Origin of the sequence: Clostridium chromiireducens, assembly GCF_002029255.1 — a bacterium.
GTDB classification, from domain to species: domain Bacteria; phylum Bacillota; class Clostridia; order Clostridiales; family Clostridiaceae; genus Clostridium; species Clostridium chromiireducens.
In genome coordinates this window covers 1-57,671 of sequence record NZ_MZGT01000008.1, presented here as the reverse complement: position 1 = coordinate 57,671, position 57,671 = coordinate 1, and the positions used below count along the sequence as shown (strand labels likewise).

The 57,671-nt window shown below is 30.4% G+C and carries 41 protein-coding genes, 1 rRNA gene, 1 riboswitch and 2 other annotated features (1 of these 45 running past the window's edge); of the genes, 36 read left to right on the top strand and 6 right to left on the bottom strand.

Annotated features, from left to right (window positions below):
* From CLCHR_RS03970 to CLCHR_RS03930, 9 genes are all read left to right on the top strand, one after another.
* Positions 1–648 carry the 3' portion of a pentapeptide repeat-containing protein gene (locus CLCHR_RS03970; protein WP_079438392.1) on the top strand. The gene continues 216 nt to the left of window position 1, outside the view, so only the last 648 of its 864 coding nucleotides appear in the window; the start codon falls outside the window, past its left edge; it ends in the stop codon at positions 646–648.
* Between the two features lie 538 nt (positions 649–1,186).
* The gene (locus CLCHR_RS03965) at positions 1,187–2,737 is read left to right on the top strand and encodes an acyl CoA:acetate/3-ketoacid CoA transferase (protein WP_079438391.1); all 1,551 of its coding nucleotides are present in this window, start codon (positions 1,187–1,189) and stop codon (positions 2,735–2,737) included.
* 26 nt (positions 2,738–2,763) lie between these two features.
* Positions 2,764–3,399, top strand: a complete 636-nt coding sequence (locus CLCHR_RS03960; RefSeq protein ID WP_079438443.1) for a class II aldolase/adducin family protein — start codon at positions 2,764–2,766, stop codon at positions 3,397–3,399.
* Positions 3,400–3,641: 242 nt separating this feature from the next.
* Complete coding sequence (locus CLCHR_RS03955; protein WP_079438390.1) at positions 3,642–4,529, top strand: bifunctional helix-turn-helix transcriptional regulator/GNAT family N-acetyltransferase; 888 nt, start codon at positions 3,642–3,644, stop codon at positions 4,527–4,529.
* Positions 4,530–5,366: 837 nt separating this feature from the next.
* Positions 5,367–5,619 (top strand) — a binding site (T-box leader).
* 74 nt (positions 5,620–5,693) lie between these two features.
* Positions 5,694–6,086 (top strand): VOC family protein, encoded by a 393-nt coding sequence (locus tag CLCHR_RS03950; RefSeq protein ID WP_079438389.1) that lies wholly within the window; start codon positions 5,694–5,696, stop codon positions 6,084–6,086.
* Positions 6,087–6,245: 159 nt separating this feature from the next.
* A complete protein-coding gene (locus tag CLCHR_RS03945) occupies positions 6,246–6,887 on the top strand; it encodes a lactate utilization protein (protein ID WP_079438388.1) in 642 nt (213 codons plus the stop codon).
* Between the two features lie 283 nt (positions 6,888–7,170).
* Positions 7,171–8,832 carry a glutamate--tRNA ligase gene (gene gltX, locus CLCHR_RS03940; protein ID WP_079438387.1) on the top strand — a complete coding sequence of 554 codons (1,662 nt, stop codon included), beginning with the start codon at positions 7,171–7,173 and terminating at the stop codon, positions 8,830–8,832.
* Positions 8,833–9,090: 258 nt separating this feature from the next.
* A complete protein-coding gene (locus CLCHR_RS03935; RefSeq protein WP_079438386.1) occupies positions 9,091–10,293 on the top strand; it encodes an MFS transporter in 1,203 nt (400 codons plus the stop codon).
* Positions 10,286–10,930, top strand: a complete 645-nt coding sequence (locus CLCHR_RS03930) for a TetR/AcrR family transcriptional regulator (protein ID WP_079438385.1) — start codon at positions 10,286–10,288, stop codon at positions 10,928–10,930. Before CLCHR_RS03935 ends, CLCHR_RS03930 begins: the two co-directional genes overlap by 8 nt.
* 307 nt (positions 10,931–11,237) lie before the next feature.
* Here the strand turns inward: CLCHR_RS03930 and CLCHR_RS03925 are convergent, their stop codons facing one another.
* Positions 11,238–12,998: a methyl-accepting chemotaxis protein gene (locus CLCHR_RS03925; protein ID WP_079438384.1), complete on the bottom strand. Its 1,761-nt coding sequence runs from the start codon at positions 12,996–12,998 to the stop codon at positions 11,238–11,240.
* Positions 12,999–13,290: 292 nt separating this feature from the next.
* Positions 13,291–14,952, bottom strand: coding sequence for a glutamine--tRNA ligase/YqeY domain fusion protein (locus CLCHR_RS03920; protein ID WP_079438383.1), 1,662 nt, complete (start codon positions 14,950–14,952; stop codon positions 13,291–13,293).
* 478 nt (positions 14,953–15,430) lie between these two features.
* Here CLCHR_RS03920 and CLCHR_RS03915 point away from each other — a divergent pair, with 478 nt between their 5' ends.
* Entirely contained in the window at positions 15,431–17,149 is a 1,719-nt protein-coding gene (locus tag CLCHR_RS03915) for a methyl-accepting chemotaxis protein (protein ID WP_079438382.1), read from the top strand.
* Between the two features lie 262 nt (positions 17,150–17,411).
* Here the strand turns inward: CLCHR_RS03915 and CLCHR_RS03910 are convergent, their stop codons facing one another.
* Positions 17,412–18,011, bottom strand: coding sequence for a DUF2238 domain-containing protein (locus CLCHR_RS03910; protein ID WP_079438381.1), 600 nt, complete (start codon positions 18,009–18,011; stop codon positions 17,412–17,414).
* 404 nt (positions 18,012–18,415) lie between these two features.
* On the opposite strand from CLCHR_RS03910, the gene CLCHR_RS03905 reads away from it, so the two are divergent.
* The 15 genes from CLCHR_RS03905 (at position 18,416) to CLCHR_RS03840 (ending at position 37,369) form a co-directional block, all read left to right on the top strand.
* On the top strand, positions 18,416–19,654 hold the full coding sequence (locus tag CLCHR_RS03905; RefSeq protein ID WP_079438380.1) for a GNAT family N-acetyltransferase: 1,239 nt from the start codon (positions 18,416–18,418) through the stop codon (positions 19,652–19,654).
* A gap of 315 nt (positions 19,655–19,969) precedes the next feature.
* Positions 19,970–20,515: a cysteine hydrolase family protein gene (locus CLCHR_RS03900; protein WP_079438379.1), complete on the top strand. Its 546-nt coding sequence runs from the start codon at positions 19,970–19,972 to the stop codon at positions 20,513–20,515.
* A gap of 191 nt (positions 20,516–20,706) precedes the next feature.
* Positions 20,707–22,350 (top strand): glutamate synthase-related protein, encoded by a 1,644-nt coding sequence (locus CLCHR_RS03895; protein WP_079438378.1) that lies wholly within the window; start codon positions 20,707–20,709, stop codon positions 22,348–22,350.
* A gap of 517 nt (positions 22,351–22,867) precedes the next feature.
* Positions 22,868–23,521: a YczE/YyaS/YitT family protein gene (locus tag CLCHR_RS03890; protein ID WP_079438377.1), complete on the top strand. Its 654-nt coding sequence runs from the start codon at positions 22,868–22,870 to the stop codon at positions 23,519–23,521.
* 296 nt (positions 23,522–23,817) lie between these two features.
* Positions 23,818–24,534 (top strand): M15 family metallopeptidase, encoded by a 717-nt coding sequence (locus CLCHR_RS03885; protein WP_079438376.1) that lies wholly within the window; start codon positions 23,818–23,820, stop codon positions 24,532–24,534.
* A 50-nt stretch (positions 24,535–24,584) separates the two neighbouring features.
* Positions 24,585–25,277: a response regulator transcription factor gene (locus CLCHR_RS03880; protein ID WP_079438375.1), complete on the top strand. Its 693-nt coding sequence runs from the start codon at positions 24,585–24,587 to the stop codon at positions 25,275–25,277.
* The gene (locus CLCHR_RS03875) at positions 25,267–26,379 is read left to right on the top strand and encodes a sensor histidine kinase (protein ID WP_079438374.1); all 1,113 of its coding nucleotides are present in this window, start codon (positions 25,267–25,269) and stop codon (positions 26,377–26,379) included. Before CLCHR_RS03880 ends, CLCHR_RS03875 begins: the two co-directional genes overlap by 11 nt.
* 221 nt (positions 26,380–26,600) lie before the next feature.
* Positions 26,601–26,829 (top strand) — a binding site (T-box leader).
* 76 nt (positions 26,830–26,905) lie between these two features.
* Complete coding sequence (gene serS, locus CLCHR_RS03870; RefSeq protein WP_079438373.1) at positions 26,906–28,183, top strand: serine--tRNA ligase; 1,278 nt, start codon at positions 26,906–26,908, stop codon at positions 28,181–28,183.
* Between the two features lie 278 nt (positions 28,184–28,461).
* The gene (locus CLCHR_RS03865; protein ID WP_079438372.1) at positions 28,462–28,893 is read left to right on the top strand and encodes a MarR family winged helix-turn-helix transcriptional regulator; all 432 of its coding nucleotides are present in this window, start codon (positions 28,462–28,464) and stop codon (positions 28,891–28,893) included.
* 54 nt (positions 28,894–28,947) lie between these two features.
* Positions 28,948–30,687: an ABC transporter ATP-binding protein gene (locus CLCHR_RS03860; protein ID WP_079438371.1), complete on the top strand. Its 1,740-nt coding sequence runs from the start codon at positions 28,948–28,950 to the stop codon at positions 30,685–30,687.
* Entirely contained in the window at positions 30,674–32,608 is a 1,935-nt protein-coding gene (locus CLCHR_RS03855; RefSeq protein ID WP_079438370.1) for an ABC transporter ATP-binding protein, read from the top strand. The genes CLCHR_RS03860 and CLCHR_RS03855 overlap by 14 nt, the downstream gene beginning before the upstream one ends.
* 408 nt (positions 32,609–33,016) lie before the next feature.
* Positions 33,017–35,014 (top strand): fructose-1,6-bisphosphatase, encoded by a 1,998-nt coding sequence (locus tag CLCHR_RS03850; RefSeq protein WP_079438369.1) that lies wholly within the window; start codon positions 33,017–33,019, stop codon positions 35,012–35,014.
* Between the two features lie 379 nt (positions 35,015–35,393).
* The gene (locus tag CLCHR_RS03845) at positions 35,394–35,873 is read left to right on the top strand and encodes a glutathione peroxidase (protein ID WP_079438368.1); all 480 of its coding nucleotides are present in this window, start codon (positions 35,394–35,396) and stop codon (positions 35,871–35,873) included.
* Complete coding sequence (locus CLCHR_RS25400) at positions 35,870–35,998, top strand: hypothetical protein (protein ID WP_278336978.1); 129 nt, start codon at positions 35,870–35,872, stop codon at positions 35,996–35,998. Before CLCHR_RS03845 ends, CLCHR_RS25400 begins: the two co-directional genes overlap by 4 nt.
* Before the next feature lie 165 nt (positions 35,999–36,163).
* Positions 36,164–37,369, top strand: a complete 1,206-nt coding sequence (locus CLCHR_RS03840) for a glycosyltransferase family 4 protein (protein WP_079438367.1) — start codon at positions 36,164–36,166, stop codon at positions 37,367–37,369.
* Positions 37,370–37,446: 77 nt separating this feature from the next.
* Here the strand turns inward: CLCHR_RS03840 and CLCHR_RS03835 are convergent, their stop codons facing one another.
* Both CLCHR_RS03835 and CLCHR_RS03830 read right to left on the bottom strand, forming a co-directional pair.
* Positions 37,447–38,331, bottom strand: a complete 885-nt coding sequence (locus CLCHR_RS03835) for a PHP domain-containing protein (protein ID WP_079438366.1) — start codon at positions 38,329–38,331, stop codon at positions 37,447–37,449.
* 260 nt (positions 38,332–38,591) lie between these two features.
* Positions 38,592–39,887, bottom strand: coding sequence for an Nramp family divalent metal transporter (locus CLCHR_RS03830; protein WP_079438365.1), 1,296 nt, complete (start codon positions 39,885–39,887; stop codon positions 38,592–38,594).
* 222 nt (positions 39,888–40,109) lie between these two features.
* Here CLCHR_RS03830 and mntR point away from each other — a divergent pair, with 222 nt between their 5' ends.
* The 8 genes from mntR (at position 40,110) to CLCHR_RS03790 (ending at position 50,678) form a co-directional block, all read left to right on the top strand.
* On the top strand, positions 40,110–40,580 hold the full coding sequence (mntR, locus tag CLCHR_RS03825) for a transcriptional regulator MntR (RefSeq protein WP_139376207.1): 471 nt from the start codon (positions 40,110–40,112) through the stop codon (positions 40,578–40,580).
* Positions 40,581–40,725: 145 nt separating this feature from the next.
* Positions 40,726–41,712 (top strand): cation diffusion facilitator family transporter, encoded by a 987-nt coding sequence (locus tag CLCHR_RS03820; RefSeq protein WP_079438364.1) that lies wholly within the window; start codon positions 40,726–40,728, stop codon positions 41,710–41,712.
* A 230-nt stretch (positions 41,713–41,942) separates the two neighbouring features.
* Positions 41,943–42,863, top strand: coding sequence for a ribokinase (rbsK, locus tag CLCHR_RS03815; RefSeq protein WP_079438363.1), 921 nt, complete (start codon positions 41,943–41,945; stop codon positions 42,861–42,863).
* A gap of 764 nt (positions 42,864–43,627) precedes the next feature.
* Positions 43,628–45,619 carry a methyl-accepting chemotaxis protein gene (locus CLCHR_RS03810; protein ID WP_079438362.1) on the top strand — a complete coding sequence of 664 codons (1,992 nt, stop codon included), beginning with the start codon at positions 43,628–43,630 and terminating at the stop codon, positions 45,617–45,619.
* Between the two features lie 61 nt (positions 45,620–45,680).
* Positions 45,681–46,661: a substrate-binding domain-containing protein gene (locus CLCHR_RS03805; RefSeq protein ID WP_079438361.1), complete on the top strand. Its 981-nt coding sequence runs from the start codon at positions 45,681–45,683 to the stop codon at positions 46,659–46,661.
* Between the two features lie 107 nt (positions 46,662–46,768).
* On the top strand, positions 46,769–47,719 hold the full coding sequence (locus CLCHR_RS03800; protein WP_079438360.1) for an L-lactate dehydrogenase: 951 nt from the start codon (positions 46,769–46,771) through the stop codon (positions 47,717–47,719).
* Positions 47,720–48,016: 297 nt separating this feature from the next.
* Positions 48,017–49,195 (top strand): Na+/H+ antiporter NhaC family protein, encoded by a 1,179-nt coding sequence (locus CLCHR_RS03795; protein ID WP_479723258.1) that lies wholly within the window; start codon positions 48,017–48,019, stop codon positions 49,193–49,195.
* Positions 49,196–49,382: 187 nt separating this feature from the next.
* Positions 49,383–49,461, top strand: a riboswitch (ZMP/ZTP riboswitch).
* Positions 49,462–49,505: 44 nt separating this feature from the next.
* The gene (locus CLCHR_RS03790; protein ID WP_079438358.1) at positions 49,506–50,678 is read left to right on the top strand and encodes a phosphoribosylaminoimidazolecarboxamide formyltransferase; all 1,173 of its coding nucleotides are present in this window, start codon (positions 49,506–49,508) and stop codon (positions 50,676–50,678) included.
* A gap of 542 nt (positions 50,679–51,220) precedes the next feature.
* On the opposite strand, the gene CLCHR_RS03785 is transcribed toward CLCHR_RS03790, so the two are convergent.
* On the bottom strand, positions 51,221–52,051 hold the full coding sequence (locus CLCHR_RS03785) for a TerC/Alx family metal homeostasis membrane protein (RefSeq protein ID WP_278336977.1): 831 nt from the start codon (positions 52,049–52,051) through the stop codon (positions 51,221–51,223).
* Positions 52,052–52,540: 489 nt separating this feature from the next.
* Between CLCHR_RS03785 and CLCHR_RS03780 the strand changes: the two genes are divergently transcribed.
* From CLCHR_RS03780 to CLCHR_RS03770, 3 genes are all read left to right on the top strand, one after another.
* Positions 52,541–54,397: an APC family permease gene (locus tag CLCHR_RS03780; protein WP_079438356.1), complete on the top strand. Its 1,857-nt coding sequence runs from the start codon at positions 52,541–52,543 to the stop codon at positions 54,395–54,397.
* Between the two features lie 343 nt (positions 54,398–54,740).
* Positions 54,741–56,600 carry an APC family permease gene (locus CLCHR_RS03775; protein WP_079438355.1) on the top strand — a complete coding sequence of 620 codons (1,860 nt, stop codon included), beginning with the start codon at positions 54,741–54,743 and terminating at the stop codon, positions 56,598–56,600.
* A 749-nt stretch (positions 56,601–57,349) separates the two neighbouring features.
* A 16S ribosomal RNA gene (locus CLCHR_RS03770) occupies positions 57,350–57,671 on the top strand; the annotation flags it as partial.

Here is a 57,671-nt window from a genome sequence, read left to right as displayed (position 1 = left end):
TGTACAGCTTATGATTGTTTCGGTGCAGGGCAAAAGGTTGCGCAAGTTACATACCGAGGACGTGACTGGAATCAAAATAGTGAAGTAGAAAAGCAAATGTGTGAAGTATTTTTAGTCATGCGACAGCTTCATGAGATGTTATGGTATTTAACAGAAGCTTTTTCTGTACAAACAAATAGTTTAATTCATGAAGAAATTCGTAAATTGATAAGTGAGACCGAAAAGCTTACTTTTCTTGATGCTGCTTCGCTAATGAATATAGATATAGAAGCACATAGAAATGTTGTAAATTCAATGCTTCAGGAGATTAGTGAAATGGTACGTTCTAAGATGATTAGTGGTCAAAAGAATACTTTAAAACGTAAAAAAACAATAGCAGGAAGATTAAATTTGTTTGGTGTAGATCTTAGAAAAACTAATCTTAGAGGAGCGGATTTAAGAGGTGCATTTCTCATAGCAGCAAACCTAAGTGGAACTGATTTAAGCGGGGCAGATCTTATTGGAGCAGATTTACGAGATGCTAATTTAAGAGGGGCTAATTTAGCAGGGTGCATATTTGTTACTCAAGCTCAGATTAATACAGCTAAGGGAGACGCTAGTACCAAATTACCTTCATCATTAATACATCCAATGTATTGGGATAAATAATAATTAACTATATTTACTGTTTACAATTCAAAATTTAATTTGTAGGATATTGATGAACATCAGTTGGCCTTGTTATTTTCTTTCATGTGCCTAAAATGAACTGTCACAAAATGATTATTTAGTTATTTGGTGACGGTTTATTTTTTGTTTTTTATAGAAGTTGTTGAAAGAGAGATTCGAATCATTGTAGAGTGAGAATTGATGTGAAATTTATCTAACGAATGATATTAAGATATTAGTTAAAAAAGTAACAATTAGGAATAACAAATAGGAATCATATTTCATAAAATATAATATACTTTAATGATGAAATTTGAAAATGATTAGGAATATTAAAAAAAGTATATTAAAATGCAGTAGTTTTACATGAGTAATAGGATAATAAATTTATGATTATCATTATCTTGGTAAAATAAATAAAAATATTCAGAATTGTCAGAAAACTTATTGACAAAAATTAAACAAAGAATTAAAATGATATTGGTTGAGATTGATAAAAAAATAACTATATTTCATAAAGAGTTTGGAGTTGGTATTCATGGTGAAAATAATCAGTTCTACAGAAGCTGCAAGTTTATTAAAAGATAATGATGTATTAGCTACATCAGGTTTTGCATCATTAGGAGTTCCTGAGGCACTTATGAAGAGTTTAGAAAAAAGATTTTTAGAGGAAAGAAGCCCACAAAATCTAACGTTAATGTTTGCAGCGGCGTCAGGAGATGGGGATAGTAAAGGTTTAAGCCATTTGGCTCATGAAGGTTTAGTGCAAAAAGTTATAGGAGGACATTTTAACTTAGCACCAAAGCTAGGAGAATTAATTAGGAATAATAAAATATGCGCATATAATTTACCACAAGGAATCATGTGTAATATATTCAGAGATATAGCAAGTAAAAAGGTAGCGACTATTAGTAAAGTAGGATTAAATACTTTTGTAGATCCTAGAGTAGAAGGTGGAAAAGTCAATGCAATTACCAAAGAAGATATAGTTGAGGTAGTAGATATATTAGGTAAAGAAAATTTATTATATAAATGTCCAAGCGTAGATGTGGCTTTTATAAGAGGGACATATGCTGATGAGAAAGGAAATATCTCAATGGAGCACGAAGCTACTTTATCAGAAGCAACATGTATAGCACAAGCGGTAAGAAATTGCGGCGGAATTGTTATAGTACAAGTTGAGAAAGTTGTTAAAGCAGGCACTTTAGATTCAAGATCTATTAAGATACCGAGAATTTATGTTGATTATATAGTTGAAGCAAAAGACAAAGAGGATCAAGCTCAAGTATTAGGATATGATTATGATCCATCATTATCTGGAGATATTAGAATAACTGTAGATGATTTTGCACCATTGAAATTAGATGCAAGAAAGATAATTGGAAGAAGAGCGGCTATGGAACTTGTTGAAGGAAGTATTGTTAATATAGGAATAGGGGTTCCGGAGGCGGTGTCAAATGTAGCAAATGAAGAAGGGATAGGAGATTTTATTACTTTAACAGTAGAACCAGGACCAATAGGGGGAATACCACAAGGAGGAAAGAAATTTGGATCGTCAATAAATCCAGAATGTATATTTGACCAACCAACACAATTTGATTTTTATGATGGAGGCGGTTTAGATATAGCGTTCTTAGGACTTGCTCAAGCGGACAAGCGTGGAAATATAAATGTAAGTAAGTTTGGGACAAGGGTTGCGGGATGTGGAGGATTTATTAATATAACACAAAATTCTAAAAAAGTGGTATTTTGCGGAACTTTAACAGCTAAAGGACTAGAAGTAAAAGTAGAGAATGGAGAATTAAGAATTATAAAAGAAGGCGTAAGCAAGAAATTTATAGAGTCTGTTGAGCAAATTACTTTTAGTGGTGAGTATGCTATGAAAGTTAAACAATCTGTTATGTATATAACTGAAAGAGCTGTTTTTGAATTAAAAGATGATGGGTTACATCTAATTGAGATAGCACCAGGAATCAATATTGAAAAAGATGTATTAGATTTAATGGACTTTAATCCAATAATAGATAAAGATCTTAAGCTTATGGATAAGAGAATATTTATTGATGAAACAATGGGGCTAAAAGATTGATAGAAATATTTGAAGGGGGAAGAAATATGTTAGAAAATTTAAAAATAAAACTTCTTAAGATGGTAAAGGATTCAGAGAGGTATAACCTATGTTCAGAAAATGCAGGAAGTTTCAGTATTAGAGATGAAAGTTCAGGATATGTAATTATAACGCCTTCAAAGATAAAGATAGAGAATTTAGCAGAAGAACAACTTTGCATTTTAGATCTAGATGGAAACAAAATTAAGGTGATGGATGGAATTGAACCAAGCAGTGATTTGCAAATGCATATTGAAATATATAAAGAGAGAAAAGATCTAAGAGCTATTATGCATGTGCACCCAAGTTATACAACATCATTTGCAGTGATAAATAAAGTAATTCCACCAGTAACTTATGATTCAGCAAATTATGGAGGATATATTTATGTAGCTAATTATGATAATGCAAAAACTTCTGAAGCTGCAAAGGATTTAACAGAAAAATTAAAAACAAGTGATGCTTGTTTACTAGAAAGCAATGGAGTTATTATAGTAAGTAGAGATATAGAAGATGTGTTATCTAAAGCAAGACATGTTGAAAAGGTAGCTGAAACTTATTACAAAGCGCTAGTCCTAAATAAGTTCAAGGAGCCTAAAAGATACACAAGAGAGGAACTAGTATCATATCTTGCCAATCACTAGATTGTTATTTTAAATCAATAACTCTAATATAGGAAGGTGAGTAACTACATGCTAAAGTTGTTTTACTACACCTTCAGCTAATTTTTTGTTAAGTTTATTGATATCTATCCATTAATAAGTTTTCTATAACGGTTAAATCCTTAGATAGAGCTTGTAGTATGTGCTAATTATCGTAGTTTGCACTATCTATTTAACTATAGTATAATTTAGTTGATATTATCAATTAAGTTGAGGTGTTATATATGAATAAAGAAGAAATAATTAGGAAAGAACTGCGATTGATTATAAGAGAATTAGGTTTGCTAAGTCATAATTGCTTAAATTCTGGATTGACTTTAGCGCAAGCTCATATATTAAGTTATCTTAAACAAAATGGAAATACCCCTTTTAATGAGTTGTTAGTTCAATTGGGAATTGATAAAGCTTCCTTAAGTAGAACTGTTAGTAACTTAGAGAGCAAAGGGTTTATAAAAGTGGAAAAATCTAAAACTGACAAAAGAATGAAAGACATTGATATTCTGCCATTAGGAAAGGAAAACATAATTAACGGAGATGGTGAAGTAAATAAAGTCATTAATGAGATTTTAGAGTATGGGGATGAGGAAACAGTAAGTAATATTGTAAAATCATTTAATGAATTCCGTATCCTTTCTTTAAAGAGTAACCTAATAAAAAATGAGTCTAGGATAAAAATAGAGAGAGTATCATTAAACTATATGGAAGATGCTATTAAATTAGCAATAGGAGTGTTTACTAAGGAACAAAACATTCCGGCAAATTTAGTTCCGTTAGAGAAGAATCTAGAGCCAATTTGGTGGTGTGCAAGAGTTGGTGAAGATATTGTTGGTGTTACAGCAGGATGGATTGAGAATAATGAGTGGCATTGGGGAAGGTATGCTGTTGATAAAAGATTACGTGGAATAGGCATAGGTAAAAAGTTAGCTGTATTTTCGTTAAATGATATATTTAACATTGGAGCTGAAGAAATATATAGTGAAGCTAGAGATATAACAGTAAAAATGTTAAGAAAATTAGGATGTGAAATAATAGGAGAGCCAGTAAACTTTTATGGTGATTCCGTTACTCCTACTATAATAAAAAAGTCTGATTTTATTCAAGCTATAACTTAAACTTATGCATATAACTCATCGAAAGAATGGGTACTCTGTTGTTTCGGTTTCTAGAGAATTTGGTTGTGGATTTCTACCACCAGAAGTTGCGCCTATTTGAGCATGCTCCATTGGCAAGCAAATGACAAGCTCAAATGGAACAACTTCTGCTGAAAAAATCCTACAATCAAATTATCAATGAAACACTGCACAAAAGAGTATCCATTCTTTATGATATTGAATATACTCCGAGTTATAAATTAAATATTTAAATTGGACATCTATGCTAATGGAATAATGGGAAATAGGAGTGGTGTTGAAATTATATAATAAGATTGAATAATGGAACTTAAACATATATATGTAACTTAAATAATTGATTTATTAGATAAACATATTTATATTTTTGGGAAGTTATCTCATAAGTCTAAGCTATATGTGTTTATCTACATAGATAAACGAAACATAAAATTGATATATTTTGAAAGATAATTCAACTAGAAATGAATAGCATACTTTTGTGGAATGTTTCGTAAGGAATTTTTGTGGTAGTGATTCTTAGAAGAAAAGTTGTTCCAAATATGCTAGTTCAAAGCTTTGTCTTTGAGGCTAGCATTTTGGGCACAACTTTTGTTCTTAGAATCACCCATAAAAATTCCTTAGAAACTGGAACAAAACGTATGCTATTCATTTCGGTGAGTTATATGTTTAACTATAAGTTATGCGTTGGTTATCTATATTAAAATGTACCGTTTAAAAACTATATTTCTATATTATAATAATTTATCTTTACATTGGTATTTTCAAAATGTATAATTGATTTGTATTTTGTAAATACTAAATAAAATATAAATACAGATAATAGCAATGATAATGAAGAGTAAATAGAATTTTAATTTAAAGAGATCTAGGGAGGGTGTAATCCTAGAATTTAAAACTATTGAAGGAAGCTTTGGAGTGATAAATAGAAAGCGTAAGCGTAGTATATTTATGGGGTTATTCCCTTAAAGATAATTAAGAGGGTTAAATTAGGTTTATTAATAACAAAAGTTAATATGCTTAAATTAATCAATTTAGGTGGTAACGCGGAAGTCAGCCTTTCGTCCTAATTATATTTTGGGACGAAGGGCTTTTTTGTATTTAAAACTAAGAAAAATTATATATTTAAAGAAGGAGGTTATTTATATGGGCATATTGTCTAACAGCGTACATACAGGGATATTTGCCGAAGATATTGAGAATATGGTAATGTTTTACAGAGATATCTTAGGCTACGAAACAGATTGGGATGGAGGACCGTTTGTAAGTTTCAAAGTAAAAGATGGTGGTTTGTTTATGTTTGACAGGAAAAAATTTGCTGAGGCGATGAACCAACCTTATTACCCACCAATGGGATTCAATCTGACAATGCAGATAGGCATTGGTGTTCCTACTAAAGATGATGTTGATAGAGAATATGAACGGCTAATGAAACTTGGTGTTAAATCACTCACAGGAGAGCCAGTTACACAACCTTGGGGTCAAAGAAATTTTTGGATTGCTGATCCTGAAGGTAATTACATTGAAATTGGTTGCTGAACTTATAGAGTGTCTAATAAGCAATATTAGAAATTATTTTACTTCTCAATCTTCTTAAATTGTGAACTATGAATTAGAAATAGTGGTGCAATCCTTTGAATTATTTATAATGCAAAGATAAAAGTTGAAACTTTTTACTTAGAAAGGACTATATATTATATGGATATCAATATTTCATGGTACAAAGAAGAACAAGTTAATAGAACTATAAAAAATTTAAGGCAACGTAACATGGATGGTTTCTTTGTAAATGATGATAATGAATTAAAAGAACTTTTAAAACAACTCATAGATGAAAATTCTGTTGTAGGGGTTGGTGATTCTATGACGTTGTTTGAAACAGGTGTTATAGACTTTCTTCGTGAGGGAAATTATGCATTTTTGGATAAGTATAGAGAAAGTATTACAAGTGAAGAAAAGAAAAGTATTTATATGCAAAACTTCTCTGCTGATACTTTTATGTGTAGTACGAATGCCCTGACTGAAAGTGGAGAACTATACAATATTGATGGTAATGGAAGTAGAGTCGCACCAATGATTTATGGTCCTAAGCAGGTTATTTTAGTGACTGGAACAAATAAGATTGTTAAAGATATAGAAGAAGCAGAAAGAAGAGTTAGAAATTATGCTGCTCCGATTGATGCAAAAAGATTAGGGAAGGATACTCCATGCGCTAAATTAGGGTATTGTGTGGATTGTAAAAGTCCTAATAGAATATGTAATGATTTTACCATTATAAGAGGACAATTTGTTGAAGGTAGGATAAAAGTAATAATTGTAGGAAAACAATTAGGATATTAATATTTTGTAATGTTATTAAATTGTGATAATTAAATAATTTGAATTTATTCTACATATTTATGTGTAGTTTATCCGATAGCTAGCATCCGTAATACCCCCACTTCTTTAAGCGGGGGATAACGGATGCACGCTCCTGGACATTGTGCCCTTCATGGGTATAAGTTCAACTAGGATTCAGATGGGGATCAAACCCCACCTGAATCAAGTTTCACTTGATATAAATTGCCATGACAAGGGGCTTATAATACCTTGTAAGGAAGAATGATAAGGAGAGATACAAATAATGAGTTTTGAAAAATTAGCAGATATAATATTTGGGAATGTTGAACATACAACTGAATATTACGTTGAAAAATATCCAAAGAGAAATCTTAAAGAAGGTGCAAGAGTTACTAGATATGCACCAAGTCCAACTGGATTCCAACATATAGGTGGAGTTTTTGCTGCATTAATAAATGAAAGATTAGCAAGCCAAAGTGAAGGTGTTTTTTATTTAAGAATAGAAGATACTGATCAAAAGAGAGAAGTTCAAGGTGCAATAGAAGATACAATAGCTACTATGCATAATTTTGGCATGGATTTTAGTGAAGGTATGACAGGAGAAGAAACATCTAAAGGTGAATATGGTCCATACAGACAAAGTCAAAGAGCTGAAATATATAATACTTTTGCAAAAGATTTACTTATAAAAGGTTTAGCTTATCCAGATTTCTGTACTCCAGAAGAATTGGCTGAACTTAGAGAAAGACAAATAGCAAATAAAATAACTCCAGGTTACTATGGCGAATATGCAAAATTCAGAAATATAACTGAAGATGAAGCTATAAAGAGAATTGAAAACGGAGAAAAGTATATTATAAGATTAAAATCTCCAGGAAATCCTGAAACAAGAGTTGAGTTCCACGATTTAATAAAGGGAGATATATCATTCCCAGAAAATAATCAAGATGTAGTGCTTATTAAAGGAGATGGACTTCCAACTTATCACTTTGCTCACGCTATAGATGATTATTTAATGAGAACAACAGATGTAATAAGAGGAGAAGAGTGGCTATCATCACTTCCTATACACGTTCAATTATTTGAAGTTTTAGGTTTTGAAGCACCAAGATATGCTCATATTCCAACAATAATGAAACAAGATGGTGGATCAAAGAGAAAGCTTTCAAAGAGAAAAGATGCAGAAGCAGCTGTTTCTTACTATAAAGAAGTTGGATTCCCAGTAGTAACTGTAATTGAATATTTACTTAATATAGTAAACTCTACTTATGAAGAATGGAGAGCTGAGAATCCTAAGGCTGATTACCACGAATTCGAAGTTCATTTAGAAAAGATGGGTAAGAGTGGAGCATTATTTGATTTAGTTAAATTAAACGACGTATCAAAAGATAGAATAGCAGCAATGAAAGCTACTGATGTTTATGACTACTATACAGTATGGGCTAAAGAGTATGATGCAGAAATGTATAAATTAGTTACAGAAAATGAAACTATGGCAAAAGAGATCTTCAATATAGATAAAGAAGGTCCAAAACCAAGAAAAGACTTTGCTAAATGGGATGAAGTTAAAGATAAAATTTTCTATTTCTTTGATGAATTATTCTATAACGAAACAGCAGAACAAATAGAATTACCAAAGGGCGTTACAATAGAAGCTGCTAAGGCTGTAGTAGAAACTTATAAAAATGAATTTAACTATAATGTGGAAAGCCAAGAAGCTTGGTTTGAAGATTTAAAAGAAATTGGACTTAGACTTGGATATTGTGCAAATAGAAAAGACTTCAAAGCAAATCCAGATCAATATAAAGGAATGATTTCAGATGTTGCAGGAGCAGTTAGAGCTGCATTAACTCATAGAACTAACTCACCTGATATATATACAATTATGCAAATAATAGGTGAAGAAAATACTAGAAGCAGATTTGATAAATTTTTAAGTTTATAGGCAAACATTAATAAGAACTACTACAGGAGAACTTGTAGTAGTTTTTATTCTTTAAGAAATTATGCTGCATAATAATTTGAAGGCAACTTATATACAGAGAGGTTTTATCAAATTTAATATAATAATTAAAGAATAAAAAATAAAGTATATTCGCTTGCGATTTTGTCCTTTCAAATGTGGTTTACAAAAAATGAAAATAATAGTAAAATGGTTTACGTGGTGTAAATCATTTATTGTGTGTAAACTTAGGAGGTAAAAATGTTCAATTCAAACATAAAAAAAAGACTGCCTTTAGGTATTTTGATGTTTAATATATTCATTGCGTTACTTGGACAAGGAATGGTAATACCAATTTTGCCGGAATATTTAAAGCAATTTAATGCAGGAGGCTCTGTAGCTGGTTACTTAGTAGCTGTTTTTGGAGCGGCTCAATTTTTATTTTCACCAATTGGTGGGAGATTTTCAGATAAATATGGAAGAAAAAAGATGATATTAGCTGGCTTATTTCTTACAGTAATTTCTGATTTCATGTTTGCCATATCTCAAGAATTGATATGGCTATATATAGCGAGATTTATTGGGGGAATTGGTTTAGGAATTATGATACCATCCAATCTTGCATATATTGCAGATACGACTACTAAAGAAACTCGTGCAAAGGGAATGGGATACTTTAGTGCTGCTATAAACTTAGGAATGGTTTTAGGGCCAGGAATAGGAGGGGTTATAGCTCAACTAGGTATTAGAGTGCCGTATTTTTGGGCCTCTGCTTTAGGCTTAGTTGCAACAGTATTAACTATTGGACTTCCAGAAACATTGTCCATAGAGAAGAGAAATTCATTAAAAAACCTTAAGAAGAACGAATCTATTTCAAGACAATTTATTCAATCCTTCCATACTCCATATTTTCCATATTTGATACTTATTTTTGTTATGACATTTGGTTTAGTAAACTACGAAACAGTATATTCTTTATATGTAGAACAAAAATATGGATTTAATTCTCAGTATATTTCTGTTTTAATTACTTTGGGAGCAATTATAGGGATTATTATACAAGTAGGATTAATTGATAAGGTAATAAAACGTTTTGGAGAATATAAACTTATAAGATTTTCTCTTTTAATGACGGCTATTGCGCTTTTATTGATGCTTATAAAAGTTAACTTTATATATCTTTTAGCAGTTTCAGCAATATTCTTTGCATTTAATTCATTTTTGAGGCCTACTGTAAGTACAATGCTCTCAAATAAGGCTGGTGATCAGCAAGGATTTGTTTCGGGACTTAGTAATACTTATACTAGTTTTGGGAATATAATTGGTCCTCTAATGGCTGGAAATTTATTTGATAAACATATAAATCTTCCATATGTTGTAGGAGCTCTTATTTTAATTGGAACAATAGGAATTACTTTTATTGGAAACAAATCATATAAGGAAGAGGTAGCAGAAAATGAGTGAATCATGGCATGAAAAAATTAAAAATAAAAATCGTGAAGAGATTATTCAGACTGGAAAAGAATTATTTTTAAAATATAATTTTATTAATGTTAATATTAAAGATGTGTGCACTTTGTCAGGAATAAGTAGAGTCACTTTTTATAAGCATTTTAAGTCAATAGATGAATTGATTTTTGAAGTGCAAATGGATATTATACGGCATATGGTACAATTTATAAAAAGTGAGGATAGATGTGAAGCGAGTGGAAAAGATAGAATAATAGCAATGCTCAATGCTTGGATTAATTTTGCTAAAGAATATAAAAATGAAATCAAATTTATTTTTCTGTTTGACTTTTATTACGGAGCTTATGATTCAAATGAAGAATTAAAATTAAAGTATGAAAATTTCATTTTAGAAGATGATATGAGTGATTTTTTTACCGATGCTATTAATAAGGGTATCACTGATAGGTCGTTAAAATCAGATTTACATCCCACCAAAACAGGATATTATATGTTTCAAACAATTATGGGTGTGCTGCAGAGAGTAAGTTATACGTCACTACCAATTAAGGATGAAGTTTTAACATTTGATGATATCACTGAGACAGTTGTAGAAATGATAATAAGCTCAATTAAAAATATAGAAGAGTGATTTTGATTAGAATAATTTGCATTATTTATATATTCTTTTGAATAAATATTCTAAACAATATGGGAATATTTATTCTATACCATATATATTCTTAAGAATATGCTTAAAAAATGCGGCATGAGGGGACCATATCAGAAAAAAGTTGGTTACTTATATGATAATAAGTAGTTATTTTTTTACAAAACTGATTGCTGTATCATAAGTCAAATTAAAACCATACTGTTTCTGGTATGGTTTTAATTTAGTTAATTATGAATATTTATAGTACTATTACAGAGTTCATTTTCATCAATAGATGTTATAATTTTTAAACTTGGAAAGAATTAACTGCTTCTCTAAGCTTCTCTGCAAGTATATTTAGGTCTTGAGTATGTTTTGCTATTTGATTTACACTTGCTAATTGCTGCTCAGTTGTAGCAGAAATTTGTTGAGTAGCAGCGGAACTCTCTTCAGTTGAAGCAGAAAGAGTTTCTAAAATTTCAACTATTTCATTTTTTTCGTCTTCCATTTCCAGGCTGTAAGTTTTTAAGTTTTTCATATCGTCTGTAATCTTTTCTACAGCTTTTAATATTTCAACAAATATATCCTTAGCTTCCAGCACAGACTTGTTTTGTTCTTTAGCAATTAACTTTCCATCCTCAATAGCTTTAACAGCGGCTTTTGATTTATCTTGAATTCCATTGATTAATTCTTTAACTTTTGCAGCAGACATTGAAGATTGAGAAGCTAATTTTCTAACTTCCTCAGCAACTACGGCGAAGCCTTTTCCTTGCTCACCAGCTCTTGCAGCTTCTATAGCAGCATTTAAAGATAATAGGTTTGTTTGCTCTGAAATTTGGCTTATTGCCTCAGTAATAGATCCAATTTCAACAGAAGTTTTATCCACTTCCATTATTATATCACTAGTTTTTTCAGTAGCCTTACTGTTTTCAATTGATTTTTGTGAAAGTATATCAATCGCTTCTAAACCTCTGTTACTTATATTAGTTGTTTTAATTGCGATATCGTTAGTTTCTATTGTTAGTTTTGTAACTAAATCTATCTTGTTAGATAAATTTCGAACTCTAATAACACCGTTTTCAGTTTCTTTAGCCTGCTCATTTGAACCCTTGGCAATATCTTCTACAGAAGCCGCAACTTCATTAATAGAAGCCGTATTTTCAGCAACAATAGTATCTAATAATTTAGAAGAGTCAAAAACAACATTAACGGAATCCCTAACTGAAGTTATAAATTCACTAACATTCTTAACCATTATTTCGAAGGAATTATTTAAATTACCGATTTCATCTCTGTTTTTAATTTTTCCTATTTTTATATTCAGATTACCTGAAGCAACAATATCTACAGCGTTACTTATTTCTTTAATAGGAGCAGATATGTGTTTTGCAAATATCATGATTACGGCAGAACCTATAATAAGTACTGCTAGTAGTATGATAAGAGTAGTAATAAGAATATTGTTTGAACCAACATTAAAATCACTCATATAAGTACCAGCACAAACTACCCAACCCCAATGAGGATCAGTTTTTTGATAAGTTATTTTGTCTGAAATCTTATCTGAATTAGGAAGTGTCCACCAATAAGTCAGATAACCTCCGCCACCATTAGCTACTTTAATTTGATCTTTAACAAATAATGCGCCAGTCTTTTTATCTTTATAATCCAGTACACTTTTGCCTTCTAAACTAGGATGTACTGCTTCAACTCCATCTTGAGTATAAGCAAATAAATAACCACTTTTACCTAAGCTTAAATTTTGGTTGATTTTTCTTGTACCATCCGCTTGTTTTTCGCTAAGCATATATTCTTTAACTCTTTCTTGTGCTTCATCAAGGGTTAGATAGCCCTTATCAACAAGTTTTTGATTTGCATCAATTACTTGCAATGTCATTTCTACACTATTTTTTAATAAAATCTTTCCACTATTTTCAAGTTCTCCTCTGGCAACATAGTAGCTCACTAATCCAAGTACAAGTACGGGTATACTTAATAATAGTATCATTACTAAAATGAGTTTCGTTTTTATGGGTAAGCCTTTTGTTTTTTTGAGTGATTTTTCCATCTGTTGCATTCCCCCTAATATATATAGTTTTATCTCTATTATCGAAATGCAATTTATTAACTTAATAGTTGAAGTTAGTTTTTATCGAAATATGGAAAATTAGATAAAATTTTAGGATTTGGTTACAATAATAATAAAAATTTTCTGAATGAGACAAGAGTATCAAAGGAGGATATATAATAAAAAGAAGGGTCACTCAGTGCACAGCTTTGCATAACTTTTAGCATAGCGGCAGAGTACCCTTTCAAGATGATAACTATACGATATTATCATCAAGTTTATGATATATAGATTAGCTTAATTTAAATGATGATTTTAATGGAACTATTCTATTAAATACTAACTTATCAGCAGTTGTATATTTAGTATCTACATTAAAGAAACCATTTCTAACCATTTGGAATTTATCTTGAGCCTTAGCATCTTTAAATGCAGTTGGTTCAATAAATCCTTGTAATACTTCTAATGAATTTGGATTTATTTGTTCTAGGAAGTGTTTCCCTTCATTTTCTTCTACGTCATCTAGAATTAATGGTTCATATAATCTAAATTCAGCAGGAAGACACGTCTTTGCATCAACCCAGTGAATTGTTCCTTTAACTTTTCTGCCAGTAAAACCAGAACCACTCTTAGTTTCTGGATCATAAGTACAGTGAATTTCTACAACTTCACCATTTTCATCTTTGATTACCTCAGTACATTTAACAAAATATGCTCCCTTTAATCTAACTTCATTACCAGGGAATAATCTAAAGTACTTCTTAGGTGGATTTTCCATGAAGTCATCTTTTTCAATAAATAATTCTCTAGAGAATGGAACAAGTCGAGTACCTTGAGTTTCATCCTTGGCATTATTTTCTATTGAAAGCATTTCTGTTTCATTTTCAGGGTAATTTGTTATAACTAGTTTCAATGGATTTAATACAGCCATAGCTAATGGTGCTTTTAGTTGTAAATCTTCTCTTATAAAGTAATCTAACATTTGAGAGTCTACTACAGAATTAGCTTTAGCAACTCCAATAGCTGTGCAGAAATTTCTTAAAGCTTCAGGAGTACATCCTTTTCTTCTAAGCCCACAGATAGTAGGCATTCTAGGATCATCCCACCCATCAACAACTTTTTCATCAACTAATTGTTTTAGCTTTCTCTTACTCATAACAGTATTAGTCATATTTAGCCTTGCGAATTCTATTTGTCTTGGGGAAGCGGTCATTTCGCATTCTCTTACTACCCAATCATAAAGTGGTCTGTGATCTTCAAATTCTAAAGTACAGATTGAGTGAGTTACTTGCTCAATAGCATCTTCTAATGGATGAGCAAAATCATACATAGGATATATACACCATTTATCACCAGTATTGTGGTGAGTAGAATGAGATATTCTGTATATAACAGGATCCCTCATATTAATGTTAGGTGAAGCCATGTCTATCTTAGCTCTTAGAACCTTTTGCCCATCAGCAAATTCTCCGCTTTTCATTCTTTCAAATAAATCTAAATTTTCTTCAACTGATCTATTTCTATATGGACTTTCTTTACCTGGTTGTGTTAATGTTCCCTTATACTCTTTAGCTTCTTCAGAAGTTAAGTCACATACATATGCTTTTCCTTTTTTTATTAATAAAACAGCTCTATTGTACATCTCATCGAAATAATCAGATGCAAAGAAAAGTTCATCCCAGTTTCCCCCAAGCCATTTAACGTCTTCTTTAATTGATTCAACATATTCTGTATCTTCTTTAACAGGATTTGTATCATCAAATCTTAGATGTGTTTTCCCATTAAACTCATAAGCTAAACCAAAGTTTAAAAGAATAGATTTAGCGTGACCTATATGTAAGTAACCGTTTGGTTCAGGTGGGAAACGAGTTATTATTTGGTTATGTTTACCACTGTCTAAATCCTCTACTACGATATTTCTAATAAAATTAGAAGAATTGATTTCGTTTGACATAGTCTTACCTCACTTATAACTGTATTTAAATTAAGAAAAAATCTATTATTTTAATTAGTATTCCCTCTTAACTATATTGTTATTTTCACTAATAATAATTTTAATCTAATATAAAGAAAAAATAAAGATAAAATTATTTGAATTAGCTAAAGTTGTTAAATGTGGGACTCATAAGCTTGGTAAAAGAAGTAATACGGAATACATCATTGGGAACTAGAATCCATGAGAAAAGGTTTGAATAAGAGGATAATTGAAAATTTGGTAAAGGTAAAAATATAAGACATAAAATTCACCTAAAAGGTAAATGTATTTAATATTTGATTTTTTTAGGATTTCTGATAAAATATTATATTATGGGTAACTCGAAGAAGGGTGGTCTTTTATTTCATGTAGAAATAAGCAGAAGACTATCTTTTTTTTGTACAATGAGATAATTAGTAATACAAAAGCAAAAACAGTTTATACTAGGAGGAATAAGATGATAAACAGATTAAAAGTTAAGAGTAAAATTTTTTTATTTACGTTTGTAATGATTTTCTTAATTGCTTTCATTGGAGGAACAGGTTTCTATTATAATTGGAAGTCAAACAATAATGTAACATCAATGTATAATGAAAATTTATTAGCAGTACAATGCTTAAATGATAATATAGCTCAGTCGCAAGCAATAGAGGCTGACATATATTATATTATTTTAGATACAAAAAATCCTGAAGAGCAAAAGAATAAATTAAATGATATTCAAGAAAGAACTAAAAAGTATAATGATAATTGGCAAATGTATAAGGGAACAAACCTTGATAAATTTGAATTAGATACAACTCCAATTATTGAAGATGAACTTAAAGCTTATAGTGAAGGAAGAGATAATATAATAAAATTGGCAATGGAGGGAAGGCAATCAGACGCATTTGAGAGATATAAAGTTATTTCTACTAAAGTTAATGAATTCCAAAAACAATTAAAGGCTTTATCAGAATATAATATTAAAGATGCTGAAGAAATAAATGCTCAAAATATTACAGATTTCAAGAATTCAATAAAGATATACATAGGGTTAGTTTTATTAGCCATTATAATATCAACCGTTTTAGCTGTTACTATTTCAAAAATGATAGTTAACCCGTTAAATTCAGCAGTTAAACATATTAAGGAATTAGCTAATAGAGATTTTACAGGAATTATACAGGAAGAATATCTAAAACGTAAAGATGAGATAGGAGAACTCACAAAGTCTATATATTTAATGAAGAATGATATGAGAACCCTCATAAAAGAAATAATGGAAAAATCACAAGATATGAATATAGCTAGCCATAAACTTTCTGCTACAGTTGAGGAATTAACATCAACGTCAGATAGCATAAATTCAGCAATAATGGATATAACCAATGATGTCCAAGAAACGAGTGCTTCAGCGGAGGAAATAAGTGCATCTGTTCAAGAAGTAGATTCTAACATTAATATATTATCAAATAAGGCAAAGGAAGGAAGCAATAATGCTAATAAATCTAAAGATAGAGCTTTAGAGCTTCAAAGAAAAGGTAAATTATCTGTAGAGGAAGCAAGAGTATTATATGAAGAAAAAAGAGAAAAAGGACTGAAAGCAATTAGAGAAGGACAGGTCGTAAATGATATAAAACTAATGGCTGATACAATTGCAGGAATATCTGAGCAAACAAATTTATTGGCATTAAATGCGGCAATTGAAGCAGCTAGGGCTGGAGAGCAAGGTAAAGGCTTTGCGATAGTAGCTGATGAAGTTAGAAAGCTAGCGGAACAATCAGGGCGAGCTGTAACAAATATACAGGAGACAATTACAAAAGTACAAGCGGCTTTCGAAAATCTTTCTGATAATAGCAAAGAAATTTTAGATTTCATAAAGAACAATGTAGACCCTCAATTTGAGTCGATGAAAGAAATGGGTAATCAATACCATGGCGATGCAGAATTTGTAAAAAATATGTCTGAAGAGATAGCAGCTATGTCTGAAGGACTTACTGTAACGATAGAACAAGTAAGTGGAGCAATACAAACTACTGCTGAGACAGCACAAAAGTCATCTGAAAATGCTGAAACAATAAGAGAGAGTATTAACGAGACAACAAGGTCAATAGGAGAAGTAGCTAAAACCGCACAACATCAAGCAGAAATTGCAGAAAAGCTTAACGAAATAGTTCATAGATTTAGGATATAGTTTTGAATTAAAGGATTTAGAAAAATTATTATACGAAATATATATTAAGTTTAACAAATAAGGGAAAGAGGTTACAGAGAAAATGACCTCTCCCTTTTTGTTTTCAGTAGGAATAGAATTGAAGTAATTTATTTAATTAGTAAGTTATTAACCTATAATTATAGATAGTATTTTTTATTATTAAAAAATAAGTTTTAATAATAATAATTAAAGTAATAAGATATATATACTATTTCAATATATATATCTTAGAAAAGTAATATTAATATTTTGAGTTTTTTAATTTCTTATAACAATATATTGATGTGGTGGCTAGGGCAAATAAAGTCTTAATAATTAAATCGGTCATTGTATCTTCGAGTCCACCAGTTGTCATACCTGTCTTAAGAAAATAGTCTCCTAAGAACTCAAATATTTCCCATAGTACACCTACAGCGAGTGTGAAACAAAAGGCTATAATACCACTAAAAATAACAAAACGCTTTTTTGTAACTCCACTATCCCATGTTGTAATTCCTGTTATTAAATGTAGTCCAATAATTGGCGCATAGCAGCCAAAGCAGCCATGAAGGAATAAATCCCACCACGAAAATGTGGTATATAATTGTATGAATTCACCAAAATATTGAGCAAGAAGAATGAATGACACGGATACTAATTGAAAGCTGGAAGGTAATACAAAATTATATTTGTTTGCTATATATGTAATTACAAAAGGAAGCGTCAAACATATTATCACTAAGAACAATAGATGCATGTCATTCCACTGTTTAGAAATTATTTTGATAATAACAGTGCTTATTGCTATTATTTCAAATAAGATGGCAATTCCGATAGCTAGTGTATTATCTTTATTTTTCATCAAACCTACTCCTTTTTTGGAATACATAAGTAAAGGTGTAATTATATCTTTTCCATGTCTGCTCAAAAATATATATTGAAAATAAATTAATAATACATGAGTATAATTTACTTAGTCCAGATGAAAAATATTCTGTAGATATGGCTGTTTATTGTTTACAAAGGAGTTTTATAAATGTTTCACGAGCTTAATTAAAAATCAAAGCCTAATTGTTAGTTTAAGGTAAAAAGTGCAAAATTGACTACATAAAATCAAAGATCTATAATATAATTATGAGATAATATACTATAGAGATTTACAAAATTATAATGTTTAAAGACTATAGTTATAATTTTTTATTAATAAAAAATATTGTTCTTATATGATATTTAAGAGCAATTTTTTAATATAGTCGGGGAGGATTTATGGAAAAGGCAGATAAATACATTGAGGTAAATGGCGATTTTAAGATGAGAAAATTAACAGAAAATGATCTTGAGCAATTTAATGGACTTCTGCGTTATGCCTTTCAAATAACCATGGAAGATCTTCTTCATACAGGCTGGACAGAAGATCAAATTATGCATGCAAAAATGCCTATTCTTAAAAATGCCTATGTTCTAGGCTGGTTTTATCATGATAAGCTAGCTTCAATGATTGTAGTATACTCAATGAAAGTGAATATTCATGATTATATTTGTAAAATGGGTGGAGTCACTGGTGTTGCAACTTATCCTGAGTATACAGGGAGGGGATTAATCCACTCGTTGATTAAACAGGCCATAAGGCATATGCATAAAGAAGGGCAGTCTATTTCGTTTTTATATCCCTATTCAATTCCTTTGTATAGAAAACATGGATGGGAAATTATTTCGGATAAGATTACTTTCACTATAAAAGATACGCAGCTTCCTAAAGTAAAGCCAGTAACTGGAATGATGGAGCGTGTAGAGTTGGACCGTGAAGACCTTTTGAATGTGCATGATTATTTTTCAATGCAACGCCATGGAGCAATGATTCGTGATGAGATGGCTTGGGATGAATACTGGCGTTGGGATAATGATGATATTATTGCTGCTATCTATTATAATAAAAATCACAAGCCTCTTGGGTATCTGATTTATTATATTAGAAATGATATATTTCATATTAAAGAAATGGTGTATCTAAATACCGAAGCAAGTCACGGAATTTGGAACTATATAAGTGCACATCATTCAATGGTGAATGAAGTAAAAGGAAATAATTTCTCTGGAGAGCCAATGGCGTTTATGTTTGAGGATAGTGAAATAGTTGAGAATATTGAACCATACTTCATGGCGAGGATCATAGATGTACAAGATTTTATTTTGAAATATCCTTTTTTAGATAAGTCGCAAAAAATAAAAATTAATTTTAAAATAACTGATTCTATTGCAAAGTGGAATAATGGAGTTTTTAAAGTTTACTGGAATGAAGAAGAAACCTATTGTGAAAAAACAGATGATCTCCATGCTGCTAATTTAGTAGAAATAGATATTCAGACATTAACAACAATGTTCATGGGCTATAAACGTCCAACATTTTTATATGAGTGTGGAAGAATAAATACAGAGTATTATATGCTTAGAATTTTAGAACAGCTGATACCAGTTGAAAAGCCTTACTTTTCAGATTATTTTTAATTTATATAGATAATATATTTGTTTTTTTATTCACTGATTTCATTTCTTCGAAACAAAATCATAAAATCTTAAATTGATTAGTATAGTGTTTATAAAAGTCATAATTAGGGATACCATATTTAGCTTAGTATGCTCAATGTGGTATCTCTTAAAGGCGTGCTTTATTAAATTCTCTACATCAATTGATAGAAATTTTATAGAATTAAGGAGGAGTTATTATTAGTAAGTTCAATAAATGGAGAAGTTTTTGAATATTATATATAGTGATTAAATGTTTTCAAGGATGTGTTAAGTATATGAAGTGGAGGTTGTATTATGAAATCTGCATTACTCATAATTGATATGCAGAAAATGTTTAAAGATTTGAAAAGTGAAGAATTTGAAAAATTTTTAATACCTAATATAGTTAAGGCATTAAATATAGCTAGAAATAAAAATATTCCAATTATTCATGTAAGAACCTTATACAAAAGAAATAGAAGTAATTGGCCAAGAGTTACATTACATCTTGAAAAGATGTGGTGTGAAGAGGGAAGTTGGGAAAGCGAATTTATTGATGAATTGCTACCATTAAAAGAGGAGCTTACCATTAACAAGTGTAGGTTTAGTGCATTTTTTAATACAAATCTTGAAAGATACTTATACGAAAGCAAAATTGAACACATATATGTTGCAGGATATGGAACAGATATTAGTATAAGATTTACAGTAGTAGATGCCTATAATAGAGATGTTTTTGTAACAATATTAAAAGATTGTGTTATTTCAGAAAGAGAAGAGAATGAGGATGCTATAGAGTTTTTAAGAAGTACTACTAAAAGTTCAGTATCAAGTATCAAGGGCATGGAAGCAAGTAAATAAATAGAGTGGAACATCAGTGGATGAAGAAGGCTGGTAAGTGAATGTAATGGAAAATACTATATGTAAGGCACATTGAATTTGTTATCTATTTTCATGTGCCTAAATTTAGTTATGTCAAATGTAATAAATTTTTCATTATGGTAATAAATATGAAAAAATATATATAATTTAATTATTATGGGGGAAAGAAAATGAGTAAATATGAGAAAAATAATGATGTTTTAAACTCTGTTAATCGAGGTAACCCAGCTGAGTCAGGAATTTGTACACTTTGTCGTGCAGATTGCAGAGGAAAATGTGAAACATGGATGTCTAGTATGAAAGGAAGAAAACTTTTATATCCAAGAGATTTTGGAACTGTAACCGCTGGAAGCTCAAATATAAACCATGTAGGGGTATGCTACAATAATCTTAGAATACAGGGATACAATTATGGTGCTCATGGACTTGCAGAAAATCTGTCTAATAGCGCAGATGATTGTATATTTCCAAATGTTAATCTTGAAACAGAGTTTGGAAAGAATGTAAAGACTAAATCTAGAATTCCAATAATGAGTGGTGCTTTAGGGTCTACATTTATAGCGCAAAAGTATTGGGAGTCCTTTGCAGTTGGTGCTGCATTAGTAGGTTTCCCAATTGTAATAGGTGAAAACGTTGTGGGAGTGGATAAGGCCTCCGTTATAGAGAATGGCAGAATTGTAAAATCACCAGAACTTGAACGTAGGATTGATGTATATCAAAAATATTATGATGGATATGGTGCAATAATCGTTCAAATGAATGTAGAGGATACAAGAAATGGTGTTGCAGAATATGTTATTGAAAAGTACGGTGATAATGTAGTTATTGAGCTTAAGTGGGGACAAGGTGCAAAAGATATTGGAGGCGAAATTCAGGTAAATAATCTTGATTATGCTATATTCTTAAAAAATAGAGGTTATATTGTTGATCCTGACCCAACAAAACCAGAAGTTCAGGAAGCTTTTAAGAGTGGAGCAATTAAATCATTTGCCCGTCACAGCAGGCTTGGATATACTAATTTAAATAATTATAGTGAAGTAAAAGAAGACTTCATGAAATCCGTTGAATATCTAAGGGGACTTGGATATAAAAGAATTACACTTAAGACTGGTTCCTATGGAATGGAAGCTTTAGCTATGGCAATTAAATTTGCTACTGAAGCAAAACTTGATTTGTTAACCATTGATGGATCTGGTGGAGGAACTGGTATGAGCCCATGGAATATGATGGAGTCTTGGGGAGTACCTTCTATATTCCTTCATTCAAAAGCGTATGAATATGGACAAATACTTGCAGCAAAAGGTTATGATGTTGTAGATATGGCATTTGCAGGTGGACTTGCAAGGGAAGATCATATATTTAAAGCACTTGCACTTGGAGCACCTTTTACAAAACTTGTTTGCATGGGAAGAGGAATAATGATTCCAGGTTTCCTTGGAGCTAATATTGAAGGCGCTTTACATCCAGATAGAAGAGAAAAGTTAAACGGAAATTGGGATGAACTTCCTAAGAATATAACTGAAGAATTTGGAAGAAGTCCTGAAGAGATATTTGCTGGATACTATGATGTGAAAAATAAGGTTGGTTCCGATGAAATGAAGAATATTCCTTTAGGTGCTATTGCAGTTTGGACTTTAGCAGATAAGCTAGCTGCAGGGCTTCAACAACTGATGGCGGGAGCTAGAAAGTTTAGGCTTGCAGATATTTCAAGAGATGACATATTTGCAGCAAACAGAGAGACGGAAAAAGAAACAGGAATAAAATTTATGACAGATGTAAATGATGAAATAGCTAAGAAAATACTAAATGAGTAATAAGAATAAATATAGATAATCGTTTACGGTAACAAAAATAACTTATCGTTAATATAATTTACTAAGGGATAATATATTAAAGAGGGGATAAATATGTTGGCGGTAGTTATTTTTGTTTGTATTGTATTAATAGCCTGTAACGCCATTTATAACACAGATAATGACAAAGAAAAATAGAAATTTGATTCTGTAGATATAATAAATCCTTTTTTCAGCAGCAAATATTTAGGCTATCTAGAATACTAGATGGTCTTTTTTAGTTTACAACAATTCATATGAGTAAATGGGTTCATGAATAAAAGAATACACTCTTTAAAGAATTAGAAAATAAAACTATACTACCTTTTGTTAACTATTTCATAAGAGAAAATAAGCTTAAATGAGTTTGAATTTTTAATTACATTGGTGTAAACTGACTATTAATTAAAAAATTAACTTAATAGTCAATTGAGAATGTATTGGAATATTAGATATTTCTATTATTCAACGAGAAAGAGACTTATAAAAAAGGAGAAGTATGAATAAATTATTAGGACTTATAATTAAGATAACATTTGGATTTTTTTTATGCGCATGCGGAACAGTAATGGCTCTAAATTCTAATTTAGGATTAAGCCCTTGGGATGTATTTCATCAAGGTTTAACAAACGTAACGAGCTTAACTATAGGACAGGCTAGTATTGCCGTTGGAGTAGTTATTGTAATAATTACTAGTATGTTAGGTCTTAAAGTAGGACTTGGAACTATTGCAAATATGATAGTAATTGGGTGTTTCATTGATCTAATTATATATGCTAAAATCATTCCTGTTTGTGATAATGTATATATGGGAATATTAATGATGATAGGAAGCCTATTTATGTCCGCTATAGGAAGCTATTTGTATATTGGATGTGAAATGGGATGTGGTCCAAGAGATGGACTTATGATTGCACTAGTAAAGCGTACAGGCAAGCCTGTAAGTATAATAAGATTTTGTATAGAAATGGGTGCTTTAATTATCGGCTGGATATTAGGAGGATTTGTTGGTGTTGGAACATTAGTTACTGCATTTGGAATTGGGTATTGTGTGCAGCTGATTTACAAGTTGTTTAAATTTGATATAAGGCAGTTGAAACATAGAAATATAAAAGAAGGATTTAAATTTGTTAACGAGTGCATAACCAACTAAGGACATAAAGGAAGATACGCGAATTTTCCTCATTCTGATTTATTATGGGATAAGAGGATAATTCATAGAATAAACATTATATATAGCTTTTTAACACTATATTAGGTGACTCATATAAGTGTTAAAAGAACTAATTTAAAGCCCAACTCAAATAGGATTTTCTAGAGTTGGGCTTTAATATTTTAGGTGTATTATTGGGGTTGTATAAAACTTAAGATTTCTTAAGAAATTTTTATAAGAGTTGTAAGCTCTACCTTCTAAAATAAAATTATGATATTTAGAGGGGAGTAGAAAATATGAAAAATGGATTTAGGAATTTTTTGATAGTTATTATTACAATCTGTGGGACTTGGTATATAATACAGTATGCAGGGTTGGGATTAAATTTAAAAGGCATAAGAAGTGCAGGAAGTAAACTTTATTTAAGCGAAAAGGATAAATCATCAGATGCAGATAATATTAACATAGATAAAGAATTGGTATTAGTAAATAGCGAACATGGTTTAGGTAAATATTATAAACCTGAAAGTTTAACTATACCAGACATATCGTTTGCTAATGGCGTGAGTCAGGAAGAAAAACATGTAGCGGGAATTATTGAAAGACCTCTAGAAGAATTAGTAGATGCGGCTAAAAGGGATGGCGTAATATTGTTTGGTAACTCAGGTTACAGATCATATAAATCTCAAGAAAATACATACAGTAACAGAGTAAAGTCGCAAGGAGAGAAACTTGCAGATGCATACGTAGCTAAGCCGGGATTTAGTGAACATCAAACAGGATTATGTATTGATATTACGAATCAAGATAAGAATATAATAAAAGGAACAAAGGAAGCAAACTGGCTAGCAGAAAATTGCTATAAATTTGGTTTCATTATAAGATATCCTTACGGAAAGAAGAGTATAACAGGTATAGAATATGAGCCATGGCATATTAGATATGTTGGAAAGAATGCTGCTAAATACATCCATGATAACGAAATAACCTTGGAGGAATACTTAGGGAAATAATTATACTAAAATAATATTTATAACAATAATTACATGAAGTGGAGGCATAAATGAATAACAATATTCTTGTAGTAGACGATGAAAAAGAAATAAGAAATTTATTAGAAATAAATCTTAGAAACGAAGGCTATAATGTTTTCAAGGCAAGTAATGGAGAAGAAGCTTTAGAAATATTAGATAAAGAAGACATTCATTTAATTGTTTTAGATATAATGATGCCGGTGATGGATGGATTAGAAGTTTGCAGAAGAGTAAGAGAAAAGTATAGTATTCCAATTCTTATGCTAAGTGCAAAAGGTGAAGATATGGATAAGATACAAGGAATTATGACTGGTGCAGATGATTATGTATGTAAGCCCTTTAATCATTTAGAACTTACGGTTAGAATAAGAGCACTACTTAGAAGAGCATATTTTTTAAATAATAAAATGCAAGTTTCAAATGACATAATAAGAATTGAGTCAATGGTTATAGATAAGAGCAAACATAAGGTGACAATAGATAGTAATGAAGTGGATTTAACAGCACGGGAATTTGAAATTTTATATTTATTAGCCACAAATAGGGGCAGGGTTTTTAGTGGAGAGGAAATTTTCGAAAAGGTATGGAAAGAAAGATATTATCAATCTAATAATACCATTATGGTTCATATGAGTAGAATTAGGGATAAGATAGAACAATATATGGAAGGAAATAAGATAATTCATACAGTATGGGGAGTTGGTTATAAAATTGAAAAATAAAAGATTATATAAACATTGGTTAACATCGCTCTCTGATGTTCTAGTTTCTGTAATATTGATGTATATGACATTATTTGTAAGTAGTGAAATATTAGTTTATTTATATATAAACACAAAAATTCAACTGATTAATTATATCTTTAAATTCTGGCGTATTATTGAGAATAATATATTTGGAGACAATATCTATATAATTATTCAAGTGTTTTTATTTATAATATTCTATTTGCTTATTACATATAGAAAAACTAAGAGTTTAGTATCTATCATGGATGAAACTGAAATAATGTCTAATGGTGATTTGGATAGAATAATAGAAGTTAAATCAAAAGGTGATATTAGAAAATTAGTAGAAAATATAAATGGCATAGCAAGGCAGCTTAAAGATGTAACATTAGAAGAAAGAAGAGCACAGCGAACTAAAAATGACTTAATAACTAATGTTTCTCATGATTTAAGAACTCCACTTACCTCGATAATAGGATATTTAGAGATTATAGATAATGATAAATATGAAGATGAAGTAAGATTAAGATATTATGCAAATATAGCATATGAAAAGGCTAAGGGTTTAAATTTACTTATAAATGATTTATTTGAGCTTACTAAAATGCAGAATAACAGTATTAATTTAAATAAAACTACAATTAATCTAGTTGAATTATTAGGTCAGGTAGTTGCTTATTTTGAATATCAATTTAAAGGTGCAGATATGCAATCAAGAATTAATTATTCAAATGATAAATTAATAATAAATGCAGATGCAGGAAAATTAGTTAGAGCATTTGAAAATTTATTGTCTAATGCAATTAAATATGGTAAAGATGGTTTTTATGTAGATGTAATAACAAAGCTTGAGGATAAGATGGCGGTAGTTCAGGTTATAAATTATGGTCAATCAATATCATCAATAGATTTGCCTTATATATTTGACAGATTTTACAGGGTAGAAAAGTCAAGAAATAGCAGTATTGTCGGATCTGGACTCGGTCTAGCTATAACAAAAAATATTATTGAACTACATGGCGGAATCATTTCAGCCTATAGTGATAGAGAAAGAACTGTATTTGAGGTTAAACTACCTATTAATACAACTATGTAGTTAATAAAATAATTTGTAAAGTATACTTCTTTAAATGGTTGCAAATTCTTATATAAGCATTTACTTGAAATTTTTTAAAAATGAATATATAATTAGAGAGTATGATTTATATAAATTTAATTATATTGTTAAAAATCTAATTAAATTGTAGAGATAGACATAAAAAACAATATATTAGACAAAATATCCATAACAGATATTGAATAATAAAATAATTTGATTAAACAGCGATGATAAAAACTACGATTTATAAATTTCTTCAGAGAGCCGATGGTTGGTGAGAATCGGTGAAAGGTTAAGTCTTTCCACTTTTGGAGCTGTATATGATAAAGCACAATTTTATTTGTGCCTAAATATAAAGGTTAGTAACCTCTATATTACTAATGAAGTGGCTGATTTATATTATTTATCAGCAATTTGGGTGGCAACGCGGATTATTCCGTCCCAATATATATGTTTATATATTTGGGGCGGTTTTTTATTTTAATTTATTTCAATAATTTATATTTAACCAGGAGGTAACAAAATGTTAGACATTAAATTCGTAAGGGAAAATCCAGAGATTGTAAAGCAAAACATAAAAAATAAGTTTCAAGATAATAAGTTAGGGTTAGTTGATGAAGTATTAGAATTAGATATTGAACTAAGAAAAGTTAAACAAGAAGTAGAAGCTTTAAGAGCTGATAGAAATAAGTTATCAAAACAAATTGGGGGCTTAATGGCTCAAGGTAAAAAAGAAGAAGCTGAGGAAATTAAGAAAAAAGTTAATGCTGATTCAGAAAGAATGGCTGAGTTAGACGTTAAAGAAAAAGAATTAGAAGAAAAAGTTAAAACTATCATGATGACTATTCCAAACATAATAGATCCAAGTGTTCCAATTGGTAAAGATGATAGTGAAAATGTAGAAGTAGAAAAATTCGGTGAACCAGTTGTTCCAGATTTTGAAATTCCATATCATACAGATATAATGGAAAAATTAAGCGGTATTGATTTAGACAGTGCTAGAAAGGTAGCTGGTAATGGTTTCTATTACTTAATGGGAAATATAGCTAGACTTCATTCAGCAGTAATTTCTTATGCTAGAGACTTTATGATAGATAGAGGGTTTACATATTGTATTCCACCTTTTATGATTCGTAGCCAAGTTGTGACTGGTGTTATGAGTTTCGCAGAAATGGATGCTATGATGTACAAAATTGAAGGTGAAGATTTATACTTAATCGGAACAAGTGAACATTCTATGATTGGTAAGTTTATAGATACAATATTACCTGAAACTGCACTTCCTCAAACTTTAACTAGTTACTCACCTTGCTTTAGAAAAGAAAAAGGTGCTCATGGTATAGAAGAAAGAGGAGTATATAGAATTCACCAATTTGAAAAACAAGAAATGATCGTTGTATGTAAACCAGAAGACAGCATGATGTGGTATGAAAAAATGTGGAAAGATACAGTAGATTTATTCCGTTCTTTAGATATACCAGTAAGAACTTTAGAATGCTGCTCAGGTGATTTAGCAGACTTAAAAGTAAAATCAGTAGACGTAGAAGCTTGGTCTCCAAGACAAAAGAAATATTTCGAAGTGGGAAGCTGCTCTAACTTAGGTGATGCACAAGCACGCCGTTTAAAAATTCGTGTAGATGCCAAAGATGGTAAGTATTTTGCTCATACACTAAACAACACAGTAGTAGCACCACCAAGAATGCTTATTGCTTTCTTAGAAAATAACTTAAATGAGGATGGATCAATAAATATTCCAACAGCATTACAACCATACATGGGTGGAATGGCAGTAATTAAATAATAATAAGGATTACAAAATTTAAAATCATGTAATGAGGAGCCCCAAAAGCCTCAGTGCATGATTTTTTTACTTATTTAATTCAAATTTAGTATTATAATATTTAGAGTACTGACCACAAAATTGTGGTCAGTTAAATCAAGTGATAAAAATGTTTAGTCTATAAATTATGTGCATATAAATATGATATCATTATAAAAATATAACTATATTGACAAAAACAGAAATCTGATTTAGACTAATAATAGTTAGAAGTCTAACAAACTGATAGGAGCATTGAGATGGATAATGAGGTAAGCATCGGAAAAAAGATAAATATATTAGCTAAGAGGATTCATAGAGCAATAGATAAAGAGGCATCACAATATGGTGTAACAAGTGTTCAAGGCAGAATACTTGCATTTATATCTCATGAATCTAAGGTAAGAGAAATATTTCAGAAAGATATAGAAGAAGATCTTGATATTAGACGTTCCTCAGTAACTAGTGTGCTTCAATTAATGGAGAAGAACGGATTCATTAAGAGGGTAAGTGTTTCGGAGGATGCTAGACTTAAGAAAATAGTGATTACTGAAAAAGGAATAGAGATTCATAATCATGTTCATAATTTTATACAAGGATTTGAGAAATCTCTTAGAGATGAATTAAGTGAGGCTGAAATGAATATATTCGTCTCATTAATTGATAGATTATCAAAGAAAATTGCAGACTAAATGCAATTTTTTTTAAATTATTAGTTAGAAACCTAACAAAGGGGGAGGAAAATTATGATAAAAAAATTAGCAAGCTATATAGCAGAATTTAAAAGAGATACAATTCTCACTCCTGTATATGTTGCTTTAGAGGCAGTGATGGAAACAATCATTCCATTTTTAATGGCATTAATCATTGATAATGGAGTGGGAAAAGGAGATATGAAATATGTAACTATTATTGGGGCAGCAATGATAATAGCAGCATTTTTATCTCTTGCTTTTGGTGTATTATCTGGAAAGTATGCAGCCAGCTCATCAACTGGTTTTGCAAGGAATATAAGAAAAGCAATGTATTATAATATACAGAATTACTCGTTTTCAAATATAGACAAGTATTCAACGGCAGGACTTATAACTAGATTAACAACAGACGTAACAAATGTTCAAAATGCATTTCAAATGATAACAAGAATGTCTGTTAGGTCACCGTTTATGTTAATCTCTGCTATGGTTATGAGTTTTTATATTAATTCTAAATTAGCTTTAATATTTTTAGGTGCCATAGTATTTTTAGGTATTGTATTATATTTTATTATGACAACAGTACATCCATATTTTGTAGAAGTATTTAAGAAGTACGATGACTTAAACGCAAGTGTTCAAGAAAATTTAACTGGAATTCGTGCTGTGAAGGCTTATGTAAGAGAGGAACATGAAACAAATAAATTCTATAAGGCTTCAGAAACTTTATATAAATATTTTATGAGAGCTGAAAAATTAATAATAATTAATGCACCAGCAATGCAGTTTACTGTATATGTTTGTATTTTACTTTTATCTTGGCTTGGAGCAAAAATGATTGTTTCAAAATCGTTGACAACTGGAGAATTGATGAGCTTATTTGCTTATACAATGAATATACTAATCAGTCTTATGATGCTTTCAATGGTGTTTGTAATGGTAATTATGTCAAAATCATCTGCTGAAAGAATTATAGAAGTTTTAGAAGAAAAAAGTGACTTGGCAAATATAGAAAATCCTATTTATGAAGTTAAGGATGGATCTATAACATTTAATAATGTTGACTTTAGTTACAGCAAAGATAAGGACAACTTAGTTTTAGAGAACATCAACATAAAGATTAATTCTGGGGAAACTATAGGTATTATAGGGGGAACAGGTAGTGCAAAATCAACCCTTGTTCAGCTTATTCCAAGATTATATGATGTTACTAATGGGACAGTTGAAGTTGGTGGAGTTGACGTTAGAAATTATGATATAGAAACTCTTAGAGATGAAGTTTCAATGGTGTTACAAAAGAATGTTTTATTCTCTGGAACAATAAAAGAAAATCTTAGATGGGGAAATAAGAATGCAACTGATGAAGAAATAATAAATGCATGTAGACAGGCTCAAGCAGAGGAGTTTATAGAAAATCTTCCTAATAAGTATGATACATTTATCGAACAAGGTGGAACAAATGTATCAGGAGGACAAAAGCAAAGACTGTGCATTGCAAGAGCATTACTTAAACGACCTAAAATATTAATTTTGGATGATTCTACTAGTGCGGTAGACACTAAAACTGATGCGTTTATTAGAAAAGCATTTATCGAGACAATACCTGATACTACAAAGATTATTATCGCTCAACGTATTTCTTCAGTGCAAGACGCAGATAAAATTATAGTATTAAATGATGGGAAAATAGATGGATTTGGTAATCATGAAGAATTAATAAAATCAAATGATATATACCGTGAAGTTTATGAATCACAAGTGAAAGGAGCTGATAATAATGAGTCAAAATAATGCTAATAAGCCTAGAGCTATGCGTGGACCAGGTGGCCCTCGTGGTCATGCCAAAGTTAGCAAAGATTCTTTAAAAACATTGAAAAGATTACTAGCTTATGTTCTTAAAGAATATAAGGGATTATTTTTCATTGTACTTGTAACGATTATTATAAGTTCCCTTGCTAATGTTATAGGTACATTATTTCTAAGAAATTTAATTGATGATTATATAGCTCCGCTTTTAAAGATATCTGGAGCCCCAGATTTTGGGCCTCTACTCAAAATGATTATTACACTGGCAACAATTTATATTGTTGGAGTTTTAGCAACTTATGTATACAGTCGTATAATGATCATAATATCTCAAGGTTCTCTTAAGAAGATAAGAGATGATATGTTTGCCCATATGGAAACTTTACCAATTAAATTCTTTGATACACATGCCCATGGGGATGTGATGAGCCTTTACACAAATGATACTGATGCATTAAGACAGATGATAAGCCAAGGTATACCACAGTTATTATCAGCAATTATCACAGTTGTTAGTGTATTTATTTCAATGATTTTTCTAAGTATTCCATTAACAATAGTTCAAATCATAATTATTTTTATAATGGTAAATGTAACTAAATTCATTGGAGCGAAGAGTGGAAAATATTTTGGGGCTCAGCAAAGAGATATAGGTGCAGTAAATGGTTATATTGAAGAGATGATGGAAGGGCAAAAGGTTGTAAAAGTATTCTGTCATGAGGAAGAAGCAAGAATTAATTTTGATAAATTAAATGATGCTCTTTGTGATAGTGCCAATAATGCTAATAAATATGCAAATGCTTTAATGCCTGTTATGAATAATATTGGTTATATAAACTATGTAACTGTTGCTATTTTAGGATCTGTTATTGCTATTGGAGAATTTGCAGGATTTACTATTGGAGCTCTTGCATCATTCTTGCAGCTAACAAGGACTTTCAGCCAAACAGTAAACCAAATGGCACAACAATTTAACTTTGTAATTATGGCACTTGCTGGGGCAGAACGTATCTTTAAGCTTCTTGATGAAGAAAAAGAAACTGATGAAGGATATGTAACTTTAGTTAATGCTACTGAAGATGAAAATGGAGAACTAAATGAATCTACAAAACGTACTGGAATATGGGCATGGAAGCATCCTCATGAAGATGGCAGCGTTACTTACACAAAACTTCTTGGTGAAGTAGTATTTGATGATGTTGATTTTGGTTATAATGATGAAAAGATTATACTCCATAATATAAAGCTTTTTGCAAATCCAGGGCAAAAAATTGCTTTTGTAGGTGCAACAGGGGCAGGAAAAACAACTATTACAAACTTAATCAACCGATTCTATGATATTCAAGATGGTAAGATCAGGTATGATGGAATTAATATTAATAAAATTAAAAAAGATGATTTAAGAAGTTCTCTTGGAATAGTACTTCAAGATGCACATTTATTTACAGGAACAGTTGCAGATAACATCAGGTATGGGAAATTAGATGCAACAGATGAAGAAGTGCGTGCAGCAGCAAAACTTGCAAATGCAGATACATTTATAAGACATCTTCCAAAGGGTTATGATACGGTGCTTACAGGAGATGGTGGAAGTCTGTCGCAAGGACAAAGACAGTTACTTACAATTGCTAGAGCAGCCATTGCAGATCCACCTGTTTTAATACTTGATGAAGCAACCTCAAGTATAGATACAAGAACAGAAAAGATTGTTCAAGATGGTATGGATAAGCTTATGAAAGGAAGAACAGTTTTTGTAATTGCCCATAGACTTTCTACAATCAAAAACTCTGATGTAATTATGGTTTTAGATCAAGGTAGAATTATTGAAAGAGGAAATCATGATGATTTAATTGAGCAAAAAGGTAAGTACTATCAATTATATACTGGTGCTTTTGAACTATCTTAAAGAGTATTTAAGTAAAGTATAGGTATAAATTTATAACCGCAGATTATTTAGAAGAAACATAATTGAAAAGCTATAATCATATGATTATAAAAATGAATATTTCTCATAACAACATTGATATAAGCGTTGTTATGAGAATTTTTTATGAGTAAAAATGATAGGATTTTGTGAGTGAAGAAAAAATATGCACAATAAAGAAAAATATATAAGTTATATATTTCTTGCGAAGGTAGCTATTTATAAAGAATAAATAGCTTAACATTCTCATGGTTTATGTGATATACTTTTGTTTAAAAGTATACTATATTGCAAAAGCTATTGTTTAATAGTATACAATATAAGTGGATTAAAATTACAAGGCACTTAATATTAATAATAAATTTTAAGAAAGCTTGAGGGGGAAATATAATGTCTTATATTGAAGAAAATTTCAATGCAGAATTTGATGATAAGCTTAGATATCTCAAACTCCTATCGAATCAGTATCCAACAATAGCTGATGCTTGTACAGAAGTAATTAACTTACAAGCAATTTTAAATCTTCCAAAAGGTACTGAACATTTCTTGTCGGATATACATGGAGAGTATGAACCCTTTATCCATGTATTAAAAAATGCTTCAGGAGTTATAAAGCGAAAGATAGATGAGATTTTTGGAAATACATTGAGCCAAAGGGGTAGGAAAAGTCTAGCTACTCTTATATATTATCCAGAGCAAAAATTAGAATATGCGCAAAAAAGTGAACCTAATATTGAGGATTGGTATAAAATTACCTTATATAGACTTATTGAAATTTGCAGATATGTGTCTGCAAAATATACTCGTTCCAAGGTAAGGAAAGCTTTACCAAAGGATTTTGCATATATTATCGAAGAACTTTTACATGAACAGCCTGATAAGTTAGATAAAGAGGAATATTATAATGAAATAATAAAAACTATAATTAGAGTTGGGAGAGCTAATGAATTTATAATTGCACTCTCTAAGTTAATTCAAAACCTAGTAATAGATAGGCTTCATATTATAGGTGATATATTTGACAGAGGTCCTGGTCCAGACATTATTATGGATACTCTTATAAATTATCACTCTGTGGATATTCAATGGGGCAATCATGATATAGTTTGGATGGGGGCAGCAGCTGGAAGTGAAGCTTGTATTGCTACAGTAATTAGAACATGTGCCAGATATGCTAATTTAAGTACCATAGAGGATGGTTATGGTATAAATCTGCTTCCTCTTGCAACTTTTGCAATTGATTTTTATGGCGATGATGAGTGTATAGCTTTTACACCTAAGATTGAAAATGGAAATGATTATACGGATAAAGATTTGAATCTTATGGCTAAAATGCATAAAGCTATATCGATAGTACAATTTAAATTAGAGGGTGAAATAATTAATAGACGTCCATATTTTAAGATGGAGGATAGACTTTTACTAAATAATATAGATTATAAAGAAGGAACAATCAATTTAGGCGGGAAAATATACAAATTAAATGATATCAATTTTCCAACAATAAACCCTGGCAATCCATATGAGTTAATTCCAGAAGAAAAAGACCTTGTTGAAAAGCTTAGATCTTCATTTTTAAATAGTGAAAAGCTTCAAAAACATGTCAGCTTTCTTTTTGCGAAAGGGAGTATGTACTTAAAACATAATTCCAATTTACTATATCATGGATGTATTCCACTTAATGAAGATGGAAGTTTTAAAAGGGTAAACATAGGTGCTTCAGGTGAAGAATACAGTGGAAAAGCTTATTTAGACAGGCTAGAAATTTTAGTTAGGGAAGGTTATTTCTATAAAAATAACCCTGAAGCTAAATCATATGGTATGGATATAACTTGGTATTTATGGAATGGAGTTGATTCACCGCTTTTTGGAAAAGATAAAATGACTACTTTTGAAAGATATTTTATTAATGATGAAGAAACTCATCTTGAAAAGAAAAATTATTACTTTGAATTAGAGGATGACGAGAAGGCATGTAATATTATTTTTGAAGAATTTGGATTAGATCCAAATGACTCTCATATAATTAATGGGCATGTACCTGTTAAAATAAAAAAAGGGGAGAGTCCTATAAAAGCAAATGGAAAGCTCTTAGTTATTGATGGAGGATTCTCAAGAGCTTATCAAGCTCAGACAGGAATAGCGGGATATACACTTATATATAATTCATATGGCCTTTTATTAGTATCTCATGAACCATTCGAATCTACTCAAAAAGCTATTGAAGAAGAGAAAGATATTCTTTCAACTACATTAGTGCTAGAACAGCAAGTTGAAAGAAAGCGTGTTGGAGATACAGATATAGGTGAAGAACTGAAACTTCAGATAAAAGATTTGGAATTACTTCTAGACGCCTATAGAAAGGGGATTATTAAAGAACAAAGATAACTCTATGTATATAGATAAACAACATATAACTTAGACTTATGTGTAACTTATTTCTAGTAAAGTGATACACTCAAGGTTAACAAGTACGGATAGTTATTATAATTATAAGTTAAATATATAATCTGTTTATCTATATTCCAGAGGGATGCTAGCATAAGAGAAAGTATTTATTGACAATTTGAACTCGAGATTATATACTAAGTTTATAAAATTGATTTTGATAAATTTAATTTGGGTAAATTCAATTTTTTGAATAGTCGTAGCATAATTAGCTGGAATTTAATTTTAGTAAATATCAGCTAATATATTTTTATCCAAATAGATTGAATAAAATTAAATTTATATAAATATTAAATAAAAATAGAAGGAGAGAGTTAATATGAATTTTTATGATTTTTCAGCAAAAAAAATGAATGGGCAGGAAGTTAAAATGGAGAAGTACAAAGGTAAGGTGGTCTTAGTTGTAAATACTGCAAGTAAATGTGGATTAACACCTCAGTTTAAGGAGTTAGAAGAATTATATAAAGATTATAAGGATAAAGGTCTTGAAATTATTGGATTCCCATGTAATCAATTTGCAAGTCAAGATCCAGGTGATAACAAGGAGATTAGTGAATTCTGTTTAATAAATTATGGAGTTAGCTTTACAATGTTCGAGAAAATAGATGTAAATGGAGAAAATGCACATCCACTATATAAATATTTAAAAAATGAGGCTAAAGGAATTTTAAATAAAGAGATAAAATGGAATTTTTCTAAATTCTTAATAGATTCAGAAGGAAATGTTGTAAAAAGATATGCGCCTATAACCAAACCATCAAAATTAAGAGGAGATATTGAAAAATTATTAAAAAATTGATACTAAAAAATGGTGAAATAGTGATAGATGGAGTATTCGTACTAAGAGAAAGTGTGTCACCAGGTGAAGGCAATATAGAAGCTCTATTAGCAGTTTCATATGTAGATGTGCAAAAGAGAAAATAAAAATTTACGTAATTCAATTTATTTATTCAAACATGTATATGTTTAAAGGATGTAAAATAAATTTTATTAGATAGGTTTGATTTCTGGATTTGTAGAAATGCTAAATTTGTATTATGTTAGAGTAATTATTTTAAGATAGTTTTATGGTTATAGGGGGCTAAATAAATGAAGATTTTAATAACAACAGATACTTATTCTCCTATGATAAATGGGATTGTTACTTCGGTAAACAATTTATATAAAGAATTAAAGAATAAAGGGCACGAAGTTAGAATTTTAACATTGTCGCATACTGGTGAAGAAAAAGTTGAGAAAGATGTATATTATTTAAGATCTATTAAAATCAGAATTTACCCTGAGGCTAGAATAATCAATTTCCTACTGCATAATAAACTTATTAAGAAAATAATTGATTGGGGACCCGACACTATTCATTCGCAAACGGAATTCTCTATGATGATAGTATCTAAATACATTTCCCGTAAATTAAATATTCCTCATATTCATACATATCATACAATGTATGAACATTACCTAAATTATTTATTTCGTGGAAGGATAATTAATAAAAATGTATCAGTAAAAATAACTAAACTACTTTTAAATAGTTTAGATGGTATTATTGCTCCAACAGAAAAAACTAGAAAGATCTTGTTGAAATATAAAGTAAATAAACCTATATACGTAGTTCCTACAGGAATAGATTTAAGTAGATTTAAAAAGGAAATATCACAAAAAGAAAAACAGGAGATTATTAATAAACTACATCTTTATAATGAAGATAGAATTATATCTTACATTGGGAGAATTGGCGTAGAAAAAAATATAAGCGAGATTTTGATGACTTTACCAGAGATTATAAGGCAATTTAACAATATTAAACTTTTAATTGTTGGTGGAGGACCATATTTAAATGATTTGAAAAAAGAAGCAAAGAGATTAAATATTGAGAGAAATGTTGTTTTTACAGGAATGATAAGTAGCGAGGATATATATAAATACTATAAAATATCTGAAATATTTGTTACTGCATCAAATAGTGAGACTCAAGGATTAACTTATATTGAAGCATTAAGCAGTGGATGTCCTGTTGTCTGTAAATATGATCCTTGCATAGACAGCGTAATAGAATCTGGAAAAAACGGTTATGTATATAAAGAAAAAGATGAATTTATATATTATGTAAGTGAAATATTAAAAAATAGAGCATTGGGCGATAGAATGAGGCAGGCAGCTGTTTCAAAAGCTGATGAATACTCAAGCGATATTTTTGCAAGCAGAGTGCTGGATAAATATTATCGTCATATAGGTGGTAATAAAGAAGTGAGCATTACCTTAGCAAATTTAATTGAACCTAAATTGATAAAATAACACTAATCACCGTATCAAAAAATCTGATACGGTTTTTAATTTCGGTAAGTCATCACGTAAATTTAAGTTCATATTGTTTATCTATCGAAATACATTTTATTTGGGAGCCAAGGTTCTAATATTTCGTAAGGTATTTTTCCATCAGAAATGCTTTCGCCAAGTTTAACATTGGGTTTAAGTTTTCCATGATAATCACTTCCGCCAGATTTATAGAGGTTATTTTCATCGCAATAATCAAGTAAGCACTTTGTCTTATCAATTGAATGAAGTGAGTGGTAGCATTCAATCCCGTCAAGTTCGTTTAATGATATAATTGAATCTAAAAATTCTCTATGATCATCAGCAAAATATCCATAAAGATGGGCAAGGAAAGATTTGCCGCCAGCCTTTTTTATAGTATCGGCTATTTCAGGAACTGTAGGATAACTCTTCATTTGGTCTAGAAAAAATGGGCTATCTGGATTATTTACACAAGTTCTATAAAATGCATTTAGACTTTCCCAAATTTCTTTAGTAAAGTGTTTTTCATTTTCAGGATATTTTCTAAGATCAGCATGAATCATCTGAGTGGCGAAATATTTACCAGTTATAGATAGATCGTTACTGTATTTAATATTAAGGTTTCTGCATACTTCCATAATCTTCTTTAGATATGTATTTTCTCTTTCAAGAAATTTCTCATCTGAAACAATTCCCATTGAATTAATCATATCTAAGTCTAAACCATATCCTAATACCTCAATCGGTTTACCATTGTGTACAACAGAAAACTCACAGCCAGGAATAATATTTCCATTAAAGTAATCACTTACTTTAATATCTTTTAGTTTTTCATATGCATTAACAGAGTCATGGTCTGTAATTGATATATATTTTAGTTTTAATTTCTGAGCCATAATAAGAATGTCTTTTGGTTCATCGGAACCGTCTGATGAAGTTGTATGAATATGTAAATCTATCATTAATTACATCTCCTTATTTTCATTTGTATATTATATTTTATATGATTTTATTAATTGTAGCAAATTCATGGTGGGATAGGAATCAATTGGGTGATGACTCAGGATTATAAATATATAAATGTAATTAGGACTTTTAATAAATAAGAATTTAAGTGCGAGAAGAAAACCCTTCTAAGGCGAAAATCACCCCAAAGAAGAGTTTTTTTATTTAATATATTAATTAACACATTCAATCACAAAATACTCCCTAATCATTGATATTATGCTTGACCTGTAAATGTGAGATATAAGAGAATCATATTTAATCCTATTATTATGGCAGCTATTAAAACACCTAAAACCCTAACAAAGCCTTTGTTTGCTAGAACGCCCATTAAATCTTTACGTTTAGCTATAATTAGCATTTGTATTATTGGGAATGGAAGTATAAAACTTAAAACTACTTGACTTAAAACTAGAGCAGTCATTGGATTTACGCCAATAGCAATTATTATTATCGCAGGCAGCATAGTTATTAGTTTTGTAACATTTTCTGGTATGCTTAAGTTTACAAAACCTCTCATAATAGTTTGGCCAGCCATTGTTCCAACGGCGGAGGATGATAAACCTGACGCAAGTAATGCTATTCCAAAAGCACCACTAGATAGCGAACCTAATAATGGTTGTAATGATTTATGAGCCTGTTCCATTGAATCTACAGCAACACCATTGCTGTAGAATACAGCAGCAGAAACTATAACCATTGCAGCATTTACTATAAAGGCAATATTCATAGCAATTGTGACATCAATCTTTTCCATTTTTAAATGTTTAAGTTTTCCTTCATCTGATAAATCAGTACATCTATGCTGAACTAAATGCGAATGTAGGTAAATTACATGAGGCATAACTGTTGCACCAAGCATTCCTACAGCAATAAATAAAGCTTCACTATTAGGCATTGATGGAATTATTGTGTGTATGCCTACTTGAGCCCAATCAGGTTTAGCTAGAAATAGTTCAACTGTGTATGCAATACAAATTACTGCAACAAGAACTGATATGATTATTTCAATAGTTTTTTGTCCATATTTTTCCATATAACAAATCAAAAATGTTAATATTCCTGTAATAAGTCCTGCATATACCATTGGTATATTAAATAATAGATACAATCCTAAGGTTGCTCCGAGAAATTCTGCTAAGTTGGTTGCCATGGCACCTATTTCTGCAACAATCCAAAACATCCAATTTACACTCCTAGGAAATACTTTTGCACACATTTCGGGAAGAGTATGGCCTGTTGCTATTCCGAGTTTTGCTGACATTGTTTGTAAAAAGATAGCCATCAAATTACTAAATAAAATTACCCAAATAAGTGAATAGTTAAATTTTGAGCCGCCGCTAATATTAGTAGCAAAATTACCTGGATCTATATATGCCACGCTTACAACGAAAGCTGGCCCTAAATATTTTGAGAGCTGCTTAAATTTACTTACTTTAGCACTTCTTCTTCTCACAGATATAAGATCAGTAACAGATAAGTCAGTGCCACTTAAACTTCTTTCGTTTTCCAAGAAAATACATCACCTTTCTAATTTTATTTTTTATATGTGATTAAATCTTTTTATCTTATATGTAGTTAAGATAGTTACTATTAATTAACTTTTTTAGCCTAGGCTAACTTTCTTTATAATATAAGTTATGCGGTTAGTTTATAAATGTTACAGAAAAGTAACTTTTTCACCATTCAAGCATATAATTCATTAAGCAGATAATGATGAAAAGTAGGTGAGAATGTGATTAAAGATGATTTTTACACTTTTAATGAATATATGAAAAAAGAAGATAGTACACTCACTGCATCAATGGAAGATTATCTAGAAATGATATATAGGTTATATTTAAAGAAAGGATATTTAAGAGTTCATGAACTCTCAAGTGCCCTTAATGTCCAGCCTCCATCAGCAACAAGGATGGTACAGAAATTAGCAGAATTAAAGCTTTTAAAATATGAAAAGTATGGCATTATAATACTTGAAGAAAAAGGAAGAGTCCTTGGAGAAACACTTCTTAATAGGCACAATATTATTGAAAGTTTTTTAAAAATGTTAGATGTTCCAGATTCTGAGATATTAGATGAAACAGAAAAAATTGAACACACAATAAGTAAACAAACAGCAAGATGTTTTCAAGATTTTGTGGAATTTATGAAGAGGAATCCCGATATAGTCAAGGCGTTTGAAAGTTATAAAAAATCTTTGAAATAAAATTGTTAAATATATTTTTCTAATTGTAAAAAAGCAGACCAAAAGTTAACGTTAGTAGCAATTTTGTATATATAACATAAATTACTCATTGAAAAAGATTTTGCAGAATGAACGTTAACTTTATTCAAATTTGGAGGTTCGTAAGATGAATAAAAACACTCCTCAAGTGACAGAACATGTGTTTAAACAAAGTGAGCAGAAATTATTTCTCACAATTGTTGGAGTATCGATTATTTTTATTGGTAAGTTTTTAGGGGCTCTATTTACAAACAGCCTTGCACTTTTTAGTGACAGCTGGCACTTATTAACAGATATAGCTTCGTTAATATTGAGTTTCTGGGGACTGAAGATTGGACTTAAAGCTGCGGATGATAGGTACACTTTTGGTTATTATAGATTTAGTATATTAACGGCGTTAATAAACAATATTTCATTAATTCTTATTTCTATATATATTTTTTATAAGGCTATAGTTAGATATTTTAATCCTATAGATGTGCAGCCAGAAGGCATGATTATTTTTTCAATTCTAGGACTCTTAGTAAATACTATAGTAGTATTAAATCTTCGAGATAATTCTAATAATATAAATGTAAAAAGTGTTTTCTTACATTTTCTGGGAGATGCGTTATCAGATATAGGAGTACTTATTGGTGGTATAGTAATTTACTTCACACATCTATCAGGAGTAGACACATTACTTAGTGCTATATTGGCTTGCTTAATTTTAAAAAATGCACTTAAAATGACTATTGAATGCACTAAAATACTCTTAGAGGCTGCACCTGAAGAGATTTCAATTGATGAAGTAAAAAAATCAATTAAAAACTTAGGTGGTATAATGGAAGTTACAGATGTGCATATTTGGAGTTTATCCAAAGAAATTTTGTCTATGACAGCACATGTTTCAATGCAGGAATGTACTATTGAAAATTGTGAACGGAAATTGCATGAAATACAACATTTGTTAAAAGATAAATTTAATATAGAACATTCTACAATACAATTTGAAAAGTGTACTTGTGGAAGTTGTTTTCATAGTAAGCCAGACCATAATTATTGTTGCAATATGTGTATAGATAAATGCAAGAAAGAGAAGAATGCTATAACTATACAAAGTACAAAGATATAAAATAATATTTTATATCTAAGAGAAGAAGGTATTTCAAGATTTTTATGGTTAGCTTGAAATATCTTTTTTATATTTAATTAATTTTATCATATATTAAATACCATGATTTTATCATATTATCTGTCTCTAAAACATTATATGGATGTAAGGTATAAGTTAAAAATTTCTTTAAAAAGGATAAGAAAAAGTGATATATTTAATTTGATATTATGAAAAAGGTGGAGTATTGTATGAAAAGTTTATGTGTTATAGGTAGTTTAAATATGGATTTAGTAACATCGGTTAAATATTTCCCAAAGCCTGGAGAAACTATTTTTGGAGAAAGTTTTAAGACTTTTCCAGGGGGAAAAGGGGCAAATCAAGCAGTAGCTTTAGGAAGACTTGGGGCAGAAGTACTTATGGTAGGGAAAGTTGGGAATGATATATATGGAACAAAGTATCTAGAGGTTCTAAGAAACAATAATGTAAAACAAGATGGAGTGCTTATTGAGGAGGGTATATCGTCAGGAGTTGCTATAATACAGGTAAGCAGTGAAGGTGAAAATAATATAGTTGTTGTATCAGGAGCTAATGATAAAGTTGACTGTAACTATATTGAGAGCAAATGGAGTTTGATTGAAGAAGCAGATATATTCTTATTTCAATTAGAAATCCCTGTGAATACAGTGATCAATACTATGAAAAAATTAAAGGAAAGGGGAAAAATTATTATTTTAGATCCAGCGCCTGCAGCAAAATTGCCTGATGAAATTTTTAAGTATATAGATTACATAACACCAAATGAAACTGAGATAGAAACATTGGTGGAGAAAAAGATAGATAATGATGAAGATTTAAGAGAAGCTGCGCAAGTGCTATTTGATAAAGGGGTAGAAGTGGTAATTGCAAAATTAGGAAGCAAGGGGGCATCCATAATAAAGGAAGATGAGTATTTAAACATACCAGGATTTAAGGTTGACACAGTCGATACAACAGCAGCAGGAGATTCTTTTAACGCAGGATTTGCCTTTGCACTAGCGGAGGGAAGATCTTTAGAAGAATGTGTAGAATTTGGAAATGCAGTTGGTGCAATTTCAACAACTGCATTAGGAGCTCAAGAGGCTATGCCAACTCTTGAAAAAGTTAATGAGTTTATTTCAAAGAGAGATTAGGTAACAAGATACACCCTATTTTGTTACCGTATTTTAAGAATAAATTGCTGATTGCGTCTTTAGCCTCATCTTCTTCCCAATGCATATTTTTGATGCGATTTATTCAGTTGAAATAGAAAGGTTTATTCTTGCAACTGCATAAATATTTCCTTGCAAGCCCCCTCCTTCTGTAGGCTTTTGCCCTGCCCAGCAGGCTTTATTATATGACATAATAGGTTGTTACATTAGCATTGCCAAAAAACATTACAGGAAGATTATTTTCTTTAATTTTATCTATCAAATATTCAGTATTTTGAATATTTACCACGTCTAACATTATAAGATCAACATTTTTTCTCCTTATCTTTAGAATAATAATATTAATCTAATTCCTAAAATAATAAAATTCTTAATATTTTTAGTATGTGTTTTAAAGTAATGTTTATTCTTCTGTATTGCTTTCAACATTTTTTGCTTATTGATTAGGAATTAAGTAAAGTTATTTTAATTAGAATCGATAAATAATAATAAATACTAATGTTTATCTAGGGTAAAATGTAGAAAAACTTATACATAAAGAAGAGGATATAGTATTATGAGTTCACGGGAATTTTATTATTATTAATATAAACAATTTTTAGGGATATTTAAGTTTTATAAATGTGAACAAGCTCTATATTTACGTTTTACCTTCTATGAACTTAAGATTTTAATTAAGGATATCCTTAGAGGAGTGGTGCTCATGCAAATTAATTTACTTTACAAGTATTTAAGGGGGATTTTTTATGAACAAAGGAAAATTAAAAGCTAAATTTTCAATTAAGGCAAAGCTCATTGGAATTATTATTCCAATGATGGCTATAGTAGTATCATTGCTTATTATTATTTCTTATAATAAGTCAAAAAGTATTATAACCAATTCAGCAAATGATTTACTAGAAACTTCAGGTAAAAAGCAAGTTGATCAAATTGAATCGTGGTTCAATGAAAATTTGGCATCATTACAGGCGATAAAAACTACATTAGAAAATGGAAATTTAAGTAATGAAAGTGTACAAAATTTATTGGATAAATATTATGGATATAATAATAACTATCCAGAGGGGTTCTATATAGCTGATCAAAGTGGAAACATGCTAAAAGCTAAAGAATCTAAAAAATCTGATAAAGATATACTTAATTCAATATGGTATAAAGAAGGTCTAACTCGTATTAATATGGGCTTTGGATCACCTTATAAGAATGAGCAGGGAAAGAACATTGTTAGTGCGTCAGGGATAATAAATGATAATTCTGGAAAAATTAAAGTGTTATCAGCAGATTTTTCTCTTGATAAAGTAACAGTGATAGTAAATTCTATGATTGAAATGGATAATGCAGAGGCGTTACTTGTAAATATTAGGGACAATACAATATTAGCACATAGGGATAATTCTCTAATTTCAACTAAGATTGATTCAAATACTAGCGATAAATTTCTTAGAGATGTTGCAATAAGACTTCAAAACAGAGATTATAGTTCAACAGAATTAGATAATAATATGGTAGTATTTAAAGAAATTCCTGGAACTGATATGGTTCTTATATCATATATTCCAACAAAATCTATCTTCGGAGAACTTTCACAGCTTCGAACTTTTATGATAGCAATTGCTATTATATCTATCATTATTTTAATTGCACTAATCGAAAGAGTAGTACAAATTGTAATTAAGCCAATCAAAAAACTTACTGAAACAATTGTAGCTATGACAAATGGTGATTTTACAGTTGATGTAGAAGTTAAAGGAAATGATGAGATTTCAATTATGCTTGGTAGTGTAAAAGAATTTATAGATGTAATGCGTAATATTATAAATAACATACACATTGTATCAAGCAAAATTGGGAATCAAGCTGAGGGAAGCACTAGGATTTCTAAGGAATTATATGATTCGTCTAAAGTTCAATCTGAATCTATGCAAAATTTAAATATAACAGTAGATCAGCTATCAAGTTCAGTAAATGAAATAGCAGAAAGCACAACAACATTAGCGAATGTTGTTAGCAACACTAGAGAAGATAGTATTAATGTAGACAAAAAGATGAGGGAGACAATAGATATATCAGAAAAAGGAAGAGAAGACATGGAAAAAGTAAATACAGCCATGGAAAATATAAGAAAATCAATAACTTCTCTTCAAGAGGCAATAAATAATGTTGGAAATTCTTCGATTGAGATAATTAATATTATAAGTGTTATAGGAAGTATAGCAGAACAAACTAATCTTTTATCTTTAAATGCATCGATAGAAGCTGCGAGAGCTGGAGAGGCAGGAAAAGGATTTGCTGTAGTTGCAAGTGAGATTGGGAAATTAGCTCAAACAAGCTCTGAATCAGTTAAAAGCATATCAGCTCATGTAAGTGCGATTAATAAACTTGTTTCGAATACTGTAAAACAATCAGAAGAGAGTGCAGGATATATTAATGAAAGTAGTTATTTGATTAGTGGAACTGTAGATACCTTTGATAGTATTTTTGATAGGATTAATGATACAAATAACTTAATACAAAATATGATTGAGAAAGTAGGGCATTTGGATGATGTCGCTACAACAGTAGCAGCTATATCAGAAGAGCAGGCAGCAAGTTCAGAGGAAATATTAGCAACTTCACAAGTCATGGTAGAGCAATCAAATAATATTACGCAAAACAGTGAACAAGTGGCTAATGATGCAGAAGAATTATCTAATACATCTGATGAACTTAGTAAGCAAATTCAAATGTTTAAAATATAGTGAGATTTAACATTTGAGATTTGTTTAAATCTACATTGTAAATACAAGGAGGATTGTATATATGAAGAAAAAAATAGCTGTGCTATTAACTATACTTATGATGTTTGCACTTATTTCGGGATGTGGTTCAAAGAGTACTTCATCTTCAAATAAGAAGGTTAAAATATTATTTTCGATTTCGAATGCCACTGATGCCTATCGAAGCTTACTGGTAGCAAATGCTAAAAGCTATGCTGATAGTGAAAATGTTGAGCTTACTGTAAAAGATGCAGCGGGATCAATAGAAGAACAAGTATCCCATATGAAAGAAGCTGTTTCTGGTGGCTATAATGTTGTAATTTGTACACCAGTAAACTCAGCTACAACACTTCAGCTAAAAAAAGAGGCAGGAGAGCTGCCAATAATATTTATGAATAGTGCGCCAAGTGAAGATTTATTGGAAAGAGATAAATATATATATGTATCATCAGATGAAATGGTAGCAGGTAAGATTCAAGCGGAGTATGTTGCAGATTATCTAAGTAACAAGAAAGATATTAAAGTAGTTTTATTTAGAGGAGAAAAGGGCCATTCTGCTACAATCGGACGTACGAAAGCAGTTAAAGAAACTTTTAAAGAAAAGGGGATAAATGCTGAGTATGTTTTTGAAGATACTGCAAATTGGAGTAGACAGGGAGCAAAAGAAATGTTTAATGTATTTCTAGCTACAAGTCAAAAATTCGATTGCGTAATTGCAAATAACGATGAAATGGCACTTGGAGTAATAGATTCTTTGAAAGAAAATAAAATAGATCCGTCTTCAGTGCCAGTACTTGGAATTGATGCTACGAGTGAAGCAACCAAAGCTATTGCTGATGGAAGCATGAGACTTACAGTTTATCAATCAGCAAAAGATCAAAGTAAGAGTGCAGTACAATCAGCTATCGAGTTAGGTTCAGGAGGTACTATAGCTAAAATTGAAAATGCAACTGAGGATGGTAAACATGTATGGGTACCATTTGAAAAAGTAGATAAGAGTAATGTAAGTAAGTATATGAGTTAGATAGTAAAATATAAAGTGAAATCTGAATATAATATAAGAATATAAGATGCCAACTAATTTACTTTTTGGTATAATACTTATGACTAAGTTGATAAAGGATGATATAAATGGCAATAGGTAGAAGTAAAGTGGTAGTAGTTGGTACTGGGGCAGTTGGAGCAGCAGTGGCATTTGATATAGTCATGAATAATGTTTGTGATGATCTAATATTAATCGATATTAATAAAGAAAAGTCATGGGCCGAAGCAACAGACTTGCAGCATTCCTTAGGGTATAGTGGAAGCAAGATGAGAGTGAAAAGTGGGGAATATGATGACTGTAAGGATGCTGATTTAGTTGTAATAGCGGCGGCATTACCTTATATTACAGGTCAAACAAGGTTGGACATGCTAGAAAAAGCAGCTGGAATAATGGATAGCATTGTACCAGCTGTAATGAAGAGTGGGTTTTCGGGAATTTTTGTTGTGATAACAAATCCTGTTGATGTCATGTCATATTATGTACATAAATTATCAGGACTTTCAGCTAATAAAGTTATTGGTACAGGGACAGCGCTAGATTCTGCACGTTTAAAATATCATTTAGCAGACGTGATGAGTGTAGACCCTCAAAGCGTTCATGCGCTATGTATGGGAGAACATGGAGATTCACAAATAATTCCATGGAGCCAAGTAACAGTTGGTGGTAAAAAGTTTCTAGATATAATTAATGATAACAAGGTAAGGCTTGAAGGATTTAATATAAAGTCTGTTACTGAAGATATTAAGAAAATTGCATATCGTATTGTAAATGCAAAAGGAGCTACTACATTCGGAATAGCAGCAACGACAGTTCAAATTATTAAGGCGGTATTACGTGATGAAAATAAAGTGATTCCTGTATCCGCTATGCTTAATGGTGAATATGGTGAAAAAGATATATACATGGGAGTACCAGCAGTTTTAAATAGCCAAGGAGTAAAAGAGCTGGTTGAGTATCATTTAGCTGATAATGAAATAGTGGAACTGAAAAAATCTATTGAAATTATTAAAGAATATAATGATAAGCTTAAATTATAAAAATATTAGTTAAAATAGAATGAGATTTACTGACCACAATTTTGTGGTCAGTAAATCTCATGTTTGTCTTTTAACAAATTAAAATATATAATTTAGAATTGGCATAAATTTAGTTTTTTATTCGGTTATGAGTGGGGTGACAGCGTGGAAATCGCAATAGCATTTATAGTTTGTTTTTTATTATTAATCTGTAGTTCTATTAAAGGGATTTTTGTAGGATATTCCCTAAGTATAGGTTTATTGATATTTATAATTTTAGCTTGCAAGAGGAAATTTAAATTAATGGATGTCTTAAGGATGGCTTATAATGGGGGAAAAAAGTCCTTTATTGTACTTCAAATATTTATACTAATCGGTGCAGTAACATCCACATGGATGGCGTCAGGAACAGTCCCAGCAATAGTTTATTACGGAATTAAGCTATTGGATCCAAACACATTTATAATATCTGTGTTTTTAATATGTTCTGCTGTATCATTTCTTTTAGGAACATCTTTTGGGACTGTAGGAACAGTTGGAGTAGCTTTTATGGTTATGGCAAGAGGGGGAGATGCTAACTTAAGTTTAGTTGCAGGTGCGATACTTTCAGGAGCATACTTTGGTGATAGATGTTCTCCTATGTCTTCAAGTGCTAATCTTGTTGCAAATATTACGGAAACAAATTTGTATACAAATATTAAAAATATGTTTAGAAGTTCTAGTATACCGTTAGTAATAGCAGTTTTTATATATTTAATTTTTTCGTTTATGTTTCCACTGAATGTTGTTCAGAGTAATATAAGTTCAGAGATTGTTAAAACATTTGATATAAGTATAATTACTCTAATACCGGCGTTGATAGTATTGGTCTTTTGTATATTTAGGATAAATGTAAAAGTGTCTATTGCTATTAGTATAATTGCAGCTTCTATTATAAGCATGGCTATTCAGCAGAATTCAGTAATTGATATAATAAGGTATATAATTATGGGATATGATTTAAAAACTGATTCGATTTTAAGTGAAATAATTAAAGGCGGAGGCATAGTCTCAATGCTTAAATCAGCTTATATAGTATTTGTATCTTCTGCTTTTACTGGTATATTTGAAGGTACAAAAATGTTGGAAAGTCTTGATAGTATTACTAACAAGTCAGATAGCAGGGCAGGAAGCTTTTTTACTACAATAATTGTGAGTATTATAACGTCAGCTTTTGGGTGCACTCAAACCTTAGCATTGATACTTACCCATATGTTAGTCAAAAAGAACTATGAAGAAAATGGAATAAATAAAGAAAGTTTAGCTTTAGATATAGAGAACTCAGCAATAGTTATAGCACCATTAATACCTTGGAATATTGCTTTATTAGTACCGTTGGCTACTTTAAATGCGGGAGAAAGTGCAATTCTGTATGCTTTTTACTTATACTTAATTCCATTAACAAGTGTACTGTATTTTAAAATGAGGAATTCTAAAAAACTTGCAATACAAGACTAATAAATATTTACATACTTTATTAAATTAAAATACCTGCACTTTTGGGTAAGTGCAGGTATTTTTTAGTGCTCTTGCAAGCTATCTAAAGATATTTCTCGTGACTTTTTAGGTTGATTATTGAAATGTATATTAGCAGTATTATTATTCTAATTGACAGGGCTGTGTATGAGTGATAGCATTAAAAATATATTAGTTATACAACTGACGGAAGTGGAATAAACCACATGAAGTATAACAAGAAGAAGCCGACCGTCTGGGCAAAAGTCCGGACAGTGGGCTTTTTTATTGTGAAAAGGAGTGTGCTAATGTAATGAAAGAAATTAAATTAAAGTATGGATGTAACCAGAATCAAAGTTCAGCAAGAATTTATACAGAGAATTGTGAATTACCTATAAAAATTCTAAGTGGAACACCAGGTTATATCAATTTGTTGGATGCATTTAATAGCTGGCAACTTGTAAAAGAATTAAAGGAAGCAACTGGGTTAGCATCTGCAGCATCTTTTAAACATGTAAGTCCAGCAGGAGCTGCTGTAGCAGTTCCATTGAATGAAACATTGAAAAAAATATATTTCGTGGAAGACTCAAACCTATCAGATATTGCTACAGCATATGTAAGAGCAAGAGGAGCAGACAGAATGTCATCCTATGGTGATTTTGTGGCACTATCAGATGAGTGCGATGAACAAACTGCAAAATTATTAGCGTTAGAAGTTTCAGATGGAATAATAGCACCAGCTTATTCCGAAGAAGCACTAAATATATTAAAAAATAAACGCAAAGGAAATTACTTGATAATACAAATAAATGAATCTTACAAACCTAAAGAAATAGAAAAAAGAGAGATTTACGGAATAACTTTTGAGCAAGAGCGCAATGATATAAAAATAACAGAAGCTATGTTAAATGATTTACGGACTAAAAATAAAATAATACCTAATAATGCAAAAAGAGATTTAATTGTATCTTTAATTATATTGAAATATACGCAATCCAATTCAGTATGTTACGTAAAAGATGGGCAAGCGATTGGAATTGGTGCAGGACAACAGTCAAGAATTCATTGTACAAGGTTAGCAGGAAATAAAGCTGATATATGGTTTTTAAGACAAAGTTCTAAGGTTATAAACCTTCCTTTTAAAAGAGAGATTAGAAGGGCAGATAGGGATAATGCTATAGATATTTATATTTCAGAAGATTATGCAGAGTTATTAGCTGATGGAGTATGGGAAAAATTTTTTATTGAAAAACCAAATCCATTCACTAGAAAGGAAAAGAAAGAGTGGATGGAAAAATTAAATGATGTATCATTGGGATCGGATGCATTTTTTCCTTTTGGTGATAACATTGAGCGTGCAAGGAAGAGTGGTGTTTCTTATATAGCTCAATCAGGTGGATCTATAAGAGATGATAATGTGATTGAAACTTGCGATAAATATAATATCGCTATGGCTTTTACAGGAATACGTCTTTTTTATCATTAGGATAAATTATTAATAAATATTTCGCGCAAAATAAAAACCATAGATGAGCCTATATTAAATAAACCCATCTATAGTCATTAAATAAAGTCACTAACAGTTCTACTAACACCAATATAGATAACTAGTATCTAATTATAATCATTTAACCATAATTAAACTGTTCACTACCCATAGTGATATTTTGTTTAATTATATAAGATACTACATGATCATATATAACCTTTTGATTATACATGATTATTTTATCACCTGATATAATCGTCGCTTAACCCTATAAGCAGGTATCAAATAATTAAAAAAGACTTTTATCCTGAACTAATAGGATCTTATCTTTGTTTAGATATAAACCTTTTGGCTCATAGGAAAACTTGATAACATATATTCTTTATAAGAATATATTAAATTTTAACTGTTAGCTTCTTTATGGTAGTATCTTAACCCAAATAGAATTAATGATACGATGAAAGTTATAGAAATATTTCATAGATTTTCACATTTTTATAGACTAAAAACAAGCTAAATTAATATAGTTTATTTACAAATTATACATTCTTTTGTCTATTGATAAATACTGATACTAGCACACTTACTATAAGTATAAATACTATAATGAGAATTGAAGCGCCTACAGGTATATGATACTTAAAGGAAATAGAAAGTTTTATACCAGTAAATACAAGTATTACACCTATTCCGTATTTAACATACTCAAAGGTGCTATGAAGTTTTTCTAAAAGAAAATATAAATTTCTAAGTCCTAGTATTGCAAGAATATTTGAAGAATACACAATAAATGGATTAGTTGTGATCGCGAAAATTGCAGGTATTGAATCTATAGCGAATAATAAGTCTGAACCCTCAATTAGAAAAAGTATTGCAAACAAAGGTGTTGCATGAAGAACTTTATTTATCCGAATAAAGAATTTTTCTTCATAGAGATCTTCCGTTACTGGGATTATTTTCTTTAGTAGTTTAATCAATTTACTATTTTCAAAAGACACATCATCTTCCTTATTAATCATAATTTTTATTCCACTTATAATTAAAAGTAATCCAAACACATAAAGAATCCATTTAAACCTATTTATTACGGCAATACCTAGTATAACAAATATGAATCGCAATATGATTGCACCAATAATTCCATAGGTTAAAATTCTTTTTTGATGTTTAGTTTCAATCCCAAAGCTTGAAAAAATCAATAAAAATAGAAATAAATTATCAACACTAAGGCTTAGTTCTATGATATATCCTCCAAGAAACTCTAGTGCACTTTCTGATCCCATGTAATACCATACACCTAAATTAACTATAAAGGCTATTAGTGTTATTAATAAAAATTTAATTAAATGCTTTTTAGCAGTCATTCTCATAACCTCCTTTGATGAAAAAATACGTCTATATTAAATCATATTTCAAATAGTATTTAAATATTGTTTCCTAATATTAAATTTTTACTATTTAAAGTACATAATTTATAAAAAATTCTTATTGAGGTTTTGTATTAAATAACTAGAGTGAGTCATTGTTGTTGTTGTTAAATTTTGAAATTTTGGATATGTTATTGTCTTAAAAGCATAGAATGAATAAAATATTGTTAAAACTGTTACACTAACTTTATAAATAAGATAATTATTTTTAAAATAGCAGGATAAAGTTACAACGTTGAAGAATTTTACAGAGAAGTAATAAAAAAAGCGTCAATAATAATATGCATGAAGATATGATGGTATGAGAATTATTCCAATTAATTAAAAAAAATCTAAATTTTTCTTTTAATTATATAGATTAACTAATATAATATTATTTTGTAAGTAAGGATTGAAATAAAATACTTATAGATGATACAGGGGGGGAAATAAATGCTTACTAAATTTTTAGATGTTTTACTAGGAGAACCTTTAGCAAACGAGCAAGGAAGTCATGAAAAGTATAATATTCCATTTGGCCTAGCCATTATGGCGAGTGATGCAATATCATCTGTAGCTTACGCTGCCCAAGAAATACTTTTTGTTTTAATAGTTTTAGGTGTAGCGGCATATCAATGGTTGACCTGGACTTCATTTATGATTATAGGATTATTAATAATATTAACAATTTCATATATTCAAATCATTAGAGCTTATCCCCAAGGTGGAGGAGCATATAAGGTTGCGAAGGAAAACATAGGTACTAAGGCAGGACTAGCTGCTGGAGCAGGTCTTATAATCAGCTACATACTTACAGTTGCAGTTAGTGCTAGTGCTGGAGCAGATGCAATTATTTCAGCATTTAGCGGTTTGGCTCAATATAAAGTTGCATTTGTTTTAACCATAATTGTAATTTTAACCATTTTAAATTTAAGAGGTATAAGTGAATCTTCAAGAATTTTCGCTATACCAACATACATCTTTATATTCAGTATGATTTTTATGATTGTTTATGGCTTAATTAAGTATTTCATACTTGGTATACATCCGGAACCAATGTACTCTGTGCCATCAGTAGCTACGGAAGATTTATCAATATTTCTTATTTTAAGAGCTTTTTCTTCAGGATGTTCTGCGTTGACTGGGGTAGAAGCGGTAAGTAACTCAGTTCCAAATTTTAAGGAACCAAGTCAAAGAAATGCAAAAACAGTTATGATATTGTTAGCAGGGCTAATATTTTTCGTTTTTGGAGGAACTTCAGTACTTGCCATTTTTTACACAGCTATACCAATTCCTAATGGTCCTACAGTTGTTTCACAAATAGCTAGTGCTATATTCGGGAATGGATTTATGTATTATGTAATACAATTTAGTACGGCTGTAATTCTTCTAATGGCATGTAATACCGCATATACAGGATTTCCTATGCTTATGTATATAGTTGGAAAGGATGGTTTTGTACCTAGACAATTTACTGTTAGAGGGAAGAGATTAAGTTTTTCATTTGGAATTATTGCATTATCGTTTATAGCGTGCCTTTTGGTTATAATATTTAAGGCAGATACACATAGATTGATTCCATTATACGCAATTGGTGTATTTATATCCTTTAATTTAGGTCAATATGGTATGGTAAATCATTGGAGGAAAGAAAAAGATAAAGGTTGGTTAAAACGTGCTTTTATTAATGGATTTGGTGCTCTTGTTACTTTAATGACAACAATAATAATTTTGGTTGAGAAGTTTAGCGAAGGAGCATTCATTGTAGTAATATTAATTCCAATTATAATGTTAATTCAGCTAAGAATAAAAAAACATTACGATAAAGTTGCATCAGGTTTAAGTATTAGTCAATTGAATTTAAAGAAAGTAGATTTAAGAATAAAATATACTCATATTGTAATAGTTCCGATTGCCAGTTTAAATAGAGCTACAATAGGTGCGCTTCAATATGCGCAAAGTGTAAGCGATAATGTTATTGCTCTTAACATTTCGCCAGATAAGGAATCAATGGAAAAGTTGAAAGCTAGATGGAGTGAATTAAATACAGATATACTTTTAGTAGCAAAATATTCTCCATTTAGAGCAGTAGTTACACCTCTATTGAAAAATATAGAGTTGATAGCGAATTCAGCCGCTAAAGGTGAAAAAATAACAGTTATAGTTCCGCAATTTGTGACACATGAGCGTTTTGGTGAAGTTTTACATAACCATACGAGTTTTTTTATTAGAGAAACATTATTGAAAAATAATAATATAATAGTATCTACTTACCCTTATCATTTAGGAGATGATGAAAAGGAGAATTAAGATAGTAATTTGTTGAAAAAGTATATGAAAAATTAACGTGCTATGTCACCTTAACTAGGTAATAGCACGTTTTATTATATCTGTTTTTAATTTCATTTATTTGCCTTGTATTAAAATTAATTATATTAACTTTGCATTTATTATAGGATAATTATTGTAAATATAATGAAGAAAGCAGAAAAACCTCGTAAAATACAAAAAAATAAATAATAATAGCAATTGTATTCGTATTCATGAGGATATTTGTAGGTTTTTTTAGAATTTTAATGAAATTTATGATATTGCGTTTAAAGGCACTCGTGCTATACAATATTTTTCGAATGATTATATAGGGGGAGAATAAATGCTTACAAAATTTTTAGATGTTTTACTAGGAGAACCTTTAGCCAATGAGCAAGGATGTCATGAAAAGTATAATATTCCTTTTGGGTTGGCAATTATGGCTAGTGATGCAATTTCATCTGTTGCATATGCTGCACAAGAAATTCTTTTTGTTTTAATTGTTTTAGGGGTGGCAGCATATCAGTGGTTAACCTGGACTTCATTTTTGATAATAGGATTGTTAATTATATTAACAATTTCTTATATACAGATTATTAGAGCATATCCTCAAGGTGGAGGAGCTTATAAGGTAGCTAAAGAAAATATTGGAACCAAAGCAGGACTTGCTGCCGGTGCAGGACTTATTATTAGTTACATACTTACAGTTGCAGTTAGTGCTAGTGCCGGTGCAGACGCAATTATTTCAGCATTTAGTGATTTAGCACCATATAAAGTTTTATTTGTTTTAATTATAATTACCGTTCTAACTATATTAAATTTAAGAGGTATAAGTGAATCATCCAAAATATTTGCGATACCTACATATATTTTTATTTTTAGTATGATTTTTATGATCGCTTATGGCTTGTTTAAGTATTTTATACTAAATATTCATCCAGAGCCTATGTACACTATTCCAACACAGGCTACAGAGAATTTATCAATATTTCTTATTTTGAGAGCCTTTTCTTCAGGATGTTCTGCATTAACTGGAGTTGAAGCGGTAAGTAATTCTGTTCCTAATTTTAAGGAGCCAAGTCAAAGAAGCGCTAAGATAGTTATGATATTACTAGCAGCTTTAATATTCTTTATATTTGGAGGTACTTCAATACTTGCTATTTTCTATACGGCTGTGCCAATTAATAATGGTCCTACAGTTATTTCACAAATAGCTAGTGCAATCTTTGGTAACGGGTTTATGTATTATGTAATACAATTTAGTACTGCTGTAATTTTACTTATGGCATGTAATACAGCATATACAGGATTTCCAATGCTCATGTACATAGTTGGTAAGGACGGTTTTGCTCCTAGACAATTTACTTTAAGAGGTAAAAGGCTTAGTTTTTCTTTTGGAATAGTTGCTTTATCATTAATAGCTTGCCTTTTAGTAATTGCATTTAAGGCAGATACACATAGATTAATTCCATTATACGCAGTTGGTGTATTTATATCTTTCAATTTAGGTCAATTTGGTATGGTAAATCATTGGAGAAAAGAGCGAGATAAAGGCTGGGTGAAACGTGCTATTATTAACGGATTTGGCGGCCTTGTTACATCAATTACAACAATAATCATACTAGTTGAAAAATTTAGTGAAGGTGCATTTGTAGTTGCAATTTTAATCCCGATTATAATTTTAGCTCAGTTAAGAATTAAAAAGCACTATGATAAAGTTGCTTCATGTTTAAGTATTAGCCAGATAGATTTAAAGAAAGTGAATTTAAGAAGGAAATACACTCATATTGTAGTAGTTCCAATTGCCAGCTTAAACAGGGCAACTATAGGAGCTCTTGAATATGCTCAAAGTATAAGTGAAAATGTTATTGCACTTAATATATCAACTGACAAAGAAGCAATGGAAAAGTTAAAACAAAGATGGAGTGAATTAGATACTGATATACTACTTGTTACGAGATATTCTCCATTTAGGGCAGTGGTTACACCGCTTCTAAAAAATATAGAACTAATTGCAAATTCAGCAGCTAAGAATGAAAAGATAACGGTAATAGTACCTCAATTTGTTACTAATGAACGTTTTGGAGAGGTCTTACATAATCATACAAGTTTCTTTATTAGAGAAACACTATTAAAAAATGACAATATAATCGTATCAACATTCCCTTATCATTTAGTAGATGAATGTGCATGTACTGAATAGAATTGAATTTATAATTTGCATATAGAATCCAAGGGAAAAGAGATACATGTTTATTCATCGGGACTTTGAAAACATCGCTGAAAGTATTAAAGGAGAGTTGTATCCAATTTGGCTTGCTTCAACCATTAGGTTAGACAAGCTAAATCGGAACAACTCTCCTTTAATAATGAAGTTAACTTATTTGCTAACATTAAATGACTACAGTATATAGGATTCTAATATATTAGAAAAGAAAGCAGGAATATTAAGAATAACCTGTCATATACTATGCCTTATATATAAAAAAGGCTGAGTACATATAAAGAAATCAGCAAATTAGGATATATGAAATGTTAGTTTTTGTATGATTATGCAAGACAACTACTGCTAGCGTGTCAGTATGTGTAATAAGTAGTAAAGGGGAGTATTATGGTTAAATATACATATAATATCATAAAATCAGTAAAAAAGTAAAAAATATGAGTATAGTATAGATGTTAAGATAAAACACGTCGCTGAAACACATAAACGAAAACAGCTTAAAACTGAAAGAACTTATTGAAATGGGTTCGAAAAGTTTTTTGAAAAAGTTGTTGACAAGCTTTGGACGCGATGATATACTGAGTAAGCTGTCAGAAACGACAGAAGCTTATAAGCCTTGAAACAAGAGGCTTAAGGAAGAAAATTGGTCTTTGAAAATTGAACAGAATAACATAAATACATTTAAGTAAACCAGCAATTCTTTATTTGAGTAAGCTGAGATTAAACTTTTTATTGAGAGTTTGATCCTGGCTCAGGACGAACGCTGGCGGCGTGCTTAACACATGCAAGTCGAGCGATGAAGTCTCTTCGGGGACGGATTAGCGGCGGACGGGTGAGTAACACGTGGGTAACCTGCCTCATAGAGGGGAATAGCCTTCCGAAAGGAAGATTAATACCGCATAAGATTGTAGTTTCGCATGAAGCAGCAATTAAAGGAGTAATCCGCTATGAGATGGACCCGCGTCGCATTAGCTAGTTGGTGAGGTAACGGCTCACCAAGGCGACGATGCGTAGCCGACCTGAGAGGGTGATCGGCCACATTGGGACTGA

What these genes read in the sequence shown, in the direction of transcription:
- rbsK (WP_079438363.1), top strand. Translation starts at nt 41,943, where the DNA reads ATGAAAAGTTTATGTGTTATAGGTAGTTTAAATATGGATTTAGTAACA.
- CLCHR_RS03955 (WP_079438390.1), top strand. Translation starts at nt 3,642, where the DNA reads ATGAATAAAGAAGAAATAATTAGGAAAGAACTGCGATTGATTATAAGA.
- CLCHR_RS03835 (WP_079438366.1), bottom strand. Translation starts at nt 38,331, where the DNA reads ATGATAGATTTACATATTCATACAACTTCATCAGACGGTTCCGATGAA.
- CLCHR_RS03965 (WP_079438391.1), top strand. Translation starts at nt 1,187, where the DNA reads ATGGTGAAAATAATCAGTTCTACAGAAGCTGCAAGTTTATTAAAAGAT.
- CLCHR_RS03900 (WP_079438379.1), top strand. Translation starts at nt 19,970, where the DNA reads ATGAAATCTGCATTACTCATAATTGATATGCAGAAAATGTTTAAAGAT.
- CLCHR_RS03890 (WP_079438377.1), top strand. Translation starts at nt 22,868, where the DNA reads ATGAATAAATTATTAGGACTTATAATTAAGATAACATTTGGATTTTTT.
- CLCHR_RS03880 (WP_079438375.1), top strand. Translation starts at nt 24,585, where the DNA reads ATGAATAACAATATTCTTGTAGTAGACGATGAAAAAGAAATAAGAAAT.
- CLCHR_RS03800 (WP_079438360.1), top strand. Translation starts at nt 46,769, where the DNA reads ATGGCAATAGGTAGAAGTAAAGTGGTAGTAGTTGGTACTGGGGCAGTT.
- CLCHR_RS03795 (WP_479723258.1), top strand. Translation starts at nt 48,017, where the DNA reads ATGGCTTATAATGGGGGAAAAAAGTCCTTTATTGTACTTCAAATATTT.
- CLCHR_RS03810 (WP_079438362.1), top strand. Translation starts at nt 43,628, where the DNA reads ATGAACAAAGGAAAATTAAAAGCTAAATTTTCAATTAAGGCAAAGCTC.
- CLCHR_RS03785 (WP_278336977.1), bottom strand. Translation starts at nt 52,051, where the DNA reads ATGAGAATGACTGCTAAAAAGCATTTAATTAAATTTTTATTAATAACA.
- CLCHR_RS03845 (WP_079438368.1), top strand. Translation starts at nt 35,394, where the DNA reads ATGAATTTTTATGATTTTTCAGCAAAAAAAATGAATGGGCAGGAAGTT.
- CLCHR_RS03855 (WP_079438370.1), top strand. Translation starts at nt 30,674, where the DNA reads ATGAGTCAAAATAATGCTAATAAGCCTAGAGCTATGCGTGGACCAGGT.
- CLCHR_RS03935 (WP_079438386.1), top strand. Translation starts at nt 9,091, where the DNA reads ATGTTCAATTCAAACATAAAAAAAAGACTGCCTTTAGGTATTTTGATG.
- CLCHR_RS03805 (WP_079438361.1), top strand. Translation starts at nt 45,681, where the DNA reads ATGAAGAAAAAAATAGCTGTGCTATTAACTATACTTATGATGTTTGCA.
- CLCHR_RS03850 (WP_079438369.1), top strand. Translation starts at nt 33,017, where the DNA reads ATGTCTTATATTGAAGAAAATTTCAATGCAGAATTTGATGATAAGCTT.
- CLCHR_RS03860 (WP_079438371.1), top strand. Translation starts at nt 28,948, where the DNA reads ATGATAAAAAAATTAGCAAGCTATATAGCAGAATTTAAAAGAGATACA.
- CLCHR_RS03885 (WP_079438376.1), top strand. Translation starts at nt 23,818, where the DNA reads ATGAAAAATGGATTTAGGAATTTTTTGATAGTTATTATTACAATCTGT.
- CLCHR_RS03790 (WP_079438358.1), top strand. Translation starts at nt 49,506, where the DNA reads ATGAAAGAAATTAAATTAAAGTATGGATGTAACCAGAATCAAAGTTCA.
- CLCHR_RS03905 (WP_079438380.1), top strand. Translation starts at nt 18,416, where the DNA reads ATGGAAAAGGCAGATAAATACATTGAGGTAAATGGCGATTTTAAGATG.
- gltX (WP_079438387.1), top strand. Translation starts at nt 7,171, where the DNA reads ATGAGTTTTGAAAAATTAGCAGATATAATATTTGGGAATGTTGAACAT.
- CLCHR_RS03960 (WP_079438443.1), top strand. Translation starts at nt 2,764, where the DNA reads ATGTTAGAAAATTTAAAAATAAAACTTCTTAAGATGGTAAAGGATTCA.
- CLCHR_RS03865 (WP_079438372.1), top strand. Translation starts at nt 28,462, where the DNA reads ATGGATAATGAGGTAAGCATCGGAAAAAAGATAAATATATTAGCTAAG.
- CLCHR_RS03950 (WP_079438389.1), top strand. Translation starts at nt 5,694, where the DNA reads ATGGGCATATTGTCTAACAGCGTACATACAGGGATATTTGCCGAAGAT.
- CLCHR_RS03780 (WP_079438356.1), top strand. Translation starts at nt 52,541, where the DNA reads ATGCTTACTAAATTTTTAGATGTTTTACTAGGAGAACCTTTAGCAAAC.
- CLCHR_RS03895 (WP_079438378.1), top strand. Translation starts at nt 20,707, where the DNA reads ATGAGTAAATATGAGAAAAATAATGATGTTTTAAACTCTGTTAATCGA.
- CLCHR_RS03775 (WP_079438355.1), top strand. Translation starts at nt 54,741, where the DNA reads ATGCTTACAAAATTTTTAGATGTTTTACTAGGAGAACCTTTAGCCAAT.
- CLCHR_RS03920 (WP_079438383.1), bottom strand. Translation starts at nt 14,952, where the DNA reads ATGTCAAACGAAATCAATTCTTCTAATTTTATTAGAAATATCGTAGTA.
- CLCHR_RS03945 (WP_079438388.1), top strand. Translation starts at nt 6,246, where the DNA reads ATGGATATCAATATTTCATGGTACAAAGAAGAACAAGTTAATAGAACT.
- serS (WP_079438373.1), top strand. Translation starts at nt 26,906, where the DNA reads ATGTTAGACATTAAATTCGTAAGGGAAAATCCAGAGATTGTAAAGCAA.
- CLCHR_RS03915 (WP_079438382.1), top strand. Translation starts at nt 15,431, where the DNA reads ATGATAAACAGATTAAAAGTTAAGAGTAAAATTTTTTTATTTACGTTT.
- CLCHR_RS03925 (WP_079438384.1), bottom strand. Translation starts at nt 12,998, where the DNA reads ATGGAAAAATCACTCAAAAAAACAAAAGGCTTACCCATAAAAACGAAA.
- CLCHR_RS03930 (WP_079438385.1), top strand. Translation starts at nt 10,286, where the DNA reads ATGAGTGAATCATGGCATGAAAAAATTAAAAATAAAAATCGTGAAGAG.
- CLCHR_RS03840 (WP_079438367.1), top strand. Translation starts at nt 36,164, where the DNA reads ATGAAGATTTTAATAACAACAGATACTTATTCTCCTATGATAAATGGG.
- CLCHR_RS03820 (WP_079438364.1), top strand. Translation starts at nt 40,726, where the DNA reads ATGAATAAAAACACTCCTCAAGTGACAGAACATGTGTTTAAACAAAGT.
- CLCHR_RS03910 (WP_079438381.1), bottom strand. Translation starts at nt 18,011, where the DNA reads ATGAAAAATAAAGATAATACACTAGCTATCGGAATTGCCATCTTATTT.